Source organism: Proteus sp. G2626, assembly GCF_009915985.1.
GTDB classification, from domain to species: domain Bacteria; phylum Pseudomonadota; class Gammaproteobacteria; order Enterobacterales; family Enterobacteriaceae; genus Proteus; species Proteus vulgaris.
In genome coordinates this window covers 403,700-461,370 of record NZ_JAABNH010000027.1, presented here as the reverse complement: position 1 = coordinate 461,370, position 57,671 = coordinate 403,700, and the positions used below count along the sequence as shown (strand labels likewise).

General features: G+C 37.8%; 53 protein-coding genes and 1 tRNA gene (1 of these 54 cut by a window edge). 32 read left to right on the top strand and 22 right to left on the bottom strand.

Annotation, left to right across the window (positions count from 1 at the left end; all coding sequences use genetic code 11):
• The 4 genes from alsS to pth all read right to left on the bottom strand — a co-directional run.
• Nucleotides 1-221 carry the 5' end (the start) of an acetolactate synthase AlsS gene (alsS, locus tag GWJ05_RS14615; RefSeq protein ID WP_036936550.1) on the bottom strand. Its footprint begins 1,459 nt before the window's first position, so only the first 221 of its 1,680 coding nucleotides appear in the window; its start codon is at nucleotides 219-221; its stop codon lies off the left edge, out of view.
• A 64-nt stretch (nucleotides 222-285) separates the two neighbouring features.
• Complete coding sequence (gene budA, locus GWJ05_RS14610) at nucleotides 286-1,113, bottom strand: acetolactate decarboxylase (protein ID WP_036936552.1); 828 nt, start codon at nucleotides 1,111-1,113, stop codon at nucleotides 286-288.
• A gap of 670 nt (nucleotides 1,114-1,783) precedes the next feature.
• Nucleotides 1,784-2,875, bottom strand: a complete 1,092-nt coding sequence (gene ychF / locus GWJ05_RS14605) for a redox-regulated ATPase YchF (RefSeq protein ID WP_036936555.1) — start codon at nucleotides 2,873-2,875, stop codon at nucleotides 1,784-1,786.
• 184 nt (nucleotides 2,876-3,059) lie between these two features.
• The gene (gene pth, locus GWJ05_RS14600) at nucleotides 3,060-3,644 is read right to left on the bottom strand and encodes an aminoacyl-tRNA hydrolase (protein ID WP_036936558.1); all 585 of its coding nucleotides are present in this window, start codon (nucleotides 3,642-3,644) and stop codon (nucleotides 3,060-3,062) included.
• A gap of 346 nt (nucleotides 3,645-3,990) precedes the next feature.
• On the opposite strand from pth, the gene ychH reads away from it, so the two are divergent.
• Nucleotides 3,991-4,269, top strand: a complete 279-nt coding sequence (gene ychH / locus GWJ05_RS14595; protein WP_006536555.1) for a stress-induced protein YchH — start codon at nucleotides 3,991-3,993, stop codon at nucleotides 4,267-4,269.
• A gap of 243 nt (nucleotides 4,270-4,512) precedes the next feature.
• Here the strand turns inward: ychH and prs are convergent, their stop codons facing one another.
• The 3 genes from prs to lolB form a co-directional block, all read right to left on the bottom strand.
• The gene (gene prs, locus GWJ05_RS14590) at nucleotides 4,513-5,460 is read right to left on the bottom strand and encodes a ribose-phosphate diphosphokinase (RefSeq protein WP_036912921.1); all 948 of its coding nucleotides are present in this window, start codon (nucleotides 5,458-5,460) and stop codon (nucleotides 4,513-4,515) included.
• Between the two features lie 87 nt (nucleotides 5,461-5,547).
• A complete protein-coding gene (gene ispE / locus GWJ05_RS14585; RefSeq protein ID WP_036936564.1) occupies nucleotides 5,548-6,423 on the bottom strand; it encodes a 4-(cytidine 5'-diphospho)-2-C-methyl-D-erythritol kinase in 876 nt (291 codons plus the stop codon).
• On the bottom strand, nucleotides 6,420-7,058 hold the full coding sequence (gene lolB, locus GWJ05_RS14580) for a lipoprotein insertase outer membrane protein LolB (protein WP_036936567.1): 639 nt from the start codon (nucleotides 7,056-7,058) through the stop codon (nucleotides 6,420-6,422). Before lolB ends, ispE begins: the two co-directional genes overlap by 4 nt.
• A 240-nt stretch (nucleotides 7,059-7,298) precedes the next feature.
• Between lolB and hemA the strand changes: the two genes are divergently transcribed.
• From hemA to GWJ05_RS14550, 6 genes are read left to right on the top strand one after another with little or no spacing between them, the layout of a single operon-like run.
• A complete protein-coding gene (gene hemA, locus GWJ05_RS14575) occupies nucleotides 7,299-8,561 on the top strand; it encodes a glutamyl-tRNA reductase (protein ID WP_036936570.1) in 1,263 nt (420 codons plus the stop codon).
• Nucleotides 8,562-8,589: 28 nt separating this feature from the next.
• Nucleotides 8,590-9,672 (top strand): peptide chain release factor 1, encoded by a 1,083-nt coding sequence (gene prfA / locus GWJ05_RS14570; RefSeq protein ID WP_036936573.1) that lies wholly within the window; start codon nucleotides 8,590-8,592, stop codon nucleotides 9,670-9,672.
• Nucleotides 9,672-10,520, top strand: coding sequence for a peptide chain release factor N(5)-glutamine methyltransferase (prmC, locus tag GWJ05_RS14565; protein WP_036936576.1), 849 nt, complete (start codon nucleotides 9,672-9,674; stop codon nucleotides 10,518-10,520). The genes prfA and prmC overlap by 1 nt, the downstream gene beginning before the upstream one ends.
• The gene (sirB1, locus tag GWJ05_RS14560) at nucleotides 10,504-11,313 is read left to right on the top strand and encodes an invasion regulator SirB1 (protein ID WP_036938982.1); all 810 of its coding nucleotides are present in this window, start codon (nucleotides 10,504-10,506) and stop codon (nucleotides 11,311-11,313) included. Before prmC ends, sirB1 begins: the two co-directional genes overlap by 17 nt.
• Nucleotides 11,314-11,370: 57 nt before the next feature.
• Nucleotides 11,371-12,225, top strand: coding sequence for a 3-deoxy-8-phosphooctulonate synthase (kdsA, locus tag GWJ05_RS14555; RefSeq protein ID WP_161681468.1), 855 nt, complete (start codon nucleotides 11,371-11,373; stop codon nucleotides 12,223-12,225).
• A 7-nt stretch (nucleotides 12,226-12,232) separates the two neighbouring features.
• Nucleotides 12,233-13,171 (top strand): TIGR01212 family radical SAM protein, encoded by a 939-nt coding sequence (locus GWJ05_RS14550; RefSeq protein WP_036936584.1) that lies wholly within the window; start codon nucleotides 12,233-12,235, stop codon nucleotides 13,169-13,171.
• Between the two features lie 122 nt (nucleotides 13,172-13,293).
• Here GWJ05_RS14550 and dauA read toward each other — a convergent pair whose 3' ends face one another.
• Together dauA and GWJ05_RS14540 are read right to left on the bottom strand one after the other, a co-directional pair.
• On the bottom strand, nucleotides 13,294-14,994 hold the full coding sequence (gene dauA, locus GWJ05_RS14545) for a C4-dicarboxylic acid transporter DauA (RefSeq protein WP_161681467.1): 1,701 nt from the start codon (nucleotides 14,992-14,994) through the stop codon (nucleotides 13,294-13,296).
• Nucleotides 14,995-15,566: 572 nt separating this feature from the next.
• Nucleotides 15,567-15,654: transfer RNA gene (locus tag GWJ05_RS14540), tRNA-Ser, on the bottom strand.
• A gap of 316 nt (nucleotides 15,655-15,970) precedes the next feature.
• Here GWJ05_RS14540 and ghrA point away from each other — a divergent pair.
• The 4 genes from ghrA (at nucleotide 15,971) to GWJ05_RS14520 (ending at nucleotide 21,680) form a co-directional block, all read left to right on the top strand.
• The gene (gene ghrA, locus GWJ05_RS14535) at nucleotides 15,971-16,912 is read left to right on the top strand and encodes a glyoxylate/hydroxypyruvate reductase GhrA (protein ID WP_036936589.1); all 942 of its coding nucleotides are present in this window, start codon (nucleotides 15,971-15,973) and stop codon (nucleotides 16,910-16,912) included.
• A 202-nt stretch (nucleotides 16,913-17,114) separates the two neighbouring features.
• Nucleotides 17,115-20,018: a hypothetical protein gene (locus tag GWJ05_RS14530; RefSeq protein WP_161681466.1), complete on the top strand. Its 2,904-nt coding sequence runs from the start codon at nucleotides 17,115-17,117 to the stop codon at nucleotides 20,016-20,018.
• Nucleotides 20,019-20,264: 246 nt separating this feature from the next.
• A complete protein-coding gene (locus tag GWJ05_RS14525; RefSeq protein WP_036936592.1) occupies nucleotides 20,265-20,873 on the top strand; it encodes a 2OG-Fe(II) oxygenase in 609 nt (202 codons plus the stop codon).
• Nucleotides 20,874-21,107: 234 nt separating this feature from the next.
• Nucleotides 21,108-21,680 carry a TorD/DmsD family molecular chaperone gene (locus GWJ05_RS14520; RefSeq protein ID WP_036936595.1) on the top strand — a complete coding sequence of 191 codons (573 nt, stop codon included), beginning with the start codon at nucleotides 21,108-21,110 and terminating at the stop codon, nucleotides 21,678-21,680.
• Nucleotides 21,681-21,789: 109 nt separating this feature from the next.
• On the opposite strand, the gene GWJ05_RS14515 is transcribed toward GWJ05_RS14520, so the two are convergent.
• The gene (locus GWJ05_RS14515) at nucleotides 21,790-22,344 is read right to left on the bottom strand and encodes a lipoprotein (protein ID WP_036936599.1); all 555 of its coding nucleotides are present in this window, start codon (nucleotides 22,342-22,344) and stop codon (nucleotides 21,790-21,792) included.
• A 42-nt stretch (nucleotides 22,345-22,386) separates the two neighbouring features.
• Nucleotides 22,387-23,589, bottom strand: a complete 1,203-nt coding sequence (gene mdtH / locus GWJ05_RS14510; protein WP_115370920.1) for a multidrug efflux MFS transporter MdtH — start codon at nucleotides 23,587-23,589, stop codon at nucleotides 22,387-22,389.
• Nucleotides 23,590-23,785: 196 nt separating this feature from the next.
• On the opposite strand from mdtH, the gene rimJ reads away from it, so the two are divergent.
• The 3 genes from rimJ (at nucleotide 23,786) to GWJ05_RS14495 (ending at nucleotide 27,450) form a co-directional block, all read left to right on the top strand.
• Nucleotides 23,786-24,367 (top strand): ribosomal protein S5-alanine N-acetyltransferase, encoded by a 582-nt coding sequence (gene rimJ, locus GWJ05_RS14505; protein WP_087802336.1) that lies wholly within the window; start codon nucleotides 23,786-23,788, stop codon nucleotides 24,365-24,367.
• 244 nt (nucleotides 24,368-24,611) lie between these two features.
• Nucleotides 24,612-26,150 carry a murein biosynthesis integral membrane protein MurJ gene (gene murJ / locus GWJ05_RS14500; protein WP_036936606.1) on the top strand — a complete coding sequence of 513 codons (1,539 nt, stop codon included), beginning with the start codon at nucleotides 24,612-24,614 and terminating at the stop codon, nucleotides 26,148-26,150.
• Nucleotides 26,151-27,177: 1,027 nt separating this feature from the next.
• The gene (locus GWJ05_RS14495) at nucleotides 27,178-27,450 is read left to right on the top strand and encodes a hypothetical protein (protein ID WP_036936608.1); all 273 of its coding nucleotides are present in this window, start codon (nucleotides 27,178-27,180) and stop codon (nucleotides 27,448-27,450) included.
• 135 nt (nucleotides 27,451-27,585) lie between these two features.
• Here GWJ05_RS14495 and argS read toward each other — a convergent pair whose 3' ends face one another.
• Nucleotides 27,586-29,316, bottom strand: coding sequence for an arginine--tRNA ligase (argS, locus tag GWJ05_RS14490; protein ID WP_036936610.1), 1,731 nt, complete (start codon nucleotides 29,314-29,316; stop codon nucleotides 27,586-27,588).
• 172 nt (nucleotides 29,317-29,488) lie between these two features.
• Here argS and GWJ05_RS14485 point away from each other — a divergent pair, with 172 nt between their 5' ends.
• Together GWJ05_RS14485 and cutC are read left to right on the top strand one after the other, a co-directional pair.
• Nucleotides 29,489-30,043, top strand: a complete 555-nt coding sequence (locus GWJ05_RS14485) for a VOC family protein (RefSeq protein WP_036936612.1) — start codon at nucleotides 29,489-29,491, stop codon at nucleotides 30,041-30,043.
• Between the two features lie 154 nt (nucleotides 30,044-30,197).
• Nucleotides 30,198-30,950, top strand: coding sequence for a copper homeostasis protein CutC (cutC, locus tag GWJ05_RS14480; RefSeq protein WP_036936614.1), 753 nt, complete (start codon nucleotides 30,198-30,200; stop codon nucleotides 30,948-30,950).
• Nucleotides 30,951-31,010: 60 nt separating this feature from the next.
• Here cutC and GWJ05_RS14475 read toward each other — a convergent pair whose 3' ends face one another.
• From GWJ05_RS14475 to GWJ05_RS14455, 5 genes are all read right to left on the bottom strand, one after another.
• Nucleotides 31,011-32,585, bottom strand: a complete 1,575-nt coding sequence (locus GWJ05_RS14475; RefSeq protein WP_161681465.1) for an ATP-binding cassette domain-containing protein — start codon at nucleotides 32,583-32,585, stop codon at nucleotides 31,011-31,013.
• Between the two features lie 254 nt (nucleotides 32,586-32,839).
• Complete coding sequence (locus GWJ05_RS14470; protein ID WP_052038494.1) at nucleotides 32,840-33,625, bottom strand: hypothetical protein; 786 nt, start codon at nucleotides 33,623-33,625, stop codon at nucleotides 32,840-32,842.
• Between the two features lie 125 nt (nucleotides 33,626-33,750).
• Nucleotides 33,751-34,725, bottom strand: coding sequence for a tRNA 5-methoxyuridine(34)/uridine 5-oxyacetic acid(34) synthase CmoB (gene cmoB, locus GWJ05_RS14465; RefSeq protein ID WP_036936619.1), 975 nt, complete (start codon nucleotides 34,723-34,725; stop codon nucleotides 33,751-33,753).
• The gene (gene cmoA, locus GWJ05_RS14460; RefSeq protein ID WP_036936621.1) at nucleotides 34,725-35,477 is read right to left on the bottom strand and encodes a carboxy-S-adenosyl-L-methionine synthase CmoA; all 753 of its coding nucleotides are present in this window, start codon (nucleotides 35,475-35,477) and stop codon (nucleotides 34,725-34,727) included. The genes cmoB and cmoA overlap by 1 nt, the downstream gene beginning before the upstream one ends.
• Nucleotides 35,478-35,663: 186 nt before the next feature.
• Nucleotides 35,664-36,062: an MAPEG family protein gene (locus GWJ05_RS14455; protein WP_036936623.1), complete on the bottom strand. Its 399-nt coding sequence runs from the start codon at nucleotides 36,060-36,062 to the stop codon at nucleotides 35,664-35,666.
• A gap of 266 nt (nucleotides 36,063-36,328) precedes the next feature.
• Between GWJ05_RS14455 and aspS the strand changes: the two genes are divergently transcribed.
• From aspS to GWJ05_RS14420, 7 genes are all read left to right on the top strand, one after another.
• Nucleotides 36,329-38,113 (top strand): aspartate--tRNA ligase, encoded by a 1,785-nt coding sequence (gene aspS / locus GWJ05_RS14450; RefSeq protein WP_036936626.1) that lies wholly within the window; start codon nucleotides 36,329-36,331, stop codon nucleotides 38,111-38,113.
• Nucleotides 38,114-38,116: 3 nt separating this feature from the next.
• A complete protein-coding gene (gene nudB / locus GWJ05_RS14445; protein WP_036936628.1) occupies nucleotides 38,117-38,551 on the top strand; it encodes a dihydroneopterin triphosphate diphosphatase in 435 nt (144 codons plus the stop codon).
• Nucleotides 38,552-38,579: 28 nt separating this feature from the next.
• Nucleotides 38,580-39,335 (top strand): YebC/PmpR family DNA-binding transcriptional regulator, encoded by a 756-nt coding sequence (locus GWJ05_RS14440; protein WP_036936630.1) that lies wholly within the window; start codon nucleotides 38,580-38,582, stop codon nucleotides 39,333-39,335.
• A gap of 126 nt (nucleotides 39,336-39,461) precedes the next feature.
• Nucleotides 39,462-39,983: a crossover junction endodeoxyribonuclease RuvC gene (ruvC, locus tag GWJ05_RS14435; protein WP_006536599.1), complete on the top strand. Its 522-nt coding sequence runs from the start codon at nucleotides 39,462-39,464 to the stop codon at nucleotides 39,981-39,983.
• Between the two features lie 103 nt (nucleotides 39,984-40,086).
• Nucleotides 40,087-40,707, top strand: a complete 621-nt coding sequence (ruvA, locus tag GWJ05_RS14430) for a Holliday junction branch migration protein RuvA (protein ID WP_036936635.1) — start codon at nucleotides 40,087-40,089, stop codon at nucleotides 40,705-40,707.
• Between the two features lie 12 nt (nucleotides 40,708-40,719).
• Nucleotides 40,720-41,730: a Holliday junction branch migration DNA helicase RuvB gene (gene ruvB / locus GWJ05_RS14425; protein ID WP_036936637.1), complete on the top strand. Its 1,011-nt coding sequence runs from the start codon at nucleotides 40,720-40,722 to the stop codon at nucleotides 41,728-41,730.
• Between the two features lie 37 nt (nucleotides 41,731-41,767).
• Entirely contained in the window at nucleotides 41,768-42,247 is a 480-nt protein-coding gene (locus GWJ05_RS14420) for a macro domain-containing protein (protein ID WP_036936640.1), read from the top strand.
• 98 nt (nucleotides 42,248-42,345) lie between these two features.
• On the opposite strand, the gene znuB is transcribed toward GWJ05_RS14420, so the two are convergent.
• Nucleotides 42,346-43,131 (bottom strand): zinc ABC transporter permease subunit ZnuB, encoded by a 786-nt coding sequence (gene znuB / locus GWJ05_RS14415; protein ID WP_036936643.1) that lies wholly within the window; start codon nucleotides 43,129-43,131, stop codon nucleotides 42,346-42,348.
• Nucleotides 43,124-43,849 (bottom strand): zinc ABC transporter ATP-binding protein ZnuC, encoded by a 726-nt coding sequence (gene znuC, locus GWJ05_RS14410; RefSeq protein WP_036936646.1) that lies wholly within the window; start codon nucleotides 43,847-43,849, stop codon nucleotides 43,124-43,126. Before znuC ends, znuB begins: the two co-directional genes overlap by 8 nt.
• Before the next feature lie 74 nt (nucleotides 43,850-43,923).
• Here znuC and znuA point away from each other — a divergent pair, with 74 nt between their 5' ends.
• The 3 genes from znuA to lpxM all read left to right on the top strand — a co-directional run bounded on the left by znuA (nucleotide 43,924) and on the right by lpxM (nucleotide 47,286).
• Complete coding sequence (gene znuA / locus GWJ05_RS14405) at nucleotides 43,924-44,868, top strand: zinc ABC transporter substrate-binding protein ZnuA (protein ID WP_036936649.1); 945 nt, start codon at nucleotides 43,924-43,926, stop codon at nucleotides 44,866-44,868.
• A gap of 12 nt (nucleotides 44,869-44,880) precedes the next feature.
• Nucleotides 44,881-46,206 carry a murein DD-endopeptidase MepM gene (mepM, locus tag GWJ05_RS14400; protein ID WP_036936652.1) on the top strand — a complete coding sequence of 442 codons (1,326 nt, stop codon included), beginning with the start codon at nucleotides 44,881-44,883 and terminating at the stop codon, nucleotides 46,204-46,206.
• Nucleotides 46,207-46,311: 105 nt separating this feature from the next.
• Complete coding sequence (gene lpxM / locus GWJ05_RS14395; RefSeq protein ID WP_036936654.1) at nucleotides 46,312-47,286, top strand: lauroyl-Kdo(2)-lipid IV(A) myristoyltransferase; 975 nt, start codon at nucleotides 46,312-46,314, stop codon at nucleotides 47,284-47,286.
• 77 nt (nucleotides 47,287-47,363) lie between these two features.
• Here the strand turns inward: lpxM and pyk are convergent, their stop codons facing one another.
• Both pyk and GWJ05_RS14385 read right to left on the bottom strand, forming a co-directional pair.
• The gene (pyk, locus tag GWJ05_RS14390; protein WP_036936657.1) at nucleotides 47,364-48,806 is read right to left on the bottom strand and encodes a pyruvate kinase; all 1,443 of its coding nucleotides are present in this window, start codon (nucleotides 48,804-48,806) and stop codon (nucleotides 47,364-47,366) included.
• A 231-nt stretch (nucleotides 48,807-49,037) separates the two neighbouring features.
• Entirely contained in the window at nucleotides 49,038-49,880 is an 843-nt protein-coding gene (locus GWJ05_RS14385; RefSeq protein ID WP_036936659.1) for a MurR/RpiR family transcriptional regulator, read from the bottom strand.
• Nucleotides 49,881-50,231: 351 nt separating this feature from the next.
• On the opposite strand from GWJ05_RS14385, the gene zwf reads away from it, so the two are divergent.
• The 3 genes from zwf (at nucleotide 50,232) to mdtI (ending at nucleotide 53,058) form a co-directional block, all read left to right on the top strand.
• Nucleotides 50,232-51,707: a glucose-6-phosphate dehydrogenase gene (zwf, locus tag GWJ05_RS14380; RefSeq protein ID WP_036936662.1), complete on the top strand. Its 1,476-nt coding sequence runs from the start codon at nucleotides 50,232-50,234 to the stop codon at nucleotides 51,705-51,707.
• Nucleotides 51,708-52,282: 575 nt separating this feature from the next.
• On the top strand, nucleotides 52,283-52,723 hold the full coding sequence (gene mdtJ, locus GWJ05_RS14375; RefSeq protein WP_161681464.1) for a multidrug/spermidine efflux SMR transporter subunit MdtJ: 441 nt from the start codon (nucleotides 52,283-52,285) through the stop codon (nucleotides 52,721-52,723).
• Nucleotides 52,724-52,725: 2 nt separating this feature from the next.
• Complete coding sequence (gene mdtI / locus GWJ05_RS14370) at nucleotides 52,726-53,058, top strand: multidrug/spermidine efflux SMR transporter subunit MdtI (RefSeq protein WP_006536614.1); 333 nt, start codon at nucleotides 52,726-52,728, stop codon at nucleotides 53,056-53,058.
• Nucleotides 53,059-53,572: 514 nt separating this feature from the next.
• On the opposite strand, the gene GWJ05_RS14365 is transcribed toward mdtI, so the two are convergent.
• Nucleotides 53,573-53,917, bottom strand: coding sequence for a RidA family protein (locus tag GWJ05_RS14365; RefSeq protein ID WP_036936665.1), 345 nt, complete (start codon nucleotides 53,915-53,917; stop codon nucleotides 53,573-53,575).
• Nucleotides 53,918-54,000: 83 nt separating this feature from the next.
• Here GWJ05_RS14365 and GWJ05_RS14360 point away from each other — a divergent pair, with 83 nt between their 5' ends.
• From GWJ05_RS14360 to GWJ05_RS14350, 3 genes are all read left to right on the top strand, one after another.
• On the top strand, nucleotides 54,001-55,944 hold the full coding sequence (locus tag GWJ05_RS14360) for an ATP-dependent DNA helicase (protein WP_087802345.1): 1,944 nt from the start codon (nucleotides 54,001-54,003) through the stop codon (nucleotides 55,942-55,944).
• A 92-nt stretch (nucleotides 55,945-56,036) separates the two neighbouring features.
• On the top strand, nucleotides 56,037-56,738 hold the full coding sequence (gene tsaB / locus GWJ05_RS14355) for a tRNA (adenosine(37)-N6)-threonylcarbamoyltransferase complex dimerization subunit type 1 TsaB (RefSeq protein ID WP_036936668.1): 702 nt from the start codon (nucleotides 56,037-56,039) through the stop codon (nucleotides 56,736-56,738).
• 86 nt (nucleotides 56,739-56,824) lie between these two features.
• Entirely contained in the window at nucleotides 56,825-57,421 is a 597-nt protein-coding gene (locus tag GWJ05_RS14350) for a Slp family lipoprotein (protein ID WP_036936671.1), read from the top strand.
• Nucleotides 57,422-57,671: the final 250 nt, after the last annotated feature.

Genomic DNA, 57,671 nt, shown 5'->3' with positions numbered 1-57,671 from the left:
ATAGCAACACCCGCTTTACCCGTTAAACGTCCAACCGCAGCCGCCATAAATGCGGCATTAGCTTCATGACGAACAACGACCGTTTCAATACTGGAATCAACAAGAGAATCAAATACACGATCAATTTTTGCACCAGGAATACCAAATACCTGTTTAATGCCATGTTGTTCTAATTGTTTAACCACTAAATCTGCACCACATTTCCAATGAGGAGTATTCATATAACCTTCTTTGATTTTGCAAGTGAATAAATAGAATTAATAATAAAATTAATAGACTGCTAGATTAATTTTCAGCTTGTTCTATAGCCTGATGAAGATCGTCGGGCATTAAGTTCGCTTGTAGAAATGTAGATTGGTTGGGTAAATCAATAGTAAGACGGGAAATAACACCGATTTGTAAGGTGCCATTTTTTAAATAATAATCTAGAACATGACCACCACCTTGGCGTTGTTGATTAATATAATGCTCATGAAATCCAGCAACATTTATTCCTTGAGTAAACTGTGGTGAACGAAAGCCTGCAATAATGCCCACTTCATTGTGAAACGTAAAAGTAGGCTGATTTTCGATAGCGTCTAACATTGGGCGGTAAGGGGGTGTTTGTCGAGGTACTGTCCGTGTTTTAACTAATTCAAATTCGCCTTCAATTCTGATTGCACAAAACAGGTTATCAGAAGGGACATATTGATTAATTATGTTATGTATTTCTTTTTGTGATACACCATGAGAAAAGTGATGTTCAATATCACAATTAAAAAATGTCATTACAGCAAAAGGGGATTTTTGAGAATGTAAAGCCTTACGAGCGCTACCATCAGAACGTAATTGAAAAACAGTATTGTCGAATGCAACGAGTTCTCCATCAAGTTGTTCAAAAGTTCCTAAACCAAAATCACCATGCGTTAATAAATCAGCAATAGTAACCTCACTATCATATACACCGGCAATTAAGCTACTCATTAATGAGTTTTGATAAACAGTGCATTCGGGGTGTTTACTAATATAATTATTTAAGTTTGTTATTATTTCCTGTCCACATTGACAATGATGATTTTTATTATGTTTTATATCGCTATTATCTCGCACATTAGATTGAAAATTATTATTCATGTTAAAGCCATTCCTTTATTTAAAAAGTAACAATCATTAATTGATCATTAAATTAAGTATTAGCCTTATTCATAAGTATTTCAAATGTTTTTATTGTGATTAAATAGAAGGCGATAGTTTCATGTTTTAAATTTTAATATAGATTACTGTTTTAATTGAATTTAACTTATTGCATTTATTGGTTAAAAAAAATTTTAATATTCTATTTTATTATTAATAAGATTAATTTATTAAATATATCATCTAAAGGAGATAACTAAAAATAGTTATATTGATAATTTTATAGTCGAGCTATTCGCATGGATAAAATAATTTGCAAATGAGTAGAGAAAAAAGCTGTTGCGTAGCAGATTGATAACTTAGATTTTATTGAGTCACTATATGATCTCTCTTAGTTAGAGAATGAAATGAAAGAGCACAACGCATTTTATTATAATTTAGTATCGCCACTGTTGGGGATCAAATAGACTGGAGTTTTGTTTCATCAGAAAGATGGTTAAGTGAAAATATTGTAGGTATTGCTTATTATTATCTTCCTATGGAAGAAATTTTTTTAATGCTAATATTTAAATTTGAAATGGATTGTTAATTAGGAAAAGTAAATTAAATACATATAAAAAACCCACGAATATGCTCGCAGGTTTAGTAATGATATTAATATAAGCAGTTATTACACATTAAACAAGAAGTTCATTACATCGCCATCTTGAACGATATACTCTTTACCTTCTGCACGCATTTTACCTGCTTCTTTCGCGCCTTGTTCACCACCGTAAGTGATAAAATCGTTATAAGCGATAGTTTGAGCACGAATAAAACCTTTCTCAAAGTCAGTGTGGATTTTACCTGCTGCTTGTGGTGCAGTTGCACCCACAGGGATAGTCCATGCACGGACTTCTTTAACGCCAGCAGTGAAGTAAGTTTGTAAGTTCAGTAGTGCATAACCCGCGCGAATAACACGGTTTAATCCAGGCTCTTCAATGCCTAAATCTTGCATAAACTCTTCACGTTCTGCATCTTCTAACTCAGCAATATCTGCTTCGATAGCGGCACAAACAGGAACCACTACAGAGCCTTCAGCTTGCGCAATTTTACGAACAGTTTCAAGATAAGGGTTGTTTTCAAAACCATCTTCATTAACGTTTGCAATATACATGGTAGGTTTTAACGTTAAGAAACTTAAATAACGAATCGTTGCTTTTTCTTCTTCCGTTAAATCTAAAGCTCGTAACATGCCCGCGTTTTCTAAATGCGGTAAGCATTTTTCTAACACTTCCATTTCTGCTTTAGCGATTTTATCGCCACCTTTTGCCTTTTTCTGATTACGGTGCATTGCTCGTTCACACGTCTCTAAGTCAGAAAGTGCTAATTCAGTATTGATAGTTTCGATATCTTCGGCAGGATCAACTTTACCTGCAACATGAATAATGTTGTCATTTTCAAAACAACGAACTACATGGCCAATTGCTTCAGTTTCACGAATATTGGTGAGGAATTGGTTACCTAAACCTTCACCTTTAGATGCGCCTTTTACTAAGCCCGCGATATCAACAAATTCCATTGTTGTAGGTAAAATACGCTGTGGTTTAACAATTTCAGCCAGTTTATCTAAACGAGGGTCAGGCATTGGAACAACACCTGTATTTGGCTCGATAGTACAGAATGGGAAATTGGCTGCCTCAATACCTGCCTTAGTTAAGGCATTAAACAGTGTAGATTTCCCTACGTTAGGCAGACCGACGATACCACATTTAAATCCCATAAACGTTCACCTTGTCACATAAAAACAACAGGAGGGAGTATTCCTGTTGTGTGCAGTTAAAAAAATTTGGCGCTATTATAGAGCAAATCCTAGATTGATTAAATCATCATGGGGAAATCGTACAAAAGAAGAGGGCTGTTTCACCCTCTGAATATTAAAATGACTTAATCTATTAATATAACGACTACGCTTTAAAGCTATGTAAACGATTTATTGCTTTCTCATACCCATCACGCATTAAAATATCTGTGCATGAAAGAGCTTCGTCAATCGCGTCATCAATTAATTTTTGTTCACTCATTGGCGGTTTGCCTAATACAAAGCCAACAACTTTATTTTTATCACCAGGGTGTCCAATGCCAATGCGTAAACGATAGAAATTCGGATTATTAGCAAACTTACTTTGAATATCTTTTAACCCGTTATGACCACCATTGCCACCACCCAATTTCATTTTGACAATACCTGGTGGTAAGTCGAGTTCATCATGTGCAACTAAAATTTCATCAAGCTCAATACGGTAGAAATTCGCCATTGCTTGTACCGCTTTACCGCTTAAGTTCATAAAAGTCGTAGGCACTAATAATCGAACATCATTGCCATTCAAATTAATGCGAGCGGTATAACCAAAGAATTTACTCTCTTCTTTTAGAGATTGTTGATGACGTTGAGCCAATAAATCAACATACCAAGCACCCGCATTATGGCGAGTCTGGGCATAATCTGCACCGGGGTTTGCTAACCCGACGATAAGTTTAATTTTACTCACAATAGCCTTTCACTGTTATCGTCTTAAAAGAAAGCCCATAGTTTACCTGTCTAAGCTCATAAGCACAAAATAGATTGTATAGAATGTTTTTTGCAATGATAAGCAGGAGAAAAAACCACTATTTTAGATTTAACAAAAAGAGCGAAAGCAACAAAATAGACGCTATTTTCTTCTTTTAAAGGAAAAAAACACATTTTTTGTGAAGATTTGTCAATAAATTTCGGATTGATGTGATCCCTTCGACAGTAACTTTTTAGTGTTTATGGCTATAATAACTGCAAAGAATAAAAGGTTATTCGATGTATTTTGTTGTTGAATCGTCTGACGACGCGCTTGGAGGTGCAACATGAAATATAAACATGCATTTGCAGTGGGTAATTTATGTATGGCTACGGGGATGATTGTTATGCTCGGTAGTCTGGGTTATACGCTTCTTAGTCATATTTTTCCATTAGGATTGCCTGAATTTTTAGCAGACATCTCTTTAATGGGGATCTTTATAGGTGCTCTGGTTTGGTTAGCGGGTGCCCGTATTGGTGGTAGAGAAACAATTGCAGAAAGATATTGGTGGTTACGTAATCATGATGAGCGTTATCGTCGCCATGATAATCACCGTTATCCATAATATCGGTAACGTTATTAATATCAAGAACAGATAAAATAAAAATAATAACGGAGTTAAAATAAACTGGTATTAAGTAACTATCATTATTATGCGTTGTCATACCCATCTATAGACCCGTTGATATTATGACGGGTTTTTTATTACCTAAAGTTTCCTATTTGAGGAACGGCGACAAAAAACCCGCTATAACAAATGCTATAGCGGGTTTAGTTATCTCAAATTGCAATGAATGTTTATAACAAATTAATGTTCAAACATCGCAGAGATTGACTCTTCATTGCTAATACGGCGAATTGCTTCAGCCAGCATGCCAGAAAGGGTCAATGAGCGGACTTTATTTAATGCTTTGATTTCTGCTGACAATGGAATTGTATCGCAGACAACCACTTCATCAATAACAGAGCTTTTGATGTTCTCAACAGCATTACCAGAAAATATGGGGTGGGTTGCGTAAGCAAAAACGCGCTTAGCACCACGTTCTTTCAGTGCTTCTGCTGCTTTACACAATGTACCACCTGTGTCGATCATATCGTCAACAAGGATACAGTCGCGGTTAGCAACATCACCAATAATATGCATAACTTGAGAAACGTTAGCACGAGGGCGACGTTTATCAATGATAGCCATATCAGTGTCATTCAGAAGTTTAGCGATAGCACGAGCGCGAACAACGCCGCCAATATCTGGAGAAACAACAATAGGGTTGTCCAAATCTTTTTGAAGCATATCTTCTAAAAGAATCGGGCTGCCGAAGACATTGTCAACCGGTACATCAAAGAACCCTTGGATTTGTTCTGCGTGTAAGTCACAGGTTAAAACACGGTCTACGCCTACACTAGATAAGAAATCCGCAACAACTTTTGCCGTAATAGGAACACGGGCTGAACGAACACGGCGATCCTGACGGGCATAACCGAAGTAAGGAATAACAGCAGTGATACGACCAGCGGAAGCTCGACGTAATGCATCAACCATGACCACTAATTCCATTAAGTTATCATTAGTAGGTGCACAGGTTGATTGAATGATAAATACATCACCACCACGTACGTTTTCGTTGATTTGCACACTGACTTCACCGTCGCTAAAACGACCTACAGCAGCGTCTCCTAGGCTAGTGTAGAGTCGGTTGGCAACACGTTGAGCCAGTTCCGGGGTTGCGTTACCAGCAAAAAGCTTCATATCGGGCACGAGAAAAACCTCAGGCTTGCGTCCAGAGAGAGATATTGTTGACCAGTAAAAAACGTGTTTATGAACATAGGGTTTGTAAACATCATTTTACGGGTGCAATAACACAGGTATCCTTGAGCGGAATAAATGCAGAGGAGAAATGTTGACGCCTTGCGCTACAAACCCATGCACCCACTCAGGGGCGTTAATTAACACTTTACTAGCGGCAACTTGTGAGTCGAACTCGCCGAACACACAGGCACCTGTTCCAGTTAAGCGTGACGGTGCATATTCTAACAGCCACGAAAGCAGATATTCAACCTCACGAAAACGTTTTCTTGCGATCATTTCACAGTCATTTTCGAACGGAGCCTTTAATAATGCGCCAAGAGAGCGAATAGGAGAATTACGTTTTAATTCTGGATCTGTGAAGATTGTCGGGGTTGGGATGGAAATTCCGGGGTGTGCGACCAAATACCATTGCTCTTTTGGCTTTGCAGGGGTTAAAATTTCGCCAACGCCTTCGGCGAACGCAGCATGACCTTTTACAAAAACAGGGACATCAGCCCCTAAACTTACCCCTAATTCGGCTAAGATTTCGTCACTTAAACCCGCTTGCCAGTGGTAATTAAGTGCAATTAATGTGGTTGCTGCGTTAGATGAACCTCCACCTAAGCCTCCCCCCATTGGAAGCTTTTTATCAACACTGATATCAGCCCCTTGATACTGCAACTCAATATTATGTTGTTGGCAATAATCACGCAGTAATTTAGCAGCTTTAATAATTAAATTATCTTTATCTTCTACGCCATCAATTGGCGTTAAGATAGTTAACTGGGTATCGTTACGAGGCGTAATGGTTAGTGTGTCGCCGTAATCTAAAAACTGGAATAACGTTTGTAGATTATGATAACCATCAGGGCGTTTCCCTGTAATGTAGAGAAAAAGATTTAATTTGGCAGGAGAAGGCCAACTTAGAGTCATTGCTGTATATCCCAGTTATCCATTTTTAATTTGATAGTACGTTCACCTTGTTTTAATTCAAGGCGTTGTGGCAGGTTAGGGGTGATACTTGAATCATAAGCTTGATAAGTCACAATCCAATCGCCTTCAGGTGTGGGTAATGTGACAGATTTTAATAAGTGGTTTGCATCTAATTCGAAGTTAGTAGCATCACCCGGTAAACCAACAAGCCAAGCGCGTAGATTTTTCAGTGGAATAACCATGCCAGTCAGTTGATAAATCATCTCTGCAGGGTTATTGCTATAATATTTTTTGCCTTTATTATCTGTGACTTCAATGACACCTGGCATAATATTTAAATCAAGTTCTGTGGTACCTAGTGGATTTGTCAACAATAAGCGATAACGCTCATCGGCGCTGTCTTGCCAATAGAATCGGGCATAAGTTTTGTTAGTATCTTCGATATAAGCAAAAGCACCTCGAGTTTCATATTGTGAAATTTTCTTTAATGCTTGTTGGCGAGCTTGCCATTGCATATCGTTATCAGATGCTGAACCTTGAGTCTTTATCTGATTTAGATTACAGGCGCTCAGCAACAACGCGGCTAGTGGGATAAGGCGCACAAGTTGTTTGGTTGAAAAAAAGCGTGAACGCATAGCTGAGACATTCCTTTAATTCGTTATTAGTTGAAAAAAAGAGTATCATAAACCTTATGATATAACGATATTTCATTAAATTGTGTATAGAAATCTCCTATCACTCAAGTAAGCTCTTTTATTGACTCTGTTCATCAAGTAGAATGTCGGGAATAAAGAGTCCATACTAAATGCGCTGTTTTAGGTTTACACTAAGTCAAGTCGCGAGGCGGTATTTATTCATAACTCGATATAGTTGATATGACGTTATTAGCATTAGGTATTAATCATAAAACAGCCCCCGTTGCTTTACGTGAGAAAGTTTCTTTTTCTCCCGATACCATGGGTGATGCCTTAAACAACCTCTTACAGCAACCTGCTGTCAGAGGCGGTGTTGTGCTGTCTACTTGTAACCGTACTGAGCTCTATCTTAGTATGGAAGACAAAGAAAATAGTCATGAACAGCTTATACGCTGGTTATGTCAATATCACCAAATAGAGCCTAATGAACTGAAACAAAGTGTTTATTGGCATCAAGATAATCAAGCGGTTAGCCACCTAATGCGAGTGGCAAGCGGTTTAGATTCTCTCGTATTGGGTGAACCTCAAATTTTAGGGCAAGTTAAAAAAGCCTTTGCCGATTCTCAAAATTACGACTCGCTCTCTTCAGAGCTGGAACGCTTGTTTCAGAAGTCTTTTTCAGTTGCGAAAAGAGTGAGAACAGAAACACAAATTGGTGCTAACGCAGTTTCTGTTGCTTTTGCAGCGTGTACTTTAGCGCGTCAAATCTTTGAATCGTTATCCTCTTTAACTATTTTATTGGTTGGTGCTGGTGAAACGATAGAACTTGTCGCTCGCCATCTTCGTGAGCACCAAGTCAAAAAAATCATTATTGCTAACCGAACTAAAGAGCGAGCTCAGCGTTTAGCTAACGAAGTTGATGCGGATGTTATTACATTATCAGAGATTGATGAATGCTTAGCACAAGCAGATATTGTTATTAGTTCTACTGCTAGCCCTTTGCCTATTATTGGCAAAGGGATGGTTGAAAGAGCACTTAAAAAGCGTCGTAATCAACCTATGTTGCTGGTAGATATTGCGGTTCCTCGCGATATAGAACAAGATGTTGAAAAGCTTAATAACGTCTACCTCTATAGTGTTGATGATTTAGACGCGATTATTCAACATAACCGAGAACAACGCCAAGCGGCTGCTGTTCAAGCTGAACATATTGTCCAACAAGAAAGTGGGCAATTTATGGATTGGCTTCGAGCGCAAAGTGCTGTGGGTGCAATTCGAGAGTATCGAGACAGTGCTGAAATGCTACGTGCAGAGATGACAGAAAAAGCCATCACATTGATACAAAATGGAGCGGATGCAGAAAAAGTCATTCAACAGCTCTCACATCAATTGATGAACCGTCTAATTCACACACCAACGAAATCTCTTCAACAGGCTGCCAGTGATGGTGATATTGAACGCCTGAATCTATTACGTGAAAGTTTGGGTATTACCCATAATTAACTTTGTCTAACAGGATCTTAATCTACGAATGAAGCCTTCTATTGTCGCCAAGTTGGAAGCTCTACAAGAGCGTTATGAAGAAATTCAGGCACTTCTGTCAGAAGCCGATGTCATTGCCTCTCAGGAGCGTTTTCGTGCGCTTTCAAAAGAATACTCTCAATTAACCGATGTCACGGCTTGTTTTAGTCAATGGCGAAAAGTGCAAGATGACATCGAGGCAGCAGAAATGATGCTTGATGATCCTGAAATGAAAGAGATGGCGCAAGAAGAATTGAAAGAAGCGCAAGCATTAAACGATAATTTAGAGCAACAATTACAACTACTGCTATTGCCTAAAGATCCTGATGATGAATTTAACTGTTTCCTTGAAATACGTGCAGGAACCGGTGGTGATGAAGCCGCATTATTTGCGGGTGATTTATTCCGTATGTATAGCCGTTATGCAGAATCACGTCGTTGGCGCATTGAGGTCATGAATGCGAATGAAGGTGAGCATGGTGGCTATAAAGAAATCATTGCAAAAGTGGTTGGTGATGGCGCTTATGGGGTATTAAAATTTGAATCAGGTGGTCATCGTGTTCAACGTGTACCAGAAACAGAATCTCAAGGCCGTATTCATACCTCGGCTTGTACGGTTGCCGTATTAGCAGAAGTGCCAGAAGCTGAATTACCTGAGATTAGCCCAAGTGATTTACGTATTGATACATTCCGTTCGTCAGGCGCAGGGGGGCAGCACGTTAACACCACCGATTCCGCAATTCGTATCACACATATTCCAACGGGGATTGTAGTGGAATGTCAGGATGAGCGTTCACAGCATAAAAATAAAGCCAAGGCGATGTCTGTATTAGGTGCGCGTATTCGTGCGGCTGAAATACAAAAACGTCAAGAGGCGGAAGCGTCTGAACGCCGTAATTTATTAGGCTCTGGCGATCGTTCTGACCGTATTAGAACGTATAATTTCCCACAAGGGCGAGTAACAGATCACCGTATCAACCTCACATTTTATCGTTTAGATGAAGTGATGGAAGGAAAATTAGATCCTTTAATTCAACCTATTGTCACTGAGTATCAAGCGGATCAACTTTCGGCACTTTCTGAGTTAAATTAATGAATTATGAACAATGGCTGCGTCAAGCAGCCTTGCAATTAATGGAAAGTGACACTCCTAAACGTGATGCTGAAATTCTACTTGGTCACGTAACACAACGTGCTCGAACGTATTTAATAGCCTTTAATGAAACGTTACTTTCACAAGACGAGTTAGCGCAATTATCGCAATTACTTGCCCGACGGGTTAAAGGAGAACCTATTGCTTATTTAGTAGGTGAACGAGAGTTTTGGTCACTGCCTCTAAAGGTCTCACCTGCAACATTAATTCCCCGTCCTGATACTGAATGCCTTGTTGAAAAAGCACTGGAAAAATTGCCATCAAAACCCACTAATATTCTTGATTTAGGGACAGGAACAGGTGCTATTGCGCTTGCTATGGCATCTGAGCGCCCTGATTGCCATATTATTGGTGTGGACTTTCAAGCCCAAGCGGTTGCATTAGCGCAAGAGAATGCGACTCATTTGGCATTAAACAACACAGAATTTATGGAAAGTTGCTGGTTTAGTTCACTCTCAGGGTATCAATTTGGTATGATAATCAGTAATCCTCCTTACATAGATGAGAATGATGAGCATATTCATCAGGGGGATGTTCGTTTTGAACCTTTAACCGCATTAGTTGCTGGTAAAAACGGTTTTGCTGATATTGAGATTATCATTGAAACTGCTCACCAGTTTTTAACTGATAAAGGCTGGCTATTATTAGAACACGGCTGGGATCAAGGCGAAGGTGTACGTAAAATTTTTACTGATAAGGGGTACTGCTGTGTGGAAACTTTCCGTGATTATGGCGGTAATGAGCGAGTGACAGTAGGTCGTTGGAATTATGATAGAAACCATAGCTGATTACGAATTTAATAAAGCCCCTTTAGTAAAGGGCATGATCCTTATCTCTCAGGCTATTCGACCTGATTTTCCGACCACTTCTGTGGGTTATCAACTCGCACAGCTTGTTGAACAAGCAGAAGCAGAAATTCCTAGGCAAGGAAGTATCAAAGAACAAATAGAAGCATTACTCAAACTGTTTTATAAGCAGTGGCACTTTAGTGGTGCGAGTGGTAAATATTGCCTTTCTGACACTTTATGGTTAGATAAAGTGTTAGCGACACATGTGGGGTCTCCCGTTTCACTAGGTTCGATTCTTATTTATATTGCACAAGCGTTAAACTTGCCGTTAGCCCCCGTTATTTTTCCTACACAACTTATTATCAGAATAGATATTCCCGATGAAAAAACGTTATTTTTAAATCCAATAAATGGTGAATATCTATCACAGCATACTCTAGAGGTTTGGTTAAAAGGGAATGTTGGAAATAATTCTGTTTTATTAGATGCAGATTTAGAAGAATCAGAATACAGCTCCATTATTCGCAAGCTTTTGGATACATTGAAAGTATCTTTAATGGAAGAAAAAAATATGGAACAAGCATTAAAAGCCAGTGAAACGGTATTACTGTTTGATCCTGAAGATCCTTATGAAATACGTGATCGTGGGCTGATTTTTGCTCAGTTAGAGTGCCATCATGTGGCAATTTCTGACTTAAACTATTTTGTTGAGCAATGTCCTGAAGATCCGATTTCAGAAATGATTAAAATTCAAATTCATTCGATAGAGCAAAATCCAGTTGTTCTACATTAAAAGTTTACGCAACGTACTTGATTAACACAGTACATTACAAACAGTATAGGAATAAATATGCAACATAAAGTGGTGAACATTGGTGATATCAAGGTAGCAAACAACCTGCCATTTGTGCTTTTTGGTGGCATGAATGTATTAGAATCTCGCGATTTAGCCATGCGTATTTGTGAGCATTACGTCACTGTAACTCAAAAACTGAATATTCCTTATGTATTCAAAGCCTCTTTTGATAAAGCTAACCGTTCTTCTATCCACTCTTATCGTGGCCCTGGTTTAGAAGCGGGAATGAAGATTTTCCAAGAATTAAAAGAGACTTTCGGCGTTAAAATTATTACGGATGTTCATGAAGCGGCACAAGCTCAACCGGTATCAGAAGTGGTTGATGTTATTCAATTGCCTGCATTTTTAGCGCGTCAAACCGATCTTGTTGAAGCGATGGCGAAAACAGGTGCGGTGATTAATGTAAAAAAACCTCAGTTTGTTAGCCCTGGTCAAATGGGGAATATCGTCGATAAATTTAAAGAAGGCGGTAACGATCAAGTTATCTTATGTGATCGTGGTAGTAATTTTGGCTATGATAACTTGGTTGTTGATATGTTGGGTTTCCATGTCATGATGCAAGCTTCTCAAGGTGCACCCGTTATTTTTGATGTAACACATTCACTACAATGTCGTGACCCATTTGGTGCGGCATCTGGCGGACGTCGTGCGCAAGTTGCTGAATTAGCGCGTGCAGGCATGGCAGTTGGTCTTGCGGGCTTATTTCTTGAAGCGCATCCAGAGCCTGATAATGCACTTTGCGATGGCCCATCAGCGTTACCATTGGCAAAATTAGAGCCATTCCTAGCGCAAATTAAAGCGATTGATGAGTTAGTAAAAAGTTTCCCTGAGTTAGATACCAGCAAATAAAATTGTTATGCAACTGCATACGGTAGTGAATATGTTCGGCGCTGATCTTCAGCGCCGTTATCACGAAAAGATCCATAAAATCACCCTTCATGGCGGTTTCAACTGTCCTAATCGAGATGGTACGTTAGGGCGAGGTGGCTGTACTTTCTGTAATGTCTCTTCTTTTGCTGATGAACAAACTCAATATCACTCCATTGAAGAACAAATTGCGTTACAAGCCAAAAATATTAACCGAGCACATCGTTACCTGGCTTATTTTCAAGCTTATACCAGCACTTATGCTGAAGTAGAATACCTACGTACGTTATATGAAACCGCACTATTACAAGCCGATATGGTTGGATTATGTGTAGGAACTCGGCCAGATTGTGTACCGATTAGAGTGTTGGATTTATTGCAAGGTTATCGTGATCAAGGTTATGAAGTATGGTTAGAGCTTGGATTACAAACGGCCCATGACAAAACATTAAAACGAATTAATAGAGGGCATGATTTTCAATGCTATCAAGCGACAACGCGTGAAGCTCGTCGCCGTGGTTTAAAGGTATGTACACATCTTATTATTGGGTTACCACGTGAAGATCATCAGCTTAATATGCAAACTTTAGAACATGTTGTGGACACAGGTACTGATGGACTTAAATTACACCCTTTACATATTGTTGATGGAAGCACAATAGCAAAAGCGTGGAAAGCAGGGCGCATCAATGCACTGACACAAGAACAATATGTCTATACTGCGGGTGAAATGATCCGCCATACTCCTCCTGAAATTATCTATCACCGTGTTTGTGCCAGTGCTAGAAAACCGACTCTATTAGCACCAGCATGGTGTGAAAACCACTGGCTAGGGATGAATGCGCTTTATCAAGATTTATTAAAAAAGGGTGTACAAGGGAGTGGAATAAATAAAGCATTTTTATTTAACACTCGCTTAAATAAGTAATTTTTTATTATGAGTTATTGAAATTGTTTTTTATTGAATTTAGAACTAGATGAATTCAGCCTTTAACCATTTATGAATAGTGAGTTAAAGGCTGAATTATTTGGGGAAGATAAAGAACATTGTTACTGAATTAATTCCAAATCATCCAATGCTTTTTGTAATGAAGGATAAAAGTTAAGTTCTCCTTCAATGGGGGTCATTCTCGCTCTTGCCAACGTTTTTAAAGGTTGGAATGGAATATCACACACAATTACATGGGTATCGTGTTTGACATCGGTAACAAAATGTTGGAAAGCATGTAAACCTCCAGCATCTAATACGGGAACAGCATCCCATTGCATAATAACAGTTTTATAACCTTTACTACGCTCACGTAATTCATTAAAAATACGCTCAGCAGCGGCAAAGAATAGCGGGCCATTAACACGTACAACTAATAATTGTTTATCATCATCGGTATACGGGGATTCTGTTATTTTGGTCATATTGGCAATACGACGCATAAATAGCAGTGAAGCCAATACAATACCGATAGTAATGGCAATGACCATATCAAAGAGAACGGTAAGTGATAAACATAACACTAAGACAATAATATCGTCTTTAGGGGCGTGACGAATAAGATCAATAACTTTACGTGCTTCACTCATATTCCATGCAACAATTAGTAATAGAGCTGACATTGCTGCTAAAGGCAAATATGAAAGAAATGGCGCTAATACCAGTAAAGTTAGTAACACCAACAATGAGTGAACAATAGCTGAAACGGGCGATGTTGCACCTGCACGGACGTTAGCAGCTGAACGTGCAATCGCCGCTGTCGCTGTTATACCGCCAAAGAAAGGTGCGACAATATTACCGACACCTTGTCCTAGTAATTCACCATTAGAGTGGTGTTTTTTACCGGTCATGCCATCAAGCACAACGGCACACAGTAACGATTCAATAGCACCTAACATTGCCATTGAAAAAGCCGCAGGTAACAAAGCAGAAACCGTACTCCAATTTAATTCAAGAGATGCTCCAGTGCTTGGTAAATTCCAAGGTAAAACAAACTGAGGCAATATAGGTGGAATACCTTGCCCCGTCGATCCATCTGGCAGTAGATAACTAAATTGTGAGCCAATTGTTGCAACTTCATGGCCAAACATATTCACAATACCCATTACAGCAGTACCTGCTATTAACGCGGGCAAGTGCCCTGGTAAGCGTAAATTTAATTTTGGCCAGTAGATTAAAACAAACAGCGTTGTTAAGCCGATAAGTGTATCACCAAGATGGATAGTAGGTAATGCTGAGCCTAAGGCAATAATTTTATCGATATAGGTTTCTGGTACATGTGTCATTTCAAGACCAAAAAAGTCTTTTATTTGCATGGTCGCGATGGTGATAGCAATCCCAGAGGTAAATCCTAGAGTGACAGAAACAGGAATATACTCGATGAGCTTACCAAAGCGAGCTAATCCCATAAAGACTAAGATAACGCCAGACATAAGCGTCGCAATTAGTAAGCCACTTAATCCAAATTGTTGTGATACAGGGTAAAGGATCACAACAAAAGCGGCAGTAGGGCCTGAAACGCTGTAGCGAGAGCCACCAGAAACAGCAATGACTATACCGGCAATAGCTGCGGTATAAAGACCGTATTGCGGAGGAACACCGCTACCAATAGCCAAAGCCATGGCTAATGGTATCGCGATAATTCCGACGGTGATCCCTGCAATAATATCTTTTAATAAACGCGCAAAAGAGTAAGGCTCTTTTACACATGCATCAATAAATGCACTAAAGGGGCGAACCCGGTTAACTTTATGAGTTTTCATTTAGGCTTAAACCAAAATAAGAAGTCAGATGCCGAATAACGGCGATAAGGAAAAGAGAGGATATCGCTTTTATTCGCTGATAATAATGTGATACATCAAATTATTAATGTATATCTTAAAGCTTAGTAAAAATTAAATCAATTAAACTAATAAGTTAACGTAAAGAGATAATACAATGTATCTTATTGTATTTATTCTGTTGCCTGTATGAAAATAAAGTTTAAATTTATTTTAAAATTATAAAAAGCGTTTTATTTTAGAATAAATGTCATTTATAGGGAGGTAATAAAAGTCTTTTTTTGTCATAAAAATACGATCAAGTTAAATAGCAACCACATAAATGATTATCGACAATTAAAAATTAATAATTAAAGATTGTTAACATATAAGAAATTACTAAATAAAACGATTAAGTAAAAATAAATGATAGACTGTAGACTAAAAATATATCATAGAAAAATAAATTTAAATGAGTGACCCTAGGAAGGGATAAAAAAAGAATCAGATCGAATATCTGATTTTTTCTATAAAAAAATAGAGCCTAGGTGAAAACTAGGCTCTATCTTATAATATGGCGGTGAGAGAGGGATTCGAACCCTCGATACGTTGCCGTATACACACTTTCCAGGCGTGCTCCTTCAGCCTCTCGGACATCTCACCATATTGTTGTTGGATATGAACTTAACATCTCTCAACGGGGCGCTACTATAGGGAAAAGGAGCATAAGCGTCAACAGCTAAATGCATTTTTCTTTTAACTTTTGTCTCAAGCAGCCAAATAAAAAACAATATGCACAAATGCTAGGCAAATTAGGCAGTAAACCAAAGTAAGTATAGGTTAGCGTTTTGAAAAAAGAATTCAGATTTTCGTTAGCGGGTTAACATTCTCAACATTTTTATTAACAACTTATTCAAAGAGACTTGAAATCAGAACGTAACCCTCGCACCCTATGATAAAAATGCTGGAGGAAGGCACAATGAAGATTATTTATTATCATCCTTTTTTTGACGCAGAGACATGGATCAATGGTATGAAAGCACGTTTGCCGAATGCCAATATACGCATCTGGGAACCCGGCGATAATCAACCTGCTGATTATGCTATGGTTTGGCTTCCTCCTTATGAAATGCTCGCAAGTCGCAATCATCTTAAAGGTATTTTTGCATTAGGGGCAGGCGTTGATGCTATTTTAAAACAAGAACAACAAAAGCCTGGCACATTACCTGCAGGTGTTCCTGTTATGCGTTTGGAAGACACCGGAATGGGACTACAGATGCAAGAATATGCGATTGCCAAGGTGATGTATTACTTTCGTCGTATGGATGATTATAAACGTCAACAATCACAACGCTTATGGAAGCAACTGCCTTCTCACTCTTATGATAATTTTGTGATTGGTGTTTTAGGTGCTGGAGCTTTAGGGGGTAGCGTTGCAACTAAACTGGCAGAATTAGGTTTTAATGTTCGTTGTTGGAGTCGAAGTCAAAAAGAATTCAATAATGTTGAGAGTTTTTATGGTAAAGATCAACTCAGCGATTTTCTCAAAGAGTGTCATTTACTGATTAATTTATTGCCTTACACACCAGAAACTCATGGTATTTTGAATTTTTCTCTTTTTGAACAGCTTAAACCTTCTTCTTATTTAATTAATCTTGCTCGTGGTGCTCATTTAGTTGATCAAGATTTATTAGAAGCGATAGATCAAGGATACATTGCAGATGCGACTCTTGATGTTTTTGCTCAGGAGCCTTTAGCGGGTATGCACCCATTCTGGACTCACCCCAGAATTTCTATTACACCACATATTGCTGCTTTCACAATTCCAAATATTGCAATGGATACTATTGTTGAAAATATTCAACGAATTGAAAAAGGAGAGGCTCCTTTTGGTGTAGTTGATATGAATAGTGGATATTAAAGATAATTAATATCCACTTTCGTTTTATATAATAGGCGATAAAATTTAGTTTATCGCCTATTTTTTTGTCTGGACTTTCAAAAAACAACATTTTTTTTATTATTTATATAAGGTAATAAAAATCTGACTATAAATAGATATCCCTTGAAGTTTATCTTATCGATGATTATCTCATTCTTTTGATAAAATGAGGTATACAATAATGAGTATAACAAAAGTAATTAATAGTACGCTTCACCCTATGGATGATTTATATAGTCAGAAAAAAGAGACTAATACTAATATAGTAGGAATAAATAACAATAATAAAGTATATAATAAAGAACTCAAGATACAAAAAAAAGAGAAAAATTTCAGTCTAAATAATGCAAACAATTATGTGTATTTAGGTTCGACAAATATGCCACTGCTTAACAATATGGGGATTACGCTTACAGATGATGGCTCATTAATGTTAATTAAAGGAAAAACATATGATTTATTTACAGGGTTATATCAAAAACACATAAAAAATGGATTTAAATATAATGTGTTTAATATTGAATCAAAAACGGGTGAAGATATGAGGTTTAAAGAGCTTTATGTCGATTCACAAGGCTATTTAATTGGAAATAGAAGAAGTGAAAACCAAATAGAAAATAAAGATAAAATTAACAGTGAACTTTATAAAATTAAATTTAGTAAGATAGAAAAAGATTATAATTTAAAAGATGATTCATTAAGTGAAATTGATAATAATTTCATTATAGAATATGAGAGATATGTAGTCGAAAGTAATTTAAAACATGATTTATCAAGTATCAATAATATTATAGAAATCAAAGAGAATAATATTTTAAAATTAAATAGAGAAGGACTAAATATAACAATAGAAGTTAAAGATAATCAACTTGTTACAACTGGATTACCTGCTACCTTATTATCTAAGGGGGATGAGGTTGATAGTGAAGCCTTCGTTAAAAAACATAAAATTAGGCTTCCATTAAAAAAAACAGATAAAATATTAGCAATAAAACCAATATTAAATCAAGTCCAACTTGTGGTAGATAAAGGTAATAAAATAAAGATATATTATCTTGATCCTTTGAACATTTTTGCTATTAAAGATTATCAGTACGAAGTGACTCGTTTAAAACAAGAACCACCTTTATCTTTTTATTCGATGATAGGCGAAAATAATTATAAAAACTATCATTCAGGACAACCTTTTTCGACTCAAACAATAGGTAATTTTAGTAGCCGACATATTCCTTTTATTTCATCATTTATTGATAATGCAAGGATCCATATTGATAAAGCAAAACAACAATATGCATTAAAAAAATATGACGCAATGGTGAAGAATATAGCGAAAAGTATTGATCCTGGATTTCGAGGGATATTTTCTAATATTAAAGGTTTAACTAATTCATCAAGTCTACCTAATAAGAGTAAAAATATAGCATTATATAGTATAAAGAAAAATATCCATAAAGATTATGAAGTGATAAATAGAGTTATTAAAGGAATTAATAATGGTATAAAACAAGGTGAAGTAATTTACTCTTTAGTTAAAGAGTTAAAAAAGAGTGAAAGTATTACAATTAGCCATGATAATGATATTCGTGCATTTTTTGGCATTAATGTATTTAATTTATCAGGCAATATGGGAGTAAATGCTTTTATATTAGCGAATTACGCTAAAAATCATTCACTTATATTATCAAAAAATGAGAAAGATAAAGTCACATTCTCATTTATTAATAAAGCTAATGCCAATGTTTCGGGGGGGTTATCGGCAGGGATCACTAGTTATAATAAGCAATGGCAGGATGGAGCGATTGATTATGGACTGGTTACTCCTGTAATGGCAAGTGTACTTCTTGATATAAACTATAAAAAACACTCGAGTTTTTCATTTACGATTGAGTTAAAAAATGTAAGTGAGTTTATTAATAAAGGATTAGATCTCTCTGAAAATGAACTTCAATATAATTCAATACTAGAAACCAATAAAAAAATGGCATTCTCATTAGGAAGTGAGATAAGAAGTGAAATCAATTTAAATATTGAAACTAACCTTAATCCAGATACAAAAGTCATTATACCAAGAAATGCTATTGGTACTAATTTTGCGTTAAATTTGATGAAGCTAGATTTAAATATCAATAAACTCATCTCTTATGGCGAGATAGAGTCTAAGAGCTCAGAAAAAAAGGTTAATCTTGACTTTTTTGAATTTTATTTTGAATTTTATCGAGACCTAAAAATTACGCCATCAACAACAAGTTCTACAAATCATATTCAATGGTATCCTTTAGCAACGGTTAAAAATTTTGAGACAATGCTACAAAAAAAGATTAATTCCTTATTTAGAATACCTGTTTATGATAGTGAGTATAATAAAAAGAAGAAAGAATTTGAAGAAAAAAGGAAAGATTTAAAAGGAATATATAAGAGAACACTCAAGCTAAATAAGTTGTTTGATATTTATCCTAATGAGTACGATGTTTCTAGTAGTATTAATAAACTTGATAATATCTATTTATCTTTATCAGCAAATAAAAAACAAAGTAATAAACTGGATGGCTTGTTACAAAGTAAAAAATTAAACCCAAAAGATAATTTAATAAATCAATCAACATACTTAACTAATGAAAATGCTAAATTAAAACAATTTCTATCAGACTTAAAAGAGAGAAAAGAAACACTGTCTTCACAAGAAAAAGATAATATGAATGAAAAATTCAAACCTTATTTTATTTCTAAATATCAATTAGATCCAAGAAGTAAGGAGATCTATAATGGGGTTAAAACAAGGGTTCAAATACTTTTAGATGAAGTGAGAGTGAATAAAAATCTTAATTTAAATGAGATCAAAAATAAGTTAGATAATTTATATAATGAATCAAAGAAAGAATTAAATAAAGTTAAATATTATATTAATTCTATAGATGTTATGTCGGTAAGCGAGTTAGCGGATAAAGGTAAATCATTACCGCTAATATTTTTGCGCTTAGGAAGTAAAAAATCTATTTCACATCATCAAATTAAGGGGGAAATTAAATTCTCTTATGATGAAAACAGAGCACAATTAGAAAAAATATCTACAAATTATTATTTTTGATAAATCATTTGTTTACCTTATGTGTTTTAAGAGAAAATCGTATGGTTAATCGATAATATAATGTTTATTAAAGGTTTTTTTATAACACTGAAAAGTATAAAATTTTATTTATCTTTAAAAATGTCTGTTTTGTGGAATTTATCTCTAATTAATGAATATTATCGAAAAGATAAGTTTATTAAATTGCAATTTCACTTGTCTTGGTGATATAAAGTTGTTTCCCATGTTTATCAGACAATATACTTAATGAATATAGCAGAACTTCTTGAGCAAATAGCAGAGAAAGGATGGTGTGTGTGGGATGACTTCCTCACACCAGAAGCTGTTCAACAATTGCGAGCTTGTTTTGGTGATAATGCTCAACAAGCACGTATAGGTCGTCATGAAAATCGACAAGCAGAGACGACAATACGCAGTGATAAAATAAGCTGGCTAGAACCTAATATGGGGATACCTGTTCAGCATTATTTAACGCAGATGGCGTCTATTCAACGAGCTGTAAATCGTGAGTTTTTTCTAGGGCTTTTTGAATATGAAGCGCATTTTGCTTGTTATGAAAAAGGGGCTTTTTATAAAAAGCATCTTGATGCTTTTAGAGAAAATGTTACTCGACGCTTAACGACTGTATTATATCTTAATGAGGATTGGACAAAAGAAGACGGTGGCGAATTAGTTATTTATGATTTAGACGATAATGAACTTGCAACAGTTGCTCCTAAAGGTGGACGTTTAGTTGTTTTCCTTTCAGAACAATTTCCTCATGAAGTACTTCCTACTTATAAAGAGAGAATAAGTATTGCAGGTTGGTTTCGTGTAAATGGTGTCAGGGATAATTTTCTTGATATAGCAAGTTAACTAATGTAATTAAAATGCTGTTGTCATAAAGTGATTTTTATTGTTTTTTATAAAATTGCTTTAAAAGATAAGTGGCATGGGATGAGGCGCGTTTTTTATATTAAGTAAAAGCTTAATTATTAAGAGCGCGCTTTTTCTGTTTTAAGATTAAGTGAATAACCATAAAAAAGAAAAAAGTTGATTTTTTTATCGTTAAAAGCACAATAACCCGAAACTTTTTAGGATAAAAATACAATGAACGAATTCTCAATAGTTTGCCGACTGTTAGGCACATTATTTCAAAGATCCCCCAATGACCCTATTTTAGCGCCAATTATTAAAATGATTGCTGAAGGGAAATTGACCCAATTATGGCCTCTGGAACAAGACGAGTTATTTAATACACTAAAAAATAGTGTTAAAGATTTGACTACCGTTGAAGCAGATTATCAATCTCTTTTTGGCAACAAAGTTCCTGCGGTGTCTATTTATGCTCATGATTATGGAGAGATCAAAGAAGACGATATTCGTCAGTTCTTAGTCGCAAGAGGCATGCCTGTTAGTGAAAGTGCCACAGATAGCTTTGGTGCTTTATTACTTGCAGCCTCCTGGCTTGAGGATAATTCGGCACAAGATGAATTATTAGCTCAAATACAACTATTTGATGAGTATCTATTGCCTTGGGCTGGGATCTTCTTAGGGAAGGTTGAAGCTCATGCAACAAGTGGCTTTTATCGTACCTTAGCAGGTATTGCCCGGGGCGCATTATCAGCATTACGTGAAGAACTCTCTGATGATGCCGAGAGCGAAGAGGCTGAATCAGAGTAATATCATACTTTCTTTGTAATGGTATTTTACTATTCATAAAAAAGGCAAACCATTAGGTTTGCCTTTCTCGTTAATGACGATAAATATTTTTAATCAACTCACGTAACTATTAGAGTTGGATCACGAATTTACCTGGCTTAACTTCAATCCCTTTAGCTAGTTTAAACGCTGCAGCTTCGGCACTATTTTTTTCTGGGTCAAGAACATAAACAGGTTGATTATCAAAGTAAGTTGTGATTGTTGTATCTAAATAAGGTTTTAGTGCCACAACTACCGCATCCATTTTTTCTGGTGATACTTTGTAGTTATCAATAGTCATTGATTTTATATATATCGCCCCTTGATCTGCTTGATAAGAGGGTTGACCTGATAATATAAGATCAACTTTGGCACTGGTTTTACCAAAGAATGAGTTAATTTTTAGGTCGGCTGTACCAGAAAGGTTAATTTTACCCGGCTCAGTACGGCCAATTTGAATAGTAAGATTGCTTAATTTAATATCAGCAGATACAACGTCATCTTCACCTATATGTTTCTGAAAATTTGTTTTTTGACTGATATAGTCATTAATGAGGTTTTCACTTACATCAAATTGTTTTAGCTGATCACAACCTGTGACTAAGCTTGTTAATACGAACATGGTTGTTAGAAAAATAGCTTTCATAAACACTCCTTGATCACTGATAATTAAGAGTTTACCTGATCTTTAGGGAGTAAGCATGGCTGTTTCTATTTTTTTACGATTAAATTGGCGGTGTAGTGCATAAAGTGTTATGAAACCAACCGTTCCTAGTAAAAACCAAGGTAATTCAGGCATATTGAATTGATTACCTAAGTCATACATCCATCCACCGCCTGTATATCCAATGGCACCACCAAAAGCTAAACCTAATCGACTAAATCCCATATAACTGCCACGAGCCCGAGGATCGGCAAGTGATGCACTTAACGTTTCACGCGCAGGCTCTGCGGTAATAGTACCGAGATAGAATAAACCAATAATTAGAAAAATACCTTGTAATGAGTGGATCATACCAACAGGGAACATGCTGATGCTCATTAAAAATAAACCCGCCATTAAACGTTGTTCTAATTTGAAGCGTTTCTCACTCCAGCGAGCAATAGGATAAAGCAACGTTAAAGAAAGTAAGGCTTCAATGGCATACATCCATTTTACAGCAGTCGGTGTGCCAGCAATATCGTTGACGATAATAGGGAACATCAGCATAACTTGAACAGATAAGACAAAATAGCCTGTTAACGTTAAGACATAACTGACAAAGCGTTTATCCAGGAATACACGATTTAATCCTTCTTTAATTGGTGTTTTGGTGGTAGATATACGGTAGGCAGGTAATAGCCAAGCGTTAAATAAAGCGGCGATAACAAAAACACCTGCGCCAACCCAGCATACTAAATGAAAATCATATAGTAATAACCAACTACCAATAAGCGCACCAATAACAGCACCGGCACTATCTTGCATTAATAATAAAGAATAAAAACGACCACGTTCATAAGGACGGGTTAATTTAATAACCAGTGCGGTGCGAGGCGGGTCAAATAATGTTCCCCCTAATGCGGATAAAATGCAAGATAACCAAAGTATCCAAGGTTGGTCTGCCATTGCCATTAAAGCAAAACCTAAAGCGCGTAATAACATTCCTGTTATTATCATTGGTTTTGCACCAAATCGGTCTGCAATAGCGCCACCAAAAATACCTAGACCTTGTTGAACTAATTGCCTAAGCCCTAACGCAAAACCAACAATAACACCAGCCCAACCCAATTGTTCGACGAAACGAATGGAAATAAGTGGAAAAACGACAAAAAAGCCTAAGACAACTAACATATTGTCAATTAGGAGGAAGTATTTACCCAAGGTACGGGCTTGTGTTACCAGTGCCATTACTCACCATCAATAAGCAAATAATTTAAATAAATAAGGGGGGAATGAAATAATTTATTTCTTCGACTATTCTGTCTCTAAATGTGCATAATTCCTAGTAAATTAAAGATGATATTTTTTTATTAAGGTTAGTGGCAGAATAAGAAGAGTTGCTTCAGAATTAGGCTTATTTATATCAAAGGATAATGAGATCGTAATGTTTGGTTATCGTGGTGGAATTCCTAAAATTCGTTTTGAAACACAAAGAATGATCATTCGTTTAGCATACGAACGAGATGCAGAAAGATTGGCTAATTATTATACATTAAATCGTCGTTTTTTAATTCCCTGGGAACCATTAAGAGATAAAACACACTATTTACCTTCTGGTTGGGAACATCGTTTACAATATATGAATGAATTACACCGGCAAGAAAGCGCTTTTCATTTTCTGTTATTAACGCAGAAAGAAGATGAAATTATTGGTGTTGCTAATTACAGTAATGTTATGCGTGGCGCTTTTAATGCCTGTTTTTTGGGATATTCAGTCGGTGAAAAATGGCAAGGGCAAGGGTATATGTCTGAAGCTTTAACGGAAACACTCCGTTATATGCAAAGACAACAGGGTATGCATCGAATTATGGCGAATTATATGCCTCATAATTTACGTAGTGGAAATTTATTGGCCAAACATGGCTTTGAACGAGAAGGGTACGCCAAAAACTACCTGCAAATTAATCAAGAATGGCGAGATCACGTACTGACTGCATTAACAACGCGAAGCTATTTTAAACGTTAAATATATTGATCGTAATAACAGAAAAGTATTGTTGATAATTATCTTTCTAACTTCTTATGCTGGAAATGATGTTGAGAAAGATACGCACGAAGCGTTAAGAATAGGTGTTTTTTTTATTGTTTGGCTGGGTAAAAATAAACAGAGTCAGCTTATTCCTAGCGAATTGAAGATTGATTTTTCGATGTTAGAGACGGAGTATAGTCCCTTTCTTTTTATTCCATTCAACAAAAATTAGAATGATTTTATGAATTTACTTAAATCACTTGCTGCGGTGAGTTCTATGACTATGTTTTCACGGGTCTTAGGATTTATTCGTGATGCAATCATTGCGCGTATTTTTGGCGCAGGTATGGCAACAGATGCTTTTTTTGTTGCGTTTAAATTACCAAATTTACTTCGCCGTATTTTTGCTGAAGGCGCATTTTCTCAAGCTTTTGTTCCGATATTAGCAGAATATAAAAATCAGCAGGGCGATGAAGCAACACGTACTTTTATTGCTTATGTTTCAGGTATGCTGACGTTGATCCTTGCGATTGTTACGTTGATTGGTATTGTCGCTGCACCATGGGTTATTTATGTCACAGCGCCAGGTTTTAGTAACTCACCAGATAAGTTTCAACTTACGACTGATTTATTGCGAATAACGTTCCCTTATATTTTTCTTATTTCATTGGCTTCTTTAACGGGTTCAATTCTAAATACCTGGAACCGTTTTTCAGTACCTGCTTTTGCACCCACTTTACTCAATATCAGCATGATCTTTTTTGCTTTGGTTGTTGCTCCTTATTGTAATCCCCCCATTATGGCATTGGCATGGGCGGTTGTTGCTGGTGGGATATTACAACTTGGTTATCAATTACCACATTTGAAAAAAATCGGTATGCTTGTACTACCTCGAGTCTCATTTAAAAACAGCGGAGTCTGGCGTGTTTTAAAATTAATGGGGCCAGCTATTTTGGGTGTTTCAGTTAGCCAAATTTCCCTAATTATCAATACAATTTTTGCCTCTTTTTTAGTTTCAGGCTCCGTTTCATGGATGTATTATGCAGACCGATTAATGGAGTTACCTACAGGCGTCTTAGGGGTTGCATTGGGAACTATTTTACTTCCTTCATTATCAAAGAGCTTTGCTAGTGGGAATACTGAAGAATATAGAAAGCTGATGGATTGGGGGTTAAGATTGTGCTTTTTATTAGCCTTGCCTTGTACTATTGGTTTAGCTGTATTATCTGGGCCGTTAACAGCGTCTTTATTTCAGTACGGAAATTTTAAAGCTCACGATGCGTTAATGACACAACAGGCGTTAATTGCTTACTGTGTTGGGCTGATGGGGCTTATTATCATAAAAATCCTAGCGCCAGGTTTCTATTCTCGTCAGGATATTAAAACACCAGTAAAAATTGCTATTGCAACATTAATACTGACACAATTAATGAATCTTGCATTTATTGGTAGCCTAAAACATGTTGGTCTTGCGCTTTCAATCGGTATTGCCGCCTGTTTTAATGCTGCGATGCTGTTTTGGCAAATCCGTAAGAAAAATATTTATCAACCTTTGGCGGGGTGGCCTGTATTTTTATTAAAACTAGCGGTTGCGCTGGTGGTTATGGGAGCTGTTTTAGTTGGCATGTTATGGGTTATGCCAAGCTGGGATGTGGGAAGTATGCTAATGCGTATTTTACGTCTATTACTGGTCGTTGTAGTCGGGGCTGGTAGTTATTTTGTTGCCTTGTATATATTAGGTTTTAGACCTCGACATTTTTCATTACGTGCTGCTTTATAACTCATAAGATAGACTCCTCGCTTTTGGGATAAAAGCGGGGAGATTAAATTAACAATATTTTTATCAGTGTTATTCCTCTCATTTAGATCCTTTCTCTATTTCTAGACTATTTATAATGCAACATTGATCACACTTTTGGCATTTAGTTAGATTGGCTTTATGCCGTCTAAAAAGAAAAATAGAATAAAAAACGCAGAAATTTTTTTTCTTCATTATTTTTTTTATTAAATTTTTTTTCCAATTTCTGAATGATTTATACAGTTTTTCGGCATTAACATGTGTTTTTTAAGAAATACTCATAAATTATTCTAATCATTAATCATATCGAATATCTTTAGACAATTTGTTGATCAATGGTGAGATTCTACATAAAGTAAAAAAATAGACGCTATATTCTAAGTACTTACGGTTTGACGAATTATCTTTTTTTAGATAAACTCTCTGGTGTTGTCTAGGTTTAAAAAATGACACATCTGTTAAATATTTCTTACTAAATGATGAGATATTACAAATATTTCAAAATATTGCAGTATATTTTAAAATATTTGATTTTTTTGATTTAAGACATATTATTATTTCTTTATTCAGGTAGATTAACCGTGACTGTAAAGTTATTTGCTTGTTATCGTTCAGTACTACTGAAAGTGATCATATCTATTTTGTCTGCGCTTCAAATAGGTAATACGATTGCTGGGGATAAGCAGTAAACAATAGGTCGTGTGAATAATGAAATTAATGCTAAATCTATTATTAATAGACAATTAGATTACTGGTAATTCGGTATGGTACACTAATTATTGCTTTCATTTGTCCGCCATTGTTTTCTGTTTTTCCCTCTCTTTTCAAATCCTTCGCCACCGTTCTTATTTTTTTCATTGATAGCTCAATAACTCAAATATTTCTTCGTTTGTTCGTTATACTCAAAGTAGTTATAAACGATTAGATATTCCAAGTTTAAAGACGACTGAACAATCAATTAGTTGATTTTTTAGTAAGAATAAAAATAAAAGAGTGTCAAGGATCTACTATGAAAAAAGCCATTATCATCTCTGTGTCATTAGCTACGTTATTTCTTGCTGGTTGTACTGCTGACGGGAAATTTAATACCTCAAAATTAACGCCAGTTAATTGTGTGGGGGTATTTGACAAGACAAATGAACAGCTGTCATTTACGGCTAAAGATGTCAACGATCGCCTTTATAGCCCAAGCAAACCAATAGATAGCGTTGATGGTTGGATTGAGGTAAAAGATATCAGAGGGCTATTGTGTCAGGATGTTATAACTGCTAATGAAGATTAGACTAAATAGCATTGGAAGTTTATTGAGTGATTGTTAGAAGTGGTTTTTGACGATATTGAATTAAGAGTAATAGATAAAAAAACCGATGGTTAATGCCATCGGTTTTCTGTCTATGTCATTTGCATATTGAGCTAATTACATTCTATCAACTGTTTCAATTCCTAATGTATCTAAACCTTGCTTTAATGTTCTTGCCGTCAAGCGAGCCAGTTTTAGGCGACTTTGGCGAATGCTTTCATCTTCAGCAGATAAGATAGGGCAGTTTTCATAAAAACCCGAGAAGGTTTGTGCCAGATCGTAGAGATAAGCACACATCACATGAGGTGTTCCTTCGCGAGCAACTTGCATGATAGTCTCATCAAATTGCACTAAACGCAGTGCAAGTTGTTTTTCATGAGATTGTGTTAACTCGATAGGTTGCGTTAATGTGTTCTCATCAATTTCTGCGCGTTTGAAGATTGAGGCAACGCGAGTATAAGCATATTGCATATAAGGTGCGGTATTACCTTCAAAACTTAACATCAGATCCCAATCAAAGATGTAATCTGTTGTACGGTTTTTAGATAAGTCAGCGTATTTTACAGCACCAATACCGACAACACGAGCAACATTATTTAACTCGTCTTGATCCATATCTGGATTTTTTTCAGCGATTAATGTACGTGCTCTTTCTTGTGCCTCATCGAGTAAATCCGTTAAACGGATAGTACCACCAGAACGTGTTTTAAATGGGCGACCATCTTTACCTAACATCATACCGAACATATGGTGTTCAAGTGACATTGAATCAGGGATGTAACCTGCTTTACGGACAATAGTCCACGCTTGCATTAAATGTTGATGTTGGCGAGAGTCGATATAATAGAGCACGCGGTCAGCATGTAGGTGTTCGTGACGATATTTAGCACAAGCAATATCCGTTGTTGTATAAAGGTAGCCACCGTCTTTTTTCTGAACGATAACACCCATAGGTTCGCCTTCCTTGTTTTTATACTCATCCAGGAAAACAACCGTTGCCCCCTCACTTTCTACAGCAAGGCCTTTTGCTTTTAGGTCAGCGACAATGCCAGGCAACATCGGGTTATAAAGGCTTTCACCCATGATGTCATCTTCAGTTAGCGTGACATTAAGACGCTGATAAGTCACTTGGTTTTGTTGCATAGTGATATCAACAAGTTTGCGCCACATTGTACGACAATACTCATCACCACCTTGTAATTTTACAACGTAATTACGTGCACGCTCGGCGAAGACTTCATCTTCGTCATAACATTTTTTTGCTTCACGATAGAATTCTTCGAGATCAGATAATGCCATATCTGCGGCATTTTCGTTTTGTTTTTTCTCTAAGTACGCAATTAACATACCAAATTGTGTACCCCAATCACCGAGGTGATTAGCACGAATAACGTTATGACCTAAGAAAGATAAAGTACGTGCACTTGCATCACCAATAATGGTGGAGCGTAAGTGGCCAACATGCATTTGTTTTGCAACGTTTGGTGATGAATAGTCGATAACAATAGTTTGAGGTGCAACAGGTGTTACATTCAGATGTTCATCGACTAATGCGTTTTCAGCTTGTTTAGCAACCCATTGCGGAGATAAGAAGATATTGATAAAGCCAGGACCTGCAATTTCAACTTTATCTGCAATACCTGTAATATCAAGCTGTTCCAGAATTTTTTCTGCGAGTTGTCGGGGTGGGATCCCCATTTTCTTTGCTGCTCCCATGACACCATTTGCCTGATAGTCACCAAATTGTACTTTGGCTGACTGACGGACAAGAGGTTCGCTATCAGCGGGTGCGCCAGCAGCACACATTGCCACACTGATTTTTTCTGAAAGAAAAGCCTGAATATTCACCGGGTTACCTTAAATTATTGAGAAAATAAAACCTGACGACAAAAGCCTGACAGGTTTATTATAAAGAATTAGGATTAACCTTGAATTTATAACATATTCCGGCTAGAACATGCTACTATCTGCGCCTTATCTTTAAGGTTTTTTCTCTGTTTTTTCATTAAGGTTATTCAACATGGCGTTATTTTCTTCAATCCCTCAATTAAATGATTTAACTCACGCGCTTCCTCTGTTTGAAGAAAAAATGACACAGCTTGCTAATCAGTTAGGTTTAAATTTTACATATTATCTTACGGATCATATTTCGTTACGTTGTCACGATTTAACGTTGGCTGAGCAGTGGCGAAAAGGGCTTAGTCTATGTGGAAAGTGTATTTCTGATAATGTTATTAATGGGCGCCCAATTTATCTTTTTCAATTAGACACGCCATTAACGGTTTTAAATCAAGCGGTTTCTATTGTTGAATTACCATTCCCTACACATAAAATATATGAATACCAAGGTTGGGAACATATTGAGCAAGTGATCCCCGTCGAGCCCGCAGATTTAGTGAATAAAGTCATGTCTTTTTTACCCCAAACGTTACCTGAGAGTGTTAGCTTAAAAATCAGTGAACCTAAAGGTGAGAAAGAACGGTTGCCTAATCCAACGGTAGCTATTTCTAACGGGAAAGTGACAGTAAAGTATCATCCTTATTCGTTACTTGAAATCGTAGAAAGTGAGTGTTGAGCGACACTTTCAGAAAATAGTTTGCTTGTGTCAGCACAAAATTCTGATAGCAGAATTGAATGAATAACGATATTCGACAACTATTGTTAGTAATCGCTAAGAAATGATATTTATTTTCTGATTACTTTCTGTATTAAGGATAAAGAGGGATGATATGGCTACGTTGGAGATTTGTTGTTTTGGCGCAGAATGTGCGCTAGTGGCAGAACGAGCAGGTGCAGATAGAATTGAGCTATGCACGAGTCCTTCAGAAGGTGGCATTACGCCAAGTTTTGGGATGCTAAGACAAGTCAGAGATCTGGTTCGTATTCCCGTTCATCCTATTGTTCGCCCTCGAGGTGGGGATTTTTGTTACACACAAGCTGATTTTTCAGCTATGAAAAATGATATTAGTCTTATCCGTGATATGGGATTTCCAGGTGCGGTTGTTGGTCTTTTAAATGAAGAAGGGCATATTGATTTGCCTAAAATGGATATTTTAATGGAGCTTGCTGGCCCTTTAGCCATTACTTTTCATCGCGCTTTTGATATGTGTGTTAACCCCTTATTGGGGTTAGAACAACTGACACAGTTAGGTGTTTCTCGTATTTTAACTTCAGGCCAACAAGCGAATGCGGAATTAGGTTTACCTTTATTACGTACATTAAATGAAAAATCACAAGGCCCTATAATTATGGCTGGTGCTGGCGTAAGGCTCAGTAATATCCAAAAATTCCTAGATGTAGGATTAAAAGAAATACACAGTTCAGCAGGAAAAGTGGCACCTTCAACCATGATTTATCGTAAAGCAGGTGTAACAATGAGCTCTGATAGCGAGGTTGATGAATTCACACATTATTGTGTAGATGAAGATACCGTTGAAGCGATGAAAGATATTATGAGTATTCATACGCCATTAGCTTCTTAATTTTAATTAAATTAATGTTAGTGAGCGATTTTAGAACTGCGCCTTTTATAGCGCAGTTTTTTATGCAATATCGTCTAATACCAAGGTATGTGTTATACCACAGTGTTCAACAAAGACTTCATCGTGAGAAACCAATAACAATGTACCTTGATATTCAACTAATAAATTCTCTAATAGTTGTTTGGACTCAATATCAAGATGATTATCAGGTTCATCAAGCAATAAGATCGCGGGGGGGTTTGGACTATGTGTTAAAGCCAATAATGTTGCTTTTAATTGTTCTCCACCACTTAGTTTTTCAAGTGGTAGTAAAGATTTATTACCTCTAATTCTCAACATCCCCAGTCGAGTTCGCCATTGTTCGATAGAAATGGCAGGTTGATACTGATGTAACGCTTGTGCAACAGGCAATGTTTTATCAAGTAAAGTAAGGTGTTGATCGAGATAACAATAGCCTTGATTTAGACGAAACTCACCAGAGAGTGGAGCAAATTGCTGGATCAAACATTTCAATAATGTTGATTTTCCGCACCCATTTTTACCTTTAATGTGCCAATGTTCATTACTATAAGCTGAAAATGAAATAGGGTGTGGGTAGCCATAGGGAAGTTGAAGATTATCAACAAACACATTTAAGCGATGGCCTTCACTTTGATAATTCAACGTGATTTTTTGTTGATGGATATGTGACTTTTCTTCATCAATACCTTGTTTTTGAGACTGCATCTCTTCTATTACACGCTGATGGCGTTTTGCTACAGCAGATTGTCGTTGTTCTGCTCTGTTTTTCTGCATATCCAGCAAAAGTAAGCACTGGGAGCCACTTTGTCTGATTGACTCCCCTTGATGTCTACGTTGTATAGCTTTTTGTAATGTGGCTTGTTGTTGGCGCTTTTCATTTTTAATCTGACTATTTAATCGTTCACTGGTCGTGTCTAAAAATGCGATTTCTGCACTTTTTTGTGTTTCATATAAAGCATAATTTCCACCATATTCAGATAAACCTTTTTCACTTAACTCTAAAATAGTGTCTGTATAAGTGAGTAATTTTCGATTATGGCTTACGATAAGTGATCCTGATTTATGTTTTGCTAATTGATTTATTAGCCACTGTTGCCCTTGATAATCGAGATGATTATCGGGTTCATCTAATAAGAGAAAGCAATCTGTTTGTAAAAATGCGTGGCAAAGTGCCAAGCGCGTTTGTTCTCCTCCACTTAAATGCGCAATGGGGGTATCAAGTGCGACAGCAAGCTGTGCTGAATCTAATAAATTTTGCCAAGTAACAGGGAGTTGCCATTTGCCATCAAGTAATTCAATGTCTTTTAATGTTGCAGTCCCTGTATCAACGCGTTGGAAGGCTTGATAAATTTCATTTATATCCAATGCTTCAGCAACTGTATTGCCTTGAAGTCGTGTGAATTGGTCAACATATATAAAAGGGATATTCCAATTAATTAGCCCAGATGATGGCGTTATTTTTTTTGCTAATAATTTTAATAATACGGATTTACCTTTACCGTTATAGCCGATTAATGCATTTTGCTGACAAGCTAATGCGCGAGTTAATCGCGAGAAAAGAGGTTCTTGATTAAATTCTATAGTAAGTTGTGAAAAGTGACAGGCTATTGCCATAGTAATACCTCCTAAGCGAAATAGGCGGCAGACAGCAGAAATCTTCTTCTTGATGCGACGAAATAAATTATTGTCTGCCAGTAACAGAGAATGAATATCCAAAATAGTATTTGAAATATTTTCTGGCAGAATTTAGTTCATCGTAGGGATGTGCCTTCTTAAAAAGAGAAATAATAGGGGGGTGATAACTTCTGTATTAAAGCATGAATAAAGATGAACAACAAGTGTCGAATAAGGCACGCTGTGAGTAGTTTTTATTTTTCTAACATTATCCGTTTATAAATCGATGATATATTAATATAGGTTATGCAAGCTAAAGGGATACCATAAAATAGAGTGCCGTAAGCCATACCAATATGTGGAACATTAAAATAATCACTATGCTGTGGAATTAAATAAAGATAATTAATATTGTCTAAATATTCGGGTGTTAATCCACCATAAGGGACTAAAAATTGAAAAATCATGACGGAAAAAAGGCATAGCATAAAATTTAAAACTAATAGTGCAGAATAGAATAAATTTTTCCCCATTTCTTCTTTTGTTTTCACTTGATAACCACTGATAATTCGATTTGCAACAATTACTACATAGAGCCAAATAATCAGATTTTCATCCCCCATAATCATACTATTGATAATAAGAGCAAATATTCCATAAAATGGAATAAGAGCAAAAACAAGTTTAGTACGACCAAAGGCTGCCATAAACACACCTGAATGCACGAGAATAAATTCAAATAAGAATAAAACGGTTAGGTTATAAATTGTTTGAACTGAAAAATGTTCAGGAAACCACCATACGGTAATAATAAAAGCGATATATAAAAGTTGCGTGGCATAGTCAAATAATGAAAAAAAGATTTGTACTCCACGTTGTAATGGCGTCAGTGGCAGGTGTTTTGCTGATGTTGTTTCTACAAAGGATGAGAAAAGAGGAACATCGTATTGTTGATGCTTACTCTTTTGTAAAAGGGTGTGTTGTTTTTTTTGTGTTATTTTCTTTTGAATAGCCACTTTGCTCTTTGGTGTTTTCGCCATAATTTCTTTAATCGTTCATCTGCAAATAAAGGGGCGTGTAAGATATTTTTAATAAAAATAGGATCCATTTTATGAAATAAAGGGATATTTAATAACTTGATATCCCCTTAGATCCAAATAAAAATTTAAGGCTTAGTTGCAATTAATATTGCTCGTTTAGGCGCAGGATAACCCTCAACTGTTTTTGTTTTATCATTCGCATCTAAGAATGCGTCTAATGAATCTGTTATCATCCAATCTGTTTTACGTTGCTCATCCAGAGAGGTTGTATTTTCATCGACAATGTGTACATTTTTAAAACCACATTTTTCTAACCAAACTTTTAGCATTTTTGCCGACGGGATAAAGTACACATTACGCATTTGTGCATAACGTTCACCAGGGATCAGGCATTGAAATTCATCACCATCAACAACGAGGCTTTCTAATACTAATTCACCGCCTGAAACCAATTGATTCTTTAATTGCCATAGATGATCCAGTGGTGAACGACGATGATAAAGCACTCCCATTGAGAATACGGTATCGAAGGCTTTTAATTCTGGCATCTGTTCAATGCCAATAGGAATTAAATGTGCACGTTGATCATTTCCTAATAATTTTCTGACGGCTTCAAATTGACATAAAAAGAGTTGAGTGGGATCGATCCCCACAACACATTCAGCCCCTTCACCTAACATTCGCCACATGTGATAGCCACTGCCACAACCGACATCCAACACCAAACGACCTTCAAGAGGCGAAAGGTGAGGCAAAACACGATCCCATTTCCAATCTGAGCGCCATTCTGTATCAATATCGACCCCATAAAGGGAGAAAGGGCCTTTTCGCCATGGCATTAAAGACTTCAGAATATTGTTCAAACCCAGTTGTTCACCAGCACTTAATGCGGGCGTTCTATTGGCAATCACGCCATTTTTTAAATCAAGTTCAGTAGGGGTAATGTCTGGCAAACCATCGAGCATTCTTTCCCATGAGGAAAAGTGACCATGTAACGCATTTGAGCGCCATTCTGATAATTGAGCTGGTAATGTATCTAACCAATGAAATAAGCGCTCATCTTGCGCAATAAGTTGATAGAACGAGCCAAAATTAATCATTAGTTATTGCCTTTAATCGCTAAAAGCGAGCCGAAATTAAAACATTGGAACCAAACTTCTGCATGTGGAAAACCTGCATTATGTAAGCGAGCTTTATGCGTTTCAACCGAGTCTGTTAGCATGACATTTTCTAACATACTACGTTTTTGGCTGATTTCTAATTCGCTGTAACCGTTAGCACGTTTAAAATCATGGTGCATATTAAACAGTAATTCACCAATTTTTTTATCTTCAAAACTGAATTTTTCAGAAAGGACTAACACGCCACCGGGATTTAGGCCTTGGTAAATGCGGTTTAATAATATTTGGCGATCGCTTGGCGCTAAGAATTGTAAGGTGAAGTTAAGCACGACCATTGAGGCATTATTAATGTCGATATCAAGAATATCACCTTCAATAATATCGACGGGTGTATCCGCTTTATAAGCATCAATATGGCGTTGACAGCGTTCTACCATGGCGGGTGAATTATCCACACCAATAATTTTGCAACCCGCAACATCAATATTACGACGCATAGAAAGCGTGGCCGCACCTAAAGAGCAGCCTAAATCATAGACTTGGCTATTGGGGGTAACAAAGCGACCTGCAAGCATACCAATCATAGAGATGATATTAGAGTAACCAGGTACAGAGCGTTTTATCATATCAGGAAACACTTCAGCGACTTTTTCGTCAAAGCGCCAGTCACCCAGGTTAGCAATAGGGGTCGCAAATAAGCTGTCTTGTTGTGATGATTTTGAATTCGACATAACTAAAATAGGTTTTAGGAATAAAAGAAGTGAGCATTCTACCAGAAGCGACGGTGCTCACAAAGTTGCATTCTTTAGAAAGAAATTGGAAAAAATAAATAAACCTTTTTGATCCCTTGCCGTTATTAGACACAACAGCAAGGATGTCGGTTTTGATCATGGATGATCATATTATTCCTAAAGGACTTAGTAATAAAAGGAAAAGATTTGTATCCAAGGCAGGAAATAAATATTAGCAATGATCATCAATAACATTGATAAATAAGTGGCAGCCATGCCTGAACGACGCCAGCGAAGTTCACGGTGTTTTAATCCATATGAATGTAAAAAGCGACCGACGATTAAAATTGAACCACAGATGTGCACCATCCAAACAAAAGCTCCATTCATTTCCATGACCAGTAATAAAACCATGGAAATAGGAATATATTCTACCGCATTACCGTGAACACGGATGGCAGTTTGTAATTCATAAAAGCCACCATCACCATAAGCAACCCGATATTGTGTTCTGAGTTTTACGACATTGAGGGACAATTTAATCAATAACAGTGCGCCCAGTACGATATAAAGCGAGCTAACCATCTTTTCTCCATTGCCAAAGTCAAAAAACGGCGAATTTAATGATAAACCTCAAAGCGACATCTGTCGCTATAAATAATTATTATTAATTAATTGTTTGGGGATTAGCAAATCCTTGAAAAGATGTATCATATAAACTAGGTCTATACTCTTATCTCCAGGAAGAATTTTCGTTATAATGTCTGCCTTTTTTTTGACACTACTCGAAAAAGACTATTGCCAAAATTTCCGCAGCAGAAAGCACAACAAGCTGAGTAAAAGGATATTGTATGCGTACTAATTATTGTGGGCAGTTGAATAGCGCCCATGTGGGCCAAAAAGTGACTCTTTGTGGTTGGGTTAATCGTCGCCGTGATTTAGGTGGACTTATCTTTATAGATATGCGAGATCGCGAAGGTATTGTTCAAGTCTTCTTTGACCCAGAGCAGAAAGAGGCATTTTCTCAGGCATCAGAACTGCGTAATGAATTTTGTATTCAAGTCACAGGAACAGTACGCGCTCGTCCTGATAGCCAAGTTAATAAAAATATGGCAACAGGGGAAGTTGAGTTAGCGGCAGAATCTCTGTCTATTTTTAACCGTTCAGAGCCATTACCGTTAGATAGTAATCAAACAAATAGTGAAGAGCGTCGTTTAACTTATCGTTATTTAGACCTGCGTCGCCCTGAAATGTCTGATCGCTTAAAAACCCGCGCTAAAATAACAAGCTTTGTTCGTCGTTTTATGGATGGCGAAGGTTTCATTGATGTTGAAACCCCAATGCTGACAAAAGCAACACCTGAAGGTGCGCGTGACTATTTAGTGCCAAGCCGTGTTCATAAAGGTAAATTTTACGCATTACCACAATCACCACAGCTGTTTAAACAGCTGTTAATGATGTCGGGCTTTGATCGTTACTATCAAATCGTAAAATGCTTCCGTGATGAAGACTTACGTGCCGATCGTCAACCTGAATTTACACAAATCGATGTTGAAACCTCTTTCATGAGTGCAGATCAAGTACGCGAAGTGATGGAGCGTATGATCCATGCATTATGGTTAGATATTCTTGATGTCGATTTAGGGGCATTCCCTGTCATGACCTTTGCAGAAGCAATGCGTCGCTATGGTTCAGACAAACCAGATTTACGTAATCCAATGGAACTCAAAGACATTGCTGATTTAGTCAAAGATGTAGAGTTCAGTGTATTTGCACAAGCAGCAAATGATGAAAAATGCCGTGTTATCGCACTGCGTGTGCCAGGTGGAGCATCATTAACTCGTAAAAACATTGATGAATATACACAATTTGTCAGTATTTACGGTGCTAAAGGCCTTGCGTGGATGAAGGTCAATGAAAGTGCAAAAGGTATTGAAGGTGTACAAAGCCCAATTGCTAAATTCCTGACTAACGATGTTGTTAATAGTCTCTTAGAAACCACAGGTGCAACTGATGGCGATTTAATTTTCTTTGGTGCGGGTCGTAAAGGCACAATGAGTGATGCAATGGGGGCTCTGCGTTTGAAAGTCGGTCGTGACCTTGAACTGACAGATTTAAATGCATGGAAACCCTTATGGGTTATTGACTTCCCTATGTTTGAAGAAGATGAAGAGACTGGGGAATTAAGCGCAATGCACCATCCATTTACTTCACCAAAAGACTTATCACCTGTTGAGTTGACAGCACACCCTGTGGGAGCAGTCGCAAATGCGTATGATATGGTTATTAACGGTTATGAAGTGGGTGGCGGTTCAGTGCGTATTCACCGTAATGAAATGCAACAAGCGGTATTTAGCATTTTAGGAATTTCGCCTGATGAGCAACAAGAGAAATTTGGTTTCTTATTAGATGCATTGAAATTTGGTACACCACCACATGCGGGCTTAGCCTTCGGTTTAGACCGTTTAGTAATGCTGTTAACAGGTACTGATAATATTCGTGATGTTATTGCATTTCCTAAAACAACCGCAGCCGCGTGTTTAATGACTAATGCACCAAGCTTTGCGAATGAAGATGCTTTAAAAGAGTTAGCAATTGCAGTTACTCAAAAAGAAGTTAGCGAAGATAAAGAGTAAATAATGAAATATAAGCGCCCGATATCCGTTTTAGTTGTTATTTATGCAAAAGAGACCAAACGGGTGCTTATGCTGAAGCGTCGAGATGATCCTGATTTCTGGCAATCAGTGACAGGTAGTTTAGAAGAGGGGGAAATGCCTTTTCAAACGGCATTGCGTGAAGTGCAAGAAGAAGTGGGAATTGATATCATAGGTGAAAATCTTGAGCTGGTGGATTGCCATCGCTCGATTCTCTTTGAGATATTTGCACATTTTCGACATCGTTATGCACCCAATGTGACACATTGTCAGGAACATTGGTTTACGTTAGCGCTTCCAGCAGAGCGAGAAATTATGCTAACAGAGCATTCGCAATACCAATGGCTAGACGCGCCACTAGCGGCAAAACTAACAAAATCTGCTAGTAATCAGCAAGCGATTGAAGAATTTGTTATTTAATGATTAGACCACGTTTGGAGATATTTTCATGGCAGGTCATAGTAAATGGGCCAATACAAAACACCGTAAAGCAGCGCAAGATGCGAAACGCGGTAAAATTTTCACTAAAATCATCCGTGAATTAGTTACAGCAGCACGTTTAGGTGGTGGTGATCCTGCAACTAACCCGCGCTTACGTGCGGCAGTTGATAAAGCATTATCAAACAACATGACTCGTGACACATTAAACCGTGCAATTGCACGCGGTGCGGGAAATGATGAAAATGATAATATGGAAACTATCATCTATGAAGGTTACGGCCCGGGTGGTACTGCTGTCATGGTTGAGTGTTTAAGTGATAATCGTAATCGTACTGTTTCCGATGTTCGCCATGCATTTACCAAAACAGGTGGTAACTTAGGAACCGATGGTTCTGTATCTTATCTATTTACCAAAAAAGGGGTGATTTCTTATGCTCCTGGTGTCGATGAAGATGCTGTTATGGAAGCTGCATTAGAAGCAGGCGCTGATGATGTTGAAACTTATGATGATGGTGCTATTGATGTTTACACAACACCAGAATCTTTTGGTGAAGTGAAAGATGCAATGGATGCGGCTGGTTTCGTTGCTGAAGCTGCCGAAGTGTCCATGATCCCATCGACAAAAGCAGAATTAGATATTGAAACTGCACCAAAATTAATGCGTCTTATCGATATGTTAGAAGACAGTGATGACGTGCAAGAAGTGTATCACAACGGTGATATCTCTGATGAAGTTGCAAAACAACTAGAAGATATCCTGTAATCGTTCTTACGATTATCGAAAATAACAGTATTAATTGCTGTTATTCAAAAGTGCGAAGAGAAGAGCAGAGCAGGTTTCCTTGCTCTTTTCTCTCGCCATCCGACCATATCGGCAACAGGAATTGATATGGCTATCATTTTAGGTATAGACCCAGGATCTCGTGTTACAGGTTACGGTGTAATTCGACAGCAAGGGCGCCAACTTATTTACTTGGGAAGTGGTTGTATCCGTACACAAGTTCCCGACCTTCCTAATCGACTTAAGCGTATTTATGCTGGTGTTAGCGAAATTATCACACAATTTTCGCCGGATGTGTTTGCCGTTGAGCAAGTGTTTATGGCAAAAAATGCCGATTCAGCATTAAAACTGGGGCAAGCGCGAGGTGTTGCGATACTTGCTGCAGTCAATAACGATCTTCCTGTTTTTGAATATGCTGCTCGCCAAGTCAAACAAACAGTTGTAGGGACGGGGGCTGCTGAAAAAAGCCAAGTACAACATATGGTGCGATCAATATTAAAATTATCAGCTGCACCTCAATCGGATGCCGCCGATGCGTTGGCGATTGCTATCACTCATTGCCACTTTAACCAAAATTTATTACGAGTGGGTGATCCTCGTCTGGTTTTAACGAGAGGGCGGTTAAGATAAGTGGCTATATTAGTAAATGTCTTTGGTTTTTCACGAGCTGGATATACGTCCAGCTTTTTTTATGTTATAAACTTGACGTAATTATTTTTGCGGAGGCGTTAGGGTGATAGGTCGTATCAGAGGAATTATTCTTGAAAAACAGCCACCAGTGGTGCTGATCGAAGCAGGTAATGGTGTTGGGTATGAAATCAATATGCCAATGACCTGTTTTTATGAATTGCCTGATATTGGCCAAGAAGCCATTATCTACACGCAATTTATTGTACGTGAAGATGCACAATTACTTTATGGTTTTAACCAAAAACAAGAACGCGCACTTTTTCGTGAATTAATTAAAGTGAATGGTGTCGGACCTAAACTTGCGCTAGCCATTTTATCAGGTATGTCTGCTCGCCAATTTGTAACTGCGATTGAAAATGAATCTATCACTTCATTAGTGAAATTACCTGGTGTGGGTAAGAAAACAGCAGAACGCTTAGTGGTTGAAATGAAAGACCGCTTCAAAGGCCTTAATGGTGATTTATTCGAAAATAGTGAGATTGAATTACCAGAAAGTGCTTCACCTAAAGTACCAAAAGCGGCTGATATTGAAGCTGAAGCTTCCGCTGCATTAATCGCATTAGGCTATAAACCACAAGAAGCAGCAAAAATGATCAGCAAAGTAGCAAAACTGGGTACAGATAGTGAAACGCTTATTAAAGAAGCATTGCGTGCGGCTATTTAGGAGTAATACATTGTGATTGAAGCAGATCGCCTGATTTCAGCAGAAATTCAACAACCTGAAGAAGAAATAATAGATAGGGCGATTCGCCCTAAATCTCTTGCCGAATATGTTGGGCAACCACAAGTTCGTGAACAAATGGAGATTTTTATTCAGGCAGCTAAATTACGTCAGGATGCGCTCGATCATTTACTTATCTTTGGCCCGCCTGGATTGGGTAAAACCACATTAGCAAATATCATTGCAAATGAAATGGGGGTTAATTTACGTACGACATCAGGCCCTGTACTTGAAAAAGCGGGTGATTTAGCCGCGATGCTTACTAACCTTGAGCCTCATGATGTATTGTTTATTGATGAAATCCATCGCCTTTCTCCCGTGGTTGAAGAAATTCTTTATCCTGCAATGGAAGATTATCAGCTTGATATTATGATTGGTGAAGGGCCAGCAGCTCGCTCAATTAAAATAGATCTACCACCATTCACCTTAGTGGGCGCCACCACAAGGGCTGGCTCTTTAACATCCCCTTTGCGTGATCGCTTTGGTATTGTGCAACGTCTTGAGTTTTACAATGTTGATGATCTCCAACATATTGTCTCTCGTAGTGCCAGTTTTATGGGATTAGAGATGACAGATGAAGGTGCACGTCAAATTGCTATGCGTTCACGAGGCACTCCACGTATTACTAACCGATTATTACGACGTGTACGAGACTTTGCACAGGTAAAAGGTAACGGTGCCATTGATGAGGATACCGCCTCTAAAGCACTGGACATGCTAAATGTGGATGCGGCCGGTTTTGACTATTTAGACCGTAAATTACTTTTCGCTATTATTGATAAATTTATGGGGGGACCTGTGGGTTTAGATAACCTAGCGGCCGCCATTGGTGAAGAGCGGGAAACCATAGAAGATGTGTTAGAGCCTTATTTAATCCAACAAGGATTTATTCAGCGTACACCACGAGGTCGTGTTGCCACTAATCATGCCTATCGTCATTTTAATCGTATTGTAGAAGAACCTTAATCTTTATATCAGTATGACGACGTTGGAGACGATTTAAATGATAGAACTCACCCGAGGCAACCTCTTACATGCAAATACTGAGGCAATTGTAAATGCTGTTAATTGTGTTGGTGTAATGGGACGTGGTATTGCCTTACAATTTAAAAAAGCATGGCCAGATAATTTTAACGCCTATGCTTTAGCATGCAAAAACAAAGAACTTACACCGGGTGTAATGTTTATTTATGAGATACAAAAGGCAGCTAATCCTCGTTTTATTATCAATTTTCCAACCAAACGACACTGGCGGAATACCAGTTGTATTGAAGATATTGAAGCAGGGTTAATTACACTGGTTAATGAAATCAAACAGCGCAATATTAAATCTATTGCTATTCCACCATTAGGGGCGGGATTAGGTGGCTTAGAGTGGTCTGTTGTATATGAAAAAATCAAAAATGCAATGGAACCCTTAACGGATGTTCATGTGCTAATTTATGGTCCTATAGGCGAAACAGAATTAAGTGAAAAAGAGTGATATCAATTTCTTAGATATTCCATAGACAAAAGATAACAATCCCCCCCAACAATATAGTGTTGTTGGGGGGGATTGTTTATCTAACGTGTTGGAAATAATTACTGTTTAGCAGGTACGAACAAACTCAAAATAAATAAACAGCTTGCTACTAATACCACTGAAGGGCCTGCGGGGGTGTCATAAAACGCAGAGAAGGTTAAACCGCCTGTAATTGCTAACATACCAACGATGATTGCAATCACGGCCATCTGTTCTGGTGAGCGAGCAAAACGCCGTGCCGTTGCTGCAGGGATAATCAGCAGTGAGGTGATAATTAATGCTCCAACAAACTTCATGGCTAAACCAATGGTTAGCGCAGTGATCATCATCAGTTTCAAACGTTCACGTTGAATATTTACACCATCGACAAAGGCCATATCTTGATTAATGGTCATGGAAAGTAGAGGGCGCCATGAACGAATGATCACAAACAAGACAATCACAACGCCAATAAAAATACTGATGACATCTTGATAGTTTACAGAGAGCAAGTCACCAAACAGATATGCCATTAAATCAACACGGACATTGGACATTAAACTGACAACGACAAGTCCCAAAGAAAGCGCACTGTGTGCCATGATCCCTAAAAGAGTATCGACGGAAAGCTGTGGTTTTAGTTCTAACCACACTAATAAAATAGCTAAAATTAACGTAACAGCAATCACCGCATAGAATGGTTCGATATTAAATAACAAACCAAAAGCAACACCAAGTAATGAGGCGTGTGCTAACGTATCTCCGAAATAAGACATGCGACGCCAAACGACAAAAGAGCCTAAAGGGCCCGCCGCCATTGCTAAGAGCATACCGGCAATCCAGCCCGGCAACAGCAACTCAATCATGACGACACTCCTTATTGTGTTGATGATGATGGCGATAAATACCAAGTTGTTCCGCCCCACGACTACCAAACATGGCAATAAATTCTGGGTGAGAAGAAACGACATCCGGTGTGCCTGAACAGCAAATATGACCATTTAAACAGAGCACTTCGTCTGTTTTTGCCATTACCAAATGAAGATCATGAGAAACCATTAAAATGGCGCAACCTAATTCATTACGAAGTTGATTAATTAAATCATAAAGAGCGAGTTGACCATTAACATCAACACCTTGGGTTGGTTCATCTAAGACTAAAAGTTGAGGTTGATTAAGTAAGGCTCTTGCTAATAACACACGCTGAGATTCACCACCAGACAGTTTTTGCATTGGCTGATTGATTAATTTAGCCGCATTAACACGCTCTAGGGCAGGGAGAATATCTTTATCTCGTACACCGGGTTTTAGCGTCATAAAGCGCTTAACAGTTAATGGCATGGTAGGATCGAGATAAAGCTTTTGAGGAACATAGCCAATACGTAACGTATTATGGCGTTCTACTTTTCCTGATGTTGGATTTAATAACCCAAGAACTAAACGGATAACCGTGGATTTACCCGCACCATTAGGGCCAAGTAAAGTAAGAATACGGCCTGCTTTTAAATCAAAAGAGATATCTTTTAAAATTTCTCTTTCACCAAAAGAAACAGAAACCGATTTTAAACAAATCAAGTCAGACATAAAATTAGCACTTGCAGAATCATTGAAACGTTATAATATAACATTTCCAATGGTAATTCACGAGAATTCTTCCTATGTTACATAAAAACAACAAATTTGCGCATCGTTTTTTATTGAAATCATTTTTAGCGACAGCGATGATAAGCTCATTCAGCGCTTCTGTTCAGGCTGATGTGGTGGTTTCAATTCGGCCTATCGGGTTTATTGCCGCTGCTATCGCTGATGGAGTGACACCAACGGAAGTTTTATTGCCGGATGGGGCATCTCCACATGATTATGCGTTAAAACCGTCTGATTTGAAAAAAATCACTTCAGCAGACCTAATGGTATGGGTTGGGCCTGATATGGAAGTGTTTTTAGATAGGCCATTAAACAGACTTACAGACAATCATAAGTTGGCTTTAGCGGAAACTGACGAAATAAAGTCGCTTTTATTGAAAGATGATGATGACAATGTGCATAAACATGAGGAAAATCACGAACATCATTCTCACGGTGATTATAATATGCACATCTGGTTATCACCAGAAATTGCGTTGTCGTCTGCAAAACAGATCCATGAAAGGTTAATTGCGCTTTATCCAGATAAAAAAGAACTTCTGGACGTAAACCTAGGTAAATTCAGCGAACAACTCAAGCAAACTGATAAAAATCTTGTTAATATTCTGTCGCCTGTGAAAAGTAAGGGTTATTTTGTCTTTCATGATGCTTATGGCTACTTCGAAAAACATTATAATTTAAAGCCGTTAGGTCATTTTACTATCAACCCTGAAATACAGCCAGGCGCGCAGAAATTACATCAAATACGAACACAGTTGGTTGAGCAAAAAGCAACTTGCATTTTTGCTGAGCCGCAATTCAGGCCGACAGTAATAGAAACAGTGGCAAAAGGCACTGGGGTTAAAATGGGTGTATTAGACCCCCTAGGAAGTGGGATTTCTCTGACTCAAGAGAGCTATGTAAAATTCCTTACCCAACTAGCTAACCAATATGCGAGCTGCCTGAATGAAACACAATAAGGAATTAAGAGCGTGCAGCAGAAGAAATCCATTGCACAGGTATATTTAAGTTTACCACTCCCACATAAAATCATGCTTGGTTCGTTAACTGCAGCAACATTGGCCGTCGCAATTTGGCGGCCTGTGGTACTTCAAAATGAACAAAGTCGTGAAGTTCCTGTCAGTATTCAAATGCCTCTTGCCAATCAAGGCGAAAATACGGATGACATTATTACTGACAGTAGCGATCAACTTACCGATGAAGGATTAGTTGGTGCGGAAGATGGCACAGATACAAGTACCGCAGTTGCACAAGTTCCTCATACTTATATCGTCTCTAGTGGTGATTCATTAAGTTCAATACTGACTCAATTTGGTATTGATTCTGCTGATATCGCAACTATTTCTAATCAAAATAAAGATCTCAGAAACCTCAAAATAGGGCAATCTATTAGTTGGGAACTTGATGATAATGGATTACTTCAAGAATTAAGCTGGGGTGTTTCTCGTCGCGAAACGCGTATTTATACTCGTACAGAAACGGGTTTTAAAGAAACAAAAGAGTTCCAAAAAGGTGAATGGAAAAACAGTGTCACTACAGGTGTTATTCGTGGCAGTTTTTCGGTCAGTGCAACAAATGCGGGTTTAACTAATGCTGAAGCACGTGCCGTCACCAAAGCATTACAGTGGCAAGTAGACTTTAAAAAATTACAAAGCGGTGACCAATTCGCAGCGTTATTTTCTCGTGAGGTGCTGGATGGGCGTACCGAGCAAAGTGAGCTAATTGGTGTCCGTTTACGTAGTGCGGGTAAAGATTACTATGCTTTCCTTGCTGAAGATGGCCGTTTCTATGACAGCCAAGCAGGTGGATTAGAGCGCGGATTTATGCGTTTTCCAACGGTAAAGCAGTTTAGAGTTTCTTCTCAATTCAATCCTCGTCGTATTAACCCTGTCACAGGGCGTTTAGCTGCTCATAAAGGTGTCGATTTTGCTATGCCAGTAGGTACACCAGTATTAGCAACAGGGGATGGCGAAGTTATTGTCGCAAAATATAGTGGCGCTGCGGGTAATTTTATTGCTATTCGTCATGGTAGCCAATACACCACACGTTATATGCATTTGCGCCAATTATTGGTAAAACCGGGGCAACGAGTTAAACGTGGTGATAGAATTGCCTTATCAGGTAATACAGGACGTTCTACTGGACCTCATTTACACTATGAGATGTGGATCAACCAACAAGCTGTTAACCCATTAACGGCAACCTTGCCGCGTGCTGATGGTTTAACTGGTAAAGATAAGCAAGAATATCTAGCCAAAGTCAAAGAGATTAAGCCTCAATTAGTGCTAGCCGATTGACAATAACCACGATCTTAAAGACATAAAAGCGGATGATTGATATCATCCGTTTTTGTTTTAACGTTTTTTACGCCTATTAGGGATGTTAGTTCAGAGAATTATCTGATGAATAAAGAAAAAGATACAGATAGCAAAGCGGGTTATGTACCTACATTTCACCGTGCGTATTTACATCCTCGTCACTGGGGGACCTGGGTGGGTGCCGGTGTTTTAAGTGCATTGGCTTATATACCAGTTAAATGGCGTGATCCATTTCTTGCTTCTATTGGTCGTTTTGTTGGACGTAAAGCGAAAAGCGCGAGACGTCGTGCCGATATCAATTTGAGATACTGTTTCCCAAAATGGGATAAAACACAACGTGAAACAGTCCTTGATAGTATGTTTGAAACGGCGCCTCAATCTTTTGTTATGTTAGCAGAGCTTTGCTTAAGAGGGCCTGAGCGCATATTAAAACGGACAAGTTGGCAAGGCTTAGAAATTATTGAACGTTTTAAAGAGCAAGGTCGTAATGTTATTTTTATGGTACCGCATGGTTGGGCTGTTGATATTCCTGCAATGCTATTAGCGGCACAAGGCCAGCAAATGGCTGCTATGTTCCACCATCAAAAAGATCCTGTTGCTGATTATTTATGGAATAAAGCACGTCACCACTTTGATGGACGATTGCATTCACGAGAAGCCGGTATTAAGCCATTTATTTCTTCTGTTCGACAAGGATTCTGGGGATATTATTTACCTGACCAAGATCATGGTGCAGAGCATAGCCAATTTGTCGATTTTTTTGGTACTTATAAAGCAACATTGCCCGCGATTGGGCGTCTAATGAAAGTATGTCGAGCCGCTATCGTACCTTTATTTCCTGTGTATTGTCATAAAACACATCAGCTTCATATAATTATTCGTGAGCCAATGGATGATATTGAAGATAAAGACGATGCTTATATTGCACGTAGAATGAATGAAGAGTTAGAAGCGTTAGTCACACCATCCCCTGAACAATACACGTGGATCTTAAAATTATTAAAAACACGTAGAGAGGGGGAAATAGAGCCTTATTCACGTGAAAATATATTAGATTAATTAGTCATAAATTGCAGATATAAAAAACGGGCACTTACTTAAGAGCCCGTTTTGCGATTAAGATTTACAGCCCTGTATTATTCAACAGTAAGAATACGGCATGTATTGGTACTGCCTACGGTGCCCATTTGGTCGCCTTGCGTGACTAACACTAAATCACCAGAAACCAAGAAACCTTTATCACGTAAACGCCCAATAGCTTCATTTGCGGCTGCGATACCATCAGTATGAGTGCTGCAATAAACAGGTGTAACACCACGGTAAAGTGCTGTTTGATTGAGTGTTTTCTCATGTCGAGACATTGAGAAAATGGGTAAACCTGTACTGATACGAGACATCATGCGAGCAGTACGGCCTGATTCTGTCATTGCAATAATGGCATTAACGCCTTTCATATGGTTAGCGGCATACATGGTGGACATTGCAATGGCTTCTTCTACGGTATCAAACACCATATCTAAGCGGTGTTTAGATACATTAGCCGCAGGCATTTTTTCTGCCCCTAAACAGACTTGTGCCATTGAAGCAACTGTTTCTGCTGGGTATTGTCCTGCTGCTGTTTCAGCAGATAGCATAACAGCGTCAGTACCATCTAACACGGCATTAGCAACGTCCATAACCTCTGCACGTGTTGGCATTGGGTTTGTTATCATTGACTCCATCATTTGAGTTGCAGTGATAACTACGCGATTAAGCTGACGAGCACGACGAATTAATTTTTTCTGAACACCAACAAGTTCTGGATCGCCAATTTCAACGCCTAAATCGCCACGGGCTACCATCACTACATCAGATGCAAGAATGATCTCATCGATAATTTCATCATTAGCAACAGCTTCAGCACGTTCTACCTTAGACACGATTTGGCATTCACAACCTGCATCACGGGCTAAACGTCGAGCGAGATTAAGATCTTCGCCGGTTCTTGGGAATGAAACAGCGAGGTAATCGACACCAATTTTGGCAGCTGTAATAATATCTTGTTTATCTTTTTCTGTTAATGCATCAGCAGAAAGACCGCCACCCAACTTGTTAATACCTTTATTGTTAGATAAAGGACCGCCTACAGTGACTTCAGTAAAGACTTTTAGTCCATCGACTTTAAGTACTTTCAACTGAACACGGCCATCATCGAGTAGTAAAATATCACCAGGAACTACATCAGCGGGTAGTCCTTTATAGTCAATGCCGACTTGATTTTGATTGCCTTCGCCTTTTTCAAGGGTGGCATCAAGTAAGAATTTATCACCGACATTCAAGAAAACTTTTCCGTCTTTAAATGTAGAAACACGGATTTTAGGGCCTTGTAGATCCCCAAGAATAGCAACATGGCGACCAAGTCTAGCGGCAATTTCACGCGTACGATTAGCGCGAGCAAGATGATCTTCCGCAGAACCATGAGAGAAATTTAATCGAACAACATTCGCACCAGCAATAATAATTTTTTCTAAGTTATTATCACGATCTGTTGCTGGGCCTAAGGTGGTAACAATTTTTGTTCTTCTGAGCCGTCTGGACATGTATTACTCCGTTGACCTTGAACGAAAGGTGTTGGCTATCGGATAAAACAGAAATTAGACAATATTTCATCCAATATGTTAAGTGAAACGCATCAAGCTAATTGCAACATACACTACTGTTTTCAGTATATACGAGAGTTAGCTCGCAGATATGCTACCATTTTTCAAAAACTTATCTAGTCAGGGGCACAATAGGAAGTGTGACAATACTAACAGAATAATTAAAAACGGTTACTTATCAAACCGTGAATCACGTAATGCTTCTTTGACGCGCTTCAAGTTATCTCTGAATTTTGGCCCTCGGCGTAAAATAAATCCTGTGGCAAGAACATCAATAATAGTGAGTTGGGCAAGGCGGGAGATCATCGGCATGTAGATATCAGTATCTTCAGGCACATCAAGCAAAATGGGAAGGGTGGCTTCAAAAGCTAAAAGTGAGCCAGGTGTCGTAATTGCAATTACTGAAGCATCGTTTTCGCGTGCAATTTTAGCTATTTCAACAAGATTTTTAGTACGCCCCGTATGTGAGATAACAACGACAACATCACCATCAGTGCTATTAATACAGCTCATACGTTGCATAACAACGTCATCAAAGTAAGTGACAGGAATATTAAAACGAGAAAATTTGTTCATGGCATCGTGAGCAACGGCGGCTGATGCACCCAAACCAAAAAAGGAGATCTTTTTAGCTTGAGTCAGAATATCCACTGCGCGATTAATGGCAGCGATATCAATATTTGTTTTGACGTTTTCTAATCCAGCCATGGCGGATTCAAAAATTTTATTGGTATAAGAAGAGACCGTATCAGAATCATCAATATTACGATTGACATAGGGAGTGCCGTTGGCAATGCTTTGTGCTAATTGTAATTTAAAATCAGGGAATCCCTTCGTTGCCATACGACGGCAAAAACGATTAACGGTGGGTTCGCTGACATCAGCCGTTTTAGCCATTAAGGCAATGCTAGAGTGGATAACAGTTTGTGGCGCAGTTAAAACAGCCTCAGCCACTTTTTTTTCTGATTTACTCAAGATGTCCAGATTAGACTGAACCCTTTCCAATATATTCATTAAATATACAGATCCTAGGCTTTGCCAATTTCAATAAAAGGAGAAATCTATAACGGTTTTATGAAAATATACTACGCAAAGAACAAGGCTTGCAGTGTAAACCATCGGTAAACAGGGCTTTTTTCGTTAAAGTATGACGTGTGTCTAACTTTCAAAGCTGAAAACAAGAAACAAAACTGTTGTAAAGTTACAAGAAAGGATAAAACACGAGACATAAAATGAAGCATTACAATATCTGTGGTAAGTTAGAGACTAAAATGTGTGAGCGTATTTACTGAATACACCCAAAAGAGTACATTAATACAAAATTCTGTAACAAAATTACAAAATCTCATCATGAGGAGACGTACTATGGCAGCGATATCGACTGCTCAGGCCTGTGATCTGGTTATCTTCGGTACGAAAGGGGATCTCGCACGCCGTAAGCTTATTCCATCATTATATCAATTGGAAAAAGCAGGATATATTCACCCTGACTCTCGCATTATTGGTGTAGGCCGTGCCGATTGGGATGCTGAGGCATATAAAAATGTTGCCCACGAAGCATTAAAAACCTTTTTAAAAGAAGAAATTAATCCTGAAATTTGGCAGCGTTTAAGTGATCGCTTAGATTTTTGTAATCTTGATGTCAATGAAACAGACCATTTCATTGAGCTATCAAAGCACCTAAAACAAGACAAATTACCGGCTATTTATTACTTTGCAATGCCACCCAGTACCTTTAGTGCAATGTGTAAAGGGTTAGGTCATGCAAAACTTAATAAAGAGCCAAATCGTGTTGTGATGGAGAAACCATTAGGCACGGATTTAGCGTCTTCTGTTTCTATTAATGATAGTGTGGCGAAATATTTTAAAGAGAGTCAAATTTATCGTATCGACCACTATTTAGGTAAAGAAACGGTTTTAAACCTATTAGCACTGCGCTTTGCTAACTCTCTCTTTGTTAATAATTGGGACAATAAAACGATTGATCATGTCCAAATTACGGTTGCAGAAGAGGTTGGCATCGAAGGGCGCTGGGGATATTTCGACCAAGCGGGTCAAATGCGTGATATGGTACAAAACCACCTGTTGCAGATCTTAACGATGATTGCAATGTCCCCGCCTGCTGATTTAACCGCAGATAGTATTCGCCAAGAAAAAGTGAAAGTCTTACGTTCATTACGTCGTATTGATAATACTAATATCCGCGAAAAAACGGTGCGTGGGCAATATACGGGAGGCTTTGTTCAAGGTAAGAAAGTGCCTGGTTATCTTGATGAAGACGGTGCAAATAAAACCAGCCATACAGAAACCTTTGTGGCTATCCGCGCTGATATTGATAACTGGCGTTGGGCTGGTGTTCCGTTTTATCTAAGAACAGGTAAACGTCTGCCAAGTAAATGTTCAGAAGTTGTGGTTTATTTTAAAAAACCGGCATTAAATATTTTTAGTGAGACTTATCAAGAGCTACCACAAAATAAACTAACTATTCGTCTACAGCCAGATGAAGGTATTGATATTGAAGTGCTGAATAAAGCACCGGGTCTTGATCATAAACATCGTTTACAAACGACGAAGCTGGACTTGAGTTTCTCTGAAACATTCAATCAAACACATTTAGCGGATGCTTACGAACGCTTATTGTTAGAGGCAATGCGTGGTATTCAAGCATTATTTGTACGTCGCGATGAAGTAGAAGAAGCATGGAAATGGGTTGATTCAATTATCAATGCATGGGAATGCGATAATGAACTGCCAAAGCCTTATCAAGCTGGTACATGGGGGCCTGTTGCATCTGTTGCAATGATCACTCGTGATGGGCGTTCATGGAATGAAATTGAATAATTAATTTCGATTGTCGATTATAAAGAAAAACACCCAGTTAAGCTGGGTGTTTTTGTCTTTGGTCAATATCTTTAAGCATAATTACAGCAATTTAGATGAATAAAACTGCTGAAAGAACAGAAAACGCCTGATTAACTATGCAATCTGATTTTGCTTAGAAACTAAAACTCAAATAAAACCAATCAATTAACAAAAAAATTTTGCGAAAAGGCATTGCTTTAAATAATTCGGCATGATAGAAATATCATGTAACATTTAACCATCTTATATGAGGGTTCGGAGTATATCGTGCGGATGGTCTGTGCGATGAAAGAATAAATAATCATGACTAGCGCCAAAAGCGTCAAAGTTAAACGTTCTACCTATAAGTTATTCCTTTCTGCTATTTTATCCAGTGAACACTACTGGTGTGGCGCATTATAGAAATCTCTCATCTTAATTCCTGACACAATCAGGAAATGACGTTGCCTTAACGTTCGGCTTTTATTGCCGCCAGAAAGACTATCTACATATTCTCTATCTTCCTGCGCAAGAAACGTTTCGGCGTATTTCAAATGTGTATGAGAGATGAAAAAATGATTTATTGGATATTTTTAGCATTAGCTATTGTTTGTGAAGTTATTGGCACTTTATCAATGAAGTACGCCAGTGTAAGCGGTGGTTACACCGGAATGATAGTGATGTGGTTAATGATTGCCACTTCCTATATCTTTTTAGCCATAGCCGTTAAGAAAGTGGCATTAGGTGTAGCATATGCACTGTGGGAAGGTATTGGAATTGTCATTATTACGACATTTAGCGTTCTGTGGTTTGGTGAATCACTGTCACCATTAAAGTTAGGTGGTCTAGCGATGTTAATTGCAGGGATCACACTTATCAAATCGGGTACTAAAAAATCGGCTGTTACGAAGAAAACAACAGATTCGGTAAAAAGTATCGCGGGTAAAGCCAAGTATGTTGCGAGTGCTGTAAAAGGAGCAAATAAGTCAATTCCTGCCAATATCAAGGAGGCTTAATTATGTTAGCTCAATTTGAATGGTGGCATGGTGCATTTTTAATATTGGCTGTAGTACTTGAAATCGTTGCAAATATATTTTTAAAAATGTCTAACGGCTTTAGCCGAATGGGATTAGGAATATTATCACTGGTTTGTGTTTTAGGTGCTTTTAGCGCACTAGCAATGGCGGTCAAAGGGATCGAGCTTTCGGTTGCTTACGCCTTATGGGGTGCTTTCGGAATTATTGCAACTATTGCCGCTGGTTGGATTTTATTTAATCAACGACTTAATTATAAAGGATGGGGGGGGATTATATTATTACTGGTTGGTATGGTAATGATTAAGTTTGCCTAAATCTAATTAACAGAATAAATGATATTTTGATAATGTTCGAAATCTAATTATCACAGCAAAGTCAGAGACAATAAAAAAGCTGAATTTTTATAAATTCAGCTTTTTTGTTATCTCTACAAATTTAATCTATTTGGAACGATATCTATAAAATTTAATTTTTTCTTCGTTGCCCTAAAAGTAAGCCCATGTTTGCGAATACCAAAAGGGAGGAACAAACGCGATTAAAAATACGTTTAGATTTAGGTTTCACTAAAAGTTGTTGCATATGCAAACTTATAGCTACATAAAGCACAATGGCAATAAATTCGAGCAGTAGAAAGAGCGTGCCTAAAATTTTAAATTGGTAGCCAAAAAATTTTATGGGCCTTTTGAGTTTTTCTTAACATTTATGGGAACGAGCCATATTGCTGAAGTATATGGTAATGAACATTTATCAGATTATTATCTTGATTTAGCCGATAAATTAAATTCAAAAAATAAGCACCCATAAATCCGGGTGCTAATAACAGTGCAATTACATTGCCGCAATAATTTTAATTTCGACTTTATATTCAGGATGCATTAATTGTGCTTGCACAGTACAACGTACAGGCGCGCTACCTTTAGCCACCCATGCATCCCATGCTTTATTCATCCCTTCAAAGTCGGCTTTATCAGCTAAAAAGATTGTCACATCAAGAATTTGAGTTTTATCAGAACCTACACGCTGTAATAAGACATCGATTGCCGCTAATGTGTCTGCTGTTTGTTCAATAATATCGCCTGATAAATTCTCTGGTACAGCGGTGTAATAAATAGTGTCATTATGAATAACCGCTTCAGACCAGCGATCTTCGGGGTCGATACGTTTAATTGTCATTGCGTTCTCCTTTGTATTAACGGCATAGGTGGTACTTTTGATTATCCACTGGCATAATTTACGTCTTATTTTATAAAAAGAGTATGCCTGTGTCAGACGATTTTGCAGAAAACGGGATTTTAACCCGAACTATTCCTGGATTTCATCCCCGTGAAGCTCAACGACAAATGGCGAAATCAATAATAGATATTATTGATAAGCAGGGTGTACTTATTGCGGAGGCTGGTACGGGAACAGGGAAAACCTATGCTTACCTTGTACCTGCTTTGCGTTCAGGTAAAAAAACCATTATTTCAACAGGTTCTAAAGCCCTACAAGATCAACTTTATAATCGAGATTTACCAACGATCATTAAAGCCATTAATTACGATGGCAACACAGCATTATTAAAAGGGCGCTCAAATTACCTGTGTTTAGAACGACTTGATCAACAAATGCTCAGTGGTGGTGATCTGGAAGCTGAAGTATTGTCTGATGTGATGTATATACGTCAATGGTCAACACAGACAGAAGATGGTGATGTTAGCCGTTGTCACAGTGTTGCAGAAGATAGCCGAGTTTGGCCTCTAGTTACGAGTACTAACGATAACTGTTTAGGAAGTGATTGCCCTCGTTATAAAGAGTGCTATGTTCTAAGCGCACGTAAAAAAGCAATGGATGCGGATGTCGTGGTGGTTAATCACCATTTATTTATGGCGGATACTGTCGTTAAAGATACCGGTTTTGGTGAACTAATTCCGGAAGCTGAAATTATGATCTTTGATGAAGCTCATCAAATTCCGGATATTGCCAGTCATTATTTTGGTCAACAACTGACGAGTAGACAACTTTTTGATCTCGCTAGAGATATGACCGTTGCTTATCGCACAGAAGTACGCGACCAAGTTCAATTGCAAAAAAGTGCCGATCGATTAACACAAATGGTCATGGATTTTCGCTTAGTATTAGGAGAAACAGGCTATCGAGGGAATTTACGTGAACTGCTACAAGGTGGTGAAACAAAACGTTTTCTTACGTTGCTTGATGATGCGTTAGAACTAAGTTATGACGTCATGAAGCTCTCATTAGGGCGAAGCCAATTACTCGATAGCGCCTTTGAACGAGCCACGATTTATCGCAACCGCTTAAAACGCCTAATTGATACTACAATTCCTGGTTATAGCTACTGGTTTGAAAGTTACGGTCGTCATTTTTTACTGGCTATTACGCCACTTTCTGTTGCAGATAAATTTCGTGAATTAATTAAATCACATAAAAGCAGTTGGGTATTTACCTCGGCAACGCTTTCTGTGAATGAGCAAATGTCTTATTACACGGATAGATTGGGGTTAGAAAATGCCACAACGCTGATTTTAAATAGTCCATTTGATTATCAGCATCAAACATTACTTTGTGTTCCTCGTTATTTACCGCCATTAAATCAGCCTTATACTGCAAAACGTTTAGCAACGATGCTAACGCCTGTTATTTTAAAAAACCAGGGGCGCTGTTTTTTCCTCTGTACTTCACATGCCATGATGCGTGGACTTGCTGAAGAATTTAAAGTCAGTTTGCCTTTGCCTGTATTAATGCAAGGGGAAATGAGTAAAACACAATTACTGCAAAAATTTGTCTCATCAGGAAATGCACTGCTAGTGGCAACTCAAAGCTTTTGGGAAGGTGTGGATGTGCGTGGCGATACACTTTCTTGTGTCATTATTGATAAATTACCTTTTACGGCACCCGATGATCCTTTATTAAGGGCACGTATTGAAGATTGTGAATTACGGGGTGGTGATGCATTTCGCGATGTTCAAATTCCGGATGCTGTGATTAGTTTAAAACAAGGTGTTGGACGATTAATTCGTGATGTACACGATTATGGTGCGATTATCGTGTGTGATGATAGGTTGGTTTCTCGTGCTTATGGTGAGGTTTTCTTAAGCAGCTTGCCACCGTCACCACGCACTCGCTCACTCGAAAAAACGATGGAATTTTTGAGTCAACGCGCACAGCATGATGTAATACAAGAAATATCGGATTCATAATAGCGATTGTGCAGAATGTGTGTTTATTCTGTTGAACACTATTATGATATTATTCTTTCTCTTTTAATTATCGAATTTGCCGGAGTTATGGCGTGTCACTGCGAATTTTAGCAATTGATACTGCAACCGAATCCTGTTCGGTTGCAGTTTGGAATGAAGGCGTTGTTGCTTCACGTTTTGAAATCTCACCTCGTGAACATACACAAAAGATTTTACCTATGGTCAAAAGCGCCTTAGAAGAAGCGAACTTAACATTGCAATCATTAGATGCGCTCGCTTTTGGACGAGGCCCGGGTAGCTTTACAGGTGTTCGTATTGGTGTCGGTGTTGCACAAGGTATCGCGTTAGGTGCTGAATTACCGATGATGGGAATTTCTTCACTAGCTACCATGGCAGAAGGTGTATTTAGAACAACGGGCATCAAGCAGGTTTTAGTCGCAATAGATGCGCGTATGGGTGAAATTTATTGTGCACAATATCAGCGTAATGATAAAGGGATTTGGTTAGGCGAAGAAACAGAAGCGGTGATGAAACCTGAACACTTTGTTGAAGTTTTACAATCAACCACGGGCACTTGGGCAATGGCGGGGACAGGTTGGCAAGCTTACCCTGATTTAAAAGAGACATTGCCATTTACCGTTATTGAAACTGAAATTACACTGCCTGCAGCACAAGATATGCTACCGCTTGCTGTTACCGCTTGGCATGAAGGTAAAGCAACAAAAGTAGAAGAGGCTGAACCTGTCTATTTGCGTAATGAAGTGACGTGGAAAAAACTACCTGGCCGCGAATAGATTATGAGTATCTATTAGAAATCTCAGAGTAAAGCTATAATAGTATTATAGAGTAACGTCAATAATGACTTGCAATGAGGTGGTTTATGAAAAGACAATTAAACTACCGTTTAGTAAGCAAAGCGCTATTTTTGTCTGGTGCTTTGTTTCTAACGGGATGCGTCTCTATACCTGAATCAATAAAAGGAACATCAGCAACACCTGTCACTGATTTAAATGGTATTTTTGTAGCGCCTGAACTTTATGTAGGTCAAGAAGGTCGTTTTGGCGGACGTGTAATTGATGTTAAAAATCTTCAATCATCTACACAGCTAGAAATTGCCGTTATGCCACTTTCTCAATATGATGCAGCACCTGAATTACAACAACCATCTATTGGGCGTCTCTATGCAAATGTTATGCATTTCTTAGATCCTACTGATTATAAAAATCAGTATGTAACAGTTGTTGGTACTATCAAAGGTGTTGAGACAGGCAAGGTCGGTGACGCCAGTTATCCATTTTTACGCATGGATGTAACAGGCATGAAACGTTGGACTCTCACACAGCAAGTGATTATGCCAGCGCCTATGATGACATGGGGTTATTATGGTGATGGCCCATATTGGGGTTATTATCATGGATATGGTGGCTACGGTGGATATCCATATGGAACTGGTCAGGTCGTACCCGTTTTAGAATAAAAACGGGATTTGTGACTGCATGACGATATAATATTTTATCTCCATTTGGATGAAACGGTGTATAATTGATATCTATAATATATTAGGTAACTATCTAATAGCGTTATTAAAGTTGAATAAAAATAAAAGAGAGGGCGGTTTTGACCGCCTTCTTTTTTGTTAATCTAAAAATAAAATATTTAGTGACACACTTCGCATCTTCACAACAGAAAATTGTTTGTGCTGGTAGGATGAGTTAATACTTTGTTAA

Coding starts and splice junctions, on each gene's coding strand:
- GWJ05_RS14360 (WP_087802345.1), top strand. CDS start 54,001: ATGCCTGTGTCAGACGATTTTGCAGAAAACGGGATTTTAACCCGAACT.
- GWJ05_RS14350 (WP_036936671.1), top strand. CDS start 56,825: ATGAAAAGACAATTAAACTACCGTTTAGTAAGCAAAGCGCTATTTTTG.
- ruvC (WP_006536599.1), top strand. CDS start 39,462: ATGGCTATCATTTTAGGTATAGACCCAGGATCTCGTGTTACAGGTTAC.
- znuC (WP_036936646.1), bottom strand. CDS start 43,849: ATGTCTGACTTGATTTGTTTAAAATCGGTTTCTGTTTCTTTTGGTGAA.
- kdsA (WP_161681468.1), top strand. CDS start 11,371: ATGCAACATAAAGTGGTGAACATTGGTGATATCAAGGTAGCAAACAAC.
- znuB (WP_036936643.1), bottom strand. CDS start 43,131: ATGATTGAGTTGCTGTTGCCGGGCTGGATTGCCGGTATGCTCTTAGCA.
- dauA (WP_161681467.1), bottom strand. CDS start 14,994: ATGAAAACTCATAAAGTTAACCGGGTTCGCCCCTTTAGTGCATTTATT.
- GWJ05_RS14550 (WP_036936584.1), top strand. CDS start 12,233: ATGCAACTGCATACGGTAGTGAATATGTTCGGCGCTGATCTTCAGCGC.
- GWJ05_RS14495 (WP_036936608.1), top strand. CDS start 27,178: ATGAAAAAAGCCATTATCATCTCTGTGTCATTAGCTACGTTATTTCTT.
- ghrA (WP_036936589.1), top strand. CDS start 15,971: ATGAAGATTATTTATTATCATCCTTTTTTTGACGCAGAGACATGGATC.
- GWJ05_RS14365 (WP_036936665.1), bottom strand. CDS start 53,917: ATGACAATTAAACGTATCGACCCCGAAGATCGCTGGTCTGAAGCGGTT.
- GWJ05_RS14485 (WP_036936612.1), top strand. CDS start 29,489: ATGGCGTTATTTTCTTCAATCCCTCAATTAAATGATTTAACTCACGCG.
- GWJ05_RS14525 (WP_036936592.1), top strand. CDS start 20,265: ATGAATATAGCAGAACTTCTTGAGCAAATAGCAGAGAAAGGATGGTGT.
- GWJ05_RS14530 (WP_161681466.1), top strand. CDS start 17,115: ATGAGTATAACAAAAGTAATTAATAGTACGCTTCACCCTATGGATGAT.
- GWJ05_RS14475 (WP_161681465.1), bottom strand. CDS start 32,585: ATGGCAATAGCCTGTCACTTTTCACAACTTACTATAGAATTTAATCAA.
- ychH (WP_006536555.1), top strand. CDS start 3,991: ATGAAATATAAACATGCATTTGCAGTGGGTAATTTATGTATGGCTACG.
- GWJ05_RS14420 (WP_036936640.1), top strand. CDS start 41,768: ATGATAGAACTCACCCGAGGCAACCTCTTACATGCAAATACTGAGGCA.
- lpxM (WP_036936654.1), top strand. CDS start 46,312: ATGAATAAAGAAAAAGATACAGATAGCAAAGCGGGTTATGTACCTACA.
- GWJ05_RS14385 (WP_036936659.1), bottom strand. CDS start 49,880: ATGAATATATTGGAAAGGGTTCAGTCTAATCTGGACATCTTGAGTAAA.
- cmoA (WP_036936621.1), bottom strand. CDS start 35,477: ATGTCGAATTCAAAATCATCACAACAAGACAGCTTATTTGCGACCCCT.
- mdtI (WP_006536614.1), top strand. CDS start 52,726: ATGTTAGCTCAATTTGAATGGTGGCATGGTGCATTTTTAATATTGGCT.
- GWJ05_RS14515 (WP_036936599.1), bottom strand. CDS start 22,344: ATGAAAGCTATTTTTCTAACAACCATGTTCGTATTAACAAGCTTAGTC.
- nudB (WP_036936628.1), top strand. CDS start 38,117: ATGAAATATAAGCGCCCGATATCCGTTTTAGTTGTTATTTATGCAAAA.
- GWJ05_RS14440 (WP_036936630.1), top strand. CDS start 38,580: ATGGCAGGTCATAGTAAATGGGCCAATACAAAACACCGTAAAGCAGCG.
- ispE (WP_036936564.1), bottom strand. CDS start 6,423: ATGACTCTAAGTTGGCCTTCTCCTGCCAAATTAAATCTTTTTCTCTAC.
- lolB (WP_036936567.1), bottom strand. CDS start 7,058: ATGCGTTCACGCTTTTTTTCAACCAAACAACTTGTGCGCCTTATCCCA.
- GWJ05_RS14520 (WP_036936595.1), top strand. CDS start 21,108: ATGAACGAATTCTCAATAGTTTGCCGACTGTTAGGCACATTATTTCAA.
- murJ (WP_036936606.1), top strand. CDS start 24,612: ATGAATTTACTTAAATCACTTGCTGCGGTGAGTTCTATGACTATGTTT.
- rimJ (WP_087802336.1), top strand. CDS start 23,786: ATGTTTGGTTATCGTGGTGGAATTCCTAAAATTCGTTTTGAAACACAA.
- GWJ05_RS14470 (WP_052038494.1), bottom strand. CDS start 33,625: ATGGCGAAAACACCAAAGAGCAAAGTGGCTATTCAAAAGAAAATAACA.
- pyk (WP_036936657.1), bottom strand. CDS start 48,806: ATGTCCAGACGGCTCAGAAGAACAAAAATTGTTACCACCTTAGGCCCA.
- cmoB (WP_036936619.1), bottom strand. CDS start 34,725: ATGATTAATTTTGGCTCGTTCTATCAACTTATTGCGCAAGATGAGCGC.
- budA (WP_036936552.1), bottom strand. CDS start 1,113: ATGAATAATAATTTTCAATCTAATGTGCGAGATAATAGCGATATAAAA.
- mdtH (WP_115370920.1), bottom strand. CDS start 23,589: ATGGCACTGGTAACACAAGCCCGTACCTTGGGTAAATACTTCCTCCTA.
- prmC (WP_036936576.1), top strand. CDS start 9,672: ATGAATTATGAACAATGGCTGCGTCAAGCAGCCTTGCAATTAATGGAA.
- prfA (WP_036936573.1), top strand. CDS start 8,590: ATGAAGCCTTCTATTGTCGCCAAGTTGGAAGCTCTACAAGAGCGTTAT.
- ychF (WP_036936555.1), bottom strand. CDS start 2,875: ATGGGATTTAAATGTGGTATCGTCGGTCTGCCTAACGTAGGGAAATCT.
- mdtJ (WP_161681464.1), top strand. CDS start 52,283: ATGATTTATTGGATATTTTTAGCATTAGCTATTGTTTGTGAAGTTATT.
- GWJ05_RS14455 (WP_036936623.1), bottom strand. CDS start 36,062: ATGGTTAGCTCGCTTTATATCGTACTGGGCGCACTGTTATTGATTAAA.
- zwf (WP_036936662.1), top strand. CDS start 50,232: ATGGCAGCGATATCGACTGCTCAGGCCTGTGATCTGGTTATCTTCGGT.
- aspS (WP_036936626.1), top strand. CDS start 36,329: ATGCGTACTAATTATTGTGGGCAGTTGAATAGCGCCCATGTGGGCCAA.
- cutC (WP_036936614.1), top strand. CDS start 30,198: ATGGCTACGTTGGAGATTTGTTGTTTTGGCGCAGAATGTGCGCTAGTG.
- znuA (WP_036936649.1), top strand. CDS start 43,924: ATGTTACATAAAAACAACAAATTTGCGCATCGTTTTTTATTGAAATCA.
- hemA (WP_036936570.1), top strand. CDS start 7,299: ATGACGTTATTAGCATTAGGTATTAATCATAAAACAGCCCCCGTTGCT.